A 57,280-nucleotide genomic window follows, 5' to 3' on the forward strand; every position below is an offset into this window, starting at 1 on the left:
GGTTCGACCTGCTGCAGATCCAGGTCGACGGCCCGGTGGCCCATGTCCGGCTGAACCGGCCCGCCAAGCGCAACGCGATCAACGACGACCTGATCGCGCAGCTGCACACCTGCTTCGTGAACCTGCCGCAGGAGATCTGCGCCGTGGTGCTGAGCGGCGCCGGGGAGCACTTCTGCGCGGGGCTGGACCTGTCCGAGCTGTCCGACCGCAGCGTCGCCGAGGGCATCGTGCATTCGCGCATGTGGCATGCGGCCTTCGACCAGATCCAGTTCGGCCGCGTGCCGGTGATCGCGGTGCTGCACGGCGCGGTGGTCGGCGGCGGGCTGGAGCTGGCCAGCTCGGCCCACATCCGCGTCGCCGAGGACAGCACCTACTACGCCCTGCCCGAGGGCCAGCGCGGCCTGTTCGTGGGCGGCGGCGGCTCCGCCCGGGTGCCGCGGCTGATCGGCGTGGCCCGCATGATGGACATGATGCTGACCGGGCGGGTGCTCGATGCCGACGAAGGCCAGCAGACCGGCCTGTCGCAGTACCGCGTGGGGGGCGGCCAGGGCGTGGCCAAGGCCATGGAGCTGGCGCACCGCATCGCGGGCAACGCGCCGCTGTCCAACTACGCGGTGCTGCACGCGTTGCCCCGCATCGCCGAAATGTCGCAGCCGGAAGGCCTGTTCGTCGAATCGTTGATGGCTGCCATTGCCCAGGGGGATCCGGCGGCGAAGGAGCGCATGCGCGCGTTCCTCGAGGGCAAGGCAGGCAAGGTCACCAAGTCGCAGCAGTCATGAGCACCGCACCGATCTATCGAGCCGCGCGTATCGGCGGCTGCCTGGAAGCCGTGGTCACCGAGCGTCCGGGAGGCATCTTCGAACTGCGCTCCACCGAGCCGCTGGGCGAGTACCCGCGGCGGCTCACCGACCGGCTGGAACACTGGGCCCGGGTCGCCCCGGACCGCACCTTTGCCGCACGACGCCACAAGGGCGGCGACTGGGTGCACATCAGCTACCGCGAGATGCTGCAGCGCGCGCAGGCGGTCGGCCAGGCGCTGCTCGAACGCGGCCTGTCGCCCGAGCGGCCGGTGGTGATCCTGTCCGAGAACGACCTGGAGCACCTGACCCTGGCGTTCGGGGCGATGTGGGCCGGCGTGCCGTTCGCGCCGATCTCGCCGGCGTACTCGCTGATCTCGCAGGACTTCGGCAAGCTGCGCCACATCATCGGGAAGCTCACCCCCGGTCTGGTGTTCGCGTCGCGCGGCGACGCCTATGCCCGCGCGATCGAGGCCTGCGTGGCGCCGGACGTCGAGGTGGTGCTGACCGAGGGCGAGGTGCCCGGCCGCCGCACGACGCCGTTCGAGGCGCTGCTCGCGACCCCGCCCGGCGCGGCGGTGCAGGCGGCGCACGAGCAGGTCGGGCCGGACACCATCGTCAAGTTCCTGTTCACCTCGGGCTCGACCAAGACGCCCAAGGGGGTGATCAACACGCACCGGATGATGTGCGCCAACCTGCAGATGCTGGCGCAGAGCCTGGCCTTCCTGACCGACGAGCCGCCGGTGCTGGTGGACTGGCTGCCCTGGAACCACACCTTCGGCGGCAACCACAACGTGGGCATCACGCTCTACAACGGCGGCACGCTCTACATCGACGACGGCCGGCCGACCCCGGCGGGCATCCACGAGACGCTGCGCAACCTGCGCGAGATCTCGCCGACGATCTACTTCAACGTGCCCAAGGGCTTCGAGGAGATCGCCGCGGCGATGGAGGAGGACCGCGTGCTGCGCGAGAGCCTGTTCCGGCGCGTCAAGGCCTTCTTCTATTCGGGAGCGGGGTTGTCGCAGCCGGTGTGGGACCAGCTGCACCGCCTGGCGGAGCAGACGGTGGGCGAGCGCATCCCGATGATGACCGGGCTGGGCATGACCGAGACCGCGCCGTCGTGCATGTTCGCGCTGCGTCCGGGCATCCAGTCGGGCCACATCGGCCTGCCGTGCCCGGGCGTGGAGGTCAAGCTGGTGCCGCTGGAAGGGAAGGTGGAGGTGCGCTTCCGCGGGCCGAACGTGATGCCGGGCTACTGGCGCGAGCCGCAGCTCACCGCCGAGGCTTTCGACGAGGAGGGCTACTACCGCACCGGCGATGCAGTGAAGTTCGTCGACCCGGCCGACCCGCAGAAGGGGCTGATGTTCGACGGCCGCATCGCCGAGGACTTCAAGCTGGCCACCGGCACCTTCGTCAGCGTGGGCCCGTTGCGCGCGAAGATCATCGCGATGGGCGCGCCGCTGGTGCAGGACGTGGTGATCACCGGCCTGAACCGCAACGAGGTGGGCATGCTGGTGTTCCCGCGCGTCGACGAATGCCGCAAGCGTGCCCGGATGGGGGCCGACGTGCCGGTGTCGCAGGTGCTGCAGCATCCCGAGGTGCGCGGCTTCTTCCAGGAACTGCTGGACCGGCTCTGGAACGAAGGCACCGGCAGCGCCAACCGGGTGGCCCGGGCCTGGGTGCTGGAGGAGCCGCCGTCGATCGACCGCGGCGAGATCACCGACAAGGGATCGATCAACCAGCGTGCGGTGCTGACGCATCGGGCAGCGGTCGTCGACGCGCTCTATGAGGGCGGCATCGGCAACCCGTCGGTGCTGCTGCCGCGTACGTCGGAGGTGCTGGCATGAACGTGCAGGGACGATCGGTCGTCGTGACCGGCGGCGGCTCCGGCCTGGGGGCCGAGACCGCACGCGAGCTGGCGCGCCTGGGTGCGCGCGTCGCGGTGCTCGACGTGAACGCGCAGGCGGCGCAGCAGGTCGCGGCCGAGGTCGGCGCACTGGCGCTGGCGTGCGACATCACCGACAGCGCGAGCGTGGAAAACGCCCTGGCCGCGGCGCGGGAGGCGCATGGCCCGCTGCGTGCCTTGCTGAACGTTGCGGGCATCGGCGGGGCGCGCCGGGTGGTCGGCAAGGACGGCAAGCCGATGCCGCTGGAGGACTTCAAGCGCATCATCGACGTCAATCTGGTGGGCACCTTCAACGTGATCCGCCTGGCGGCTGCCGAGATGGTCGCCACCGAGCCGCTGGAAGACGGCGAGCGCGGCGTGATCGTCTGCACCGCCTCGGTGGCGGCCTTCGACGGCCAGGTCGGCCAGGAGGCCTATGCCGCTTCGAAGGGCGGGCTGGTGTCGCTGACGCTGCCGCTGGCACGCGACCTGGCGCAGCACGGCGTGCGGGTGTGCACGATCGCGCCGGGGCTGTTCCTCACGCCGCTGCTGTACCAGCTGCCCGAGGAGGTGCAGCAGTCGCTGGCGGCATCGATCCCGTTCCCCAAACGCCTGGGCAAGCCGCAGGAGTTCGCACAGCTGGCGGCCCACATCCTTGCCAATCCCTCGCTCAACGGCGAGGTGATCCGGCTCGACGGCGCATTGCGCCTGCCGCCACGCTGAGCGGTTTCTTCTTCTTTTTCCAACGACAACCACGGAGACAAGCCATGAAGCGACCAGCCCTCAAGCAACTTGTCGTGACCCTGTTCGCCACGCTGGCGGCTGGTGTTGCGCATGCCGACCTCAACATCGGCGTCGTCCTGCCGCTGACCGGACCGGCCTCGGGCCTGGGCATTCCGGTGAACAACGGATTCAAGCTGTGGCCCGACACGATCGCCGGCGAGAAGGTCAAACTGACCGTGCTGGACGACGCGACCGACCCCGCCAACGGCGTCAAGAACGCGCGCCGGCTGGTCACCGAGGAGAAGGTGGACCTGATCATCGGCTCGGCGGCCACGCCGGTGGCGGTCGCGGTGGCCGACGTCGCGGCCGAGGCCCAGACGCCGCAGCTGGCGATGTCGCCGATCCCGCTGCCGCCCGGCAAGGACACCTGGTCGTTCCGCATGGCGCACTCGTCGGCCGTGATGGCCCACGCCATGGTCGAGCACATGAAGAAGCAGGGCGTCAAGACCGTGGGTTTCCTCGGCTACACCGACGCCTATGGCGAGACCTGGCTGAAGGACTTCACCGCCAAGGCCGAGCCGGCCGGCATCAAGCTGGTGGCGGTGGAGCGCTTCCAGCGCACCGACACCAGCGTCACCGGCCAGGCCCTGAAGCTGGTCTCGGCCAATCCGGACGCCATGCTGATCGTGGCCTCGGGTTCCGGCGCGGCGATGCCGCACCGCGCGGTGGTCGAGCGCGGCTACAAGGGCAAGATCTACCAGACCCACGCCGCCGCCTCTCGTGACCTGGTGCGCGTGGGCGGCAAGGACGTCGAGGGCGCTTTCGTCGTCTCCGGCCCCGCCACCGTGGCCGAGCAGCTGCCCGAGAGCCACCCGTCGAAGAAGGAAGCGCTGAAGTACGTGCAGGGCTACGAGAAGCTCTACGGCGCCGGCTCGCGCAACCAGTTCGGCGCCCACACCTACGACGCGCTGCTGATCCTGGAGCGCGCCGTGCCGGAGGCGTTGAAGAAGGCCAAGCCGGGCACCAAGGAGTTCCGCGCCGCGCTGCGCGACGCGATCGAGTCGGTCGGCCCGGTCGCCGCGTCGCAAGGGGTGCTGCACTTCAAGCCGGACGACCACTGGGGCTTCACCAACGACAGTGCCGTGGTCATGAAGGTGGTCAACGGCGACTGGAAGGTGGAGCAGTGACCGGGCGCAGCCGGCCGGTCGCCGGCGCCTGACCGCAGGCCGGTCAGGCGCGGCGCCGGGCACGCCCGCCGCGCGTCGGGGCGGGCGTCCCGGTGCGGCCGGCCGCACGAAGCCGGGCGCCCCGCCCGGCTCGTCGGTCGTGTCGGGGTGCCGCCTTGGGCGGGCCCGCAAGGATGAAAACGAACATGGACTTTTCGATCGCGAGCATCCTGTTGCTGGATGGCGTGACCAACGGAGCGATCTATGCGCTGCTGGCCATGGCCACGGTGCTGGTGTTCGCGGTCACGCGGGTGATCTACATCCCGCAGGGCGAGTATGTCGCGTTCGCGGCGCTGACGGTGGGCATGATGCAGCTCGGCCAGGTGCCGGGCACGGTGTGGTTCCTGCTGGCGATGGCCGTGGTGGTTGCCGTGCTCGACGCGGTGGACGGGGTGCGCGGCAGGCAGGGCATGCGGCGCATCGCCTTGCAGGCGCTGCGCACGCTTGCCTGGCCGGTGGCCGTGTCGCTGTTGACGCTGTGGCTGGCCCCGCAGCGCCCGTCGCTGCTGGTGCAGGCGCTGCTGACGCTGGCCCTGGTGACGCCGTTCGGGTCGCTGATCTACCGCCTGGCTTACCAGAGCCTGGCCGACGCGAGCGTGCTGGTGCTGCTGATCGTCTCGGTCGGCGTGCACTTCGCGCTCACCGGCCTGGGGCTGCTGTTCTTCGGTGCCGAGGGCTTCCGCAACCCGGGCTTCTGGGACGAGCGCTTCTCGCTCGGCGCGCTGAGCCTGAGCGGCCAGACCCTCATCATCTTCGCGGCCACCGCCGCACTGATCGTCGGGCTGTGGCTGTTCTTCGAGCGCAGCCTGGCGGGCAAGGCCCTGCGCGCCACCGCGGTCAACCGGCTCGGGGCGCGGCTCATGGGCATCTCGAGCAACGGTGCCGGGCGGTTGTCGTTCACGATGGCGGCCTTCATCGGGGCGCTGTCCGGGCTGTTGATCGGGCCGACCACCACGATCTTCTATGACAGCGGCTTCCTGATCGGCCTCAAGGGCTTCGTGGCGGCGGTGTTCGCGGGGCTGGCGAGCTACCCGGCGGCGCTGGCCGGCGCGATGATCGTCGGCGTGCTCGAAGCCTTCAGCTCTTTCTGGGCCAGCGCGTTCAAGGAAGTGATCGTGTTCACCTTCATCCTGCCCGTGCTGCTGTGGCGCTCCTGGCGCGACCCCCACATCGAGGAAGAATGAGACCCGCGGAGCCTTCCATGTCCAGCCGTCCCGCCAGCGATCCCGTCACCACCGCAGCACCCGGTGCGCGTCGCTGGAGCCTGCAAAGCCTCGGCATCGCCGGCTTTGCTGTGGTGATGGCGGTGCTGCCCTTGCTGCCGATCCCCGAGTTCTGGGTCACGCAGCTCAACTACATCGGCCTGTATGCCACCGTGGTGCTCGGCCTGGTGCTGCTCACCGGCGTGGGCGGCCTGACCTCGTTCGGGCAGGCGGCCTTCGTCGGCATCGGCGCCTACACCAGCGCCTACCTGACCACCGCCTGGGGCGTGTCGCCCTGGCTGACGCTGCTGGTGGGCCTGGCGCTGACCGCGCTGGGCGCACTGGTGCTCGGCTGGATCACGCTGCGCATGAGCGGCCACTACCTGCCGCTGGCCACCATCGCCTGGTGCCTGGCGCTGAACTACACGATGGCCAACATGGAGTGGCTGGGCAAGTACGACGGGCTGCTGGGCATTCCTTCGTTGCAGCTGTTCGGCTGGGACCTGGCCCCGGGGCGGCGGCTGTACTACCTCATCTGGGGCGTGGCCCTGCTGGGGGCGATCGGCGTGGTGAACCTGCTCGACTCGCGGCCCGGCCGCGCGATCCGCGCGCTCAAGGGCGCCACCACGATGGCCGAGGCGATGGGCGTGTCGACCTACCGCTACAAGGTCATCATCTTCCTGATCGCCGCGTTGTACGCCGGCGTGTCCGGCTGGCTGTTCGCGCACTTCCAGCGCACCGTCAACCCGTCGCCGTTCGGCATCAAGTGGGGCATCGAGTACCTGTTCATGGCCGTGGTCGGCGGGGTGGGCAGCGTCTGGGGCGCGTTCAGCGGTGCCGCGGTGGTCAAGCTGGTCGAGGACCAGCTGCAGGTGCTGCTGCCCAGGTTGATCGGCACCAGCGGCAACTACGAGATCATCGTGTTCGGCATCGTGCTGGTGCTGATGCTCAAGTACGCCCCGCAGGGCCTGTGGCCCAGCTTCGCGCGCTGGCTGCCGCGCGAGCCGCGCCGGCGCGACTGGGCCGACGCCGCGCCGCTGCCCGAGCGTCCCAAGCCCCGCCCGGGCGAGCCGTTGCTGGAGGTGCGTTCGGTGCGCAAGCAGTTCGGCGGCCTGGTGGCGGTCAACGACGTCAGCTTCGAGGTGCGCGCCGGCGAGATCGTCGGCCTGATCGGGCCGAACGGCGCGGGCAAGACCACCACCTTCAACCTGATCTCCGGCGTGCTGAGCCTGAGCGGCGGCGAGGTCTGGCTGTATGGGCAGCGTGTCGACGGCCTGCCCAGCCGCGAGATCGCGCGGCGCGGCATGTCGCGCACCTTCCAGCACGTGCGCATGGTGCCCGAGATGAGCGTGCTGGAGAACGTGGCCCTGGGCGGCTACCTGCGCAGCAGCGCCGGCTGCGCGCGCGCGATGCTGCGCCTGGACCGCGACGAGGAGCGCCGCCTGTTCAAGGAGGCAGAGCGCCAGCTGCAGCGCATCGGTATGGCCGCCCAGATGCACGAGCTGGCCGGCAACCTGCCGCTTGGCCAGCAGCGCCTGATGGAGATCGCCCGCGCGCTTGCCACGGACCCGACCCTGCTGCTGCTCGACGAACCGGCCGCCGGCCTTCGGCACCAGGAGAAGCAGGCACTGGCCAGCGTGCTGCGGCAGCTGCGCGCCGAAGGCATGAGCCTGCTGCTGGTCGAGCACGACATGGACTTCGTGATGAACCTGACCGAACGCATCGTCGTGATGGAGTTCGGCAACAAGCTGCTCGAGGGCACCCCCGCCGAAGTGCAGGCCAGTCCGCTGGTGCGCGCGGCCTACCTGGGCACCGAGCATTGAAGGACCGTCCGCCGGCGCCGCGGCCGTGACGGGCCGCCGCAGCGCCGCGGGCATGGAGAACGACGACGTGGAGACGTTGCTGCAAGTGCAGGGCCTGCATGCAGGCTACGGCAAGGCCGAGGTGCTGTCCGGGCTGACGCTCGAGGCGGCCCGCGGTTCGGTGGTGACCGTGATCGGCCCGAACGGGGCCGGCAAGTCGACGCTGCTCAACGCGCTGATGGGAGTGCTGCCCTCGCGCGGCTCGGTCCGCTATGCGGGCGAGGAAATCGGTGCGCTGAGCCTGGAACAGCGGGTGGAGCGCGGCATCGCCCTGGTGCCGGAAACCCGGGCCCTGTTCGCCAGCATGCCGGTGGAGGACAACCTGCGTCTGGGCAGCTGGCGGCTGCAGCAGGGCCTGCGCGGCGCGCTCGGCCCTGGGCGTGCCGACGCGGACCTGGAGCAGGTGTACGACATCTTCCCGCGCCTGAAGGAGCGCCGCATGCAGCTGGCCGGCACGCTGTCGGGCGGCGAGCGGCAGATGCTGGCGATCGGCCGCGCGCTGATGGGTCGGCCGCAGCTGCTGATGCTCGACGAGCCGAGCCTGGGGCTGGCACCGCTGATCGTCAAGGAGATCTTCCGCATCATCGAGCGGCTGCGTTCCACCGGCGTGACCATCCTGCTGGTCGAGCAGAACGCGCGCGCGGCGCTGGAGGTGGCCGACCACGGCTACGTGCTGGAGACCGGCGAGATCGTGCTCGAGGCCCCGGCGGCGCAACTGGCGCGCGACCCGCGCGTGGTGCAGACCTACCTCGGAGCCCGCCGATGAGCGGACTGCCGTACCGCGCCCCGCTGCGCGACATGCGCTTCGTGATCGAGGAGGTGCTGGACGCGCCCGCGGCCTGGCGCGAGACGCCGGTGTTTGCCGAGCTGGATGCCGGCACCGCTGCCCAGGTGCTCGAGCAGGCGGCCGCGTTCGCCAGCGAGGTGCTCGCGCCGCTCAACGCCGGGGGGGACCTGCAGGGCTGCCGCTGGGACGACGGGCGCGTGACGACGCCGTCCGGGTTCCGCGAGGCCTACCGCACCTTCGTCGATGGCGGCTGGCCGGCGCTGGCCTGCGACCCGGCCTGGGGCGGGCAGGGGCTGCCGCAGCTGCTCAACGTCGCGCTGTACGAGATGCTGCACGCGGCCAACCACGCCTGGGCCATGTACCCGGGCCTGGCGCACGGGGCGTACGAATGCCTCAAGACCCATGGCAGCGCCGAGCTGCAGCAGCGCTACCTGCGGCACGTGGTCAGCGGCGAATGGCTGGCGACGATGTGCCTGACCGAGGCCCATGCCGGCTCGGACCTGGGCCTGCTGCGCACGAAGGCGGTGCCCCGGCCTGACGGCTCGGTGCAGGTGAGCGGCAGCAAGATCTTCATCTCCGGCGGCGAGCACGACCTGACCGACAACATCGTGCACCTGGTGTTGTGCCGGCTGCCCGACGCACCGCCTGGCACACGCGGGCTGTCGCTGGTGCTGGTGCCGAAGGTGCTGCCCGACGGCACGCCCAACCGCGTGCGCTGCGACGGCATCGAGAAGAAGATGGGCATCAAGGGCAGTGCCACCTGCATGATGCGCTTCGAGGGCGCGACCGGCTGGCTGGTCGGCGAGCCGCACCGGGGGCTGGCGGCGATGTTCGTGATGATGAACGCCGCACGCCTGCAGGTCGGGTTGCAGGGCCTGGGCCACCTGGAGATCGCGACGCAGAACGCGCTGCGCTACGCCCACGAGCGGCACCAGATGCGCGCGCCGCAGCGTTCCGCGCCGGATGCGGAGGCGGACCCGATCGCCGCCCACCCCGCGATGCGCCGCACCCTGTGGACTCTCGCGGCCTGGACCGAAGGCCTGCGCGTGCTGGGCTACTGGGCCGCACAGCTGCTCGACGAGAGCGAGCACCATCCCGACCCGGTGCGCCGTGAGCGCGCGGCGCGCCTGCTGCCGGTGCTGACGCCGGTGGTCAAGGCCCTGTTCACCCGGCTGGGCTTCGAGGGCAGCAGCCTGGCGCTGCAGGTCTGGGGCGGGCATGGCTACGTCCACGAGACGGGCATCGAGCAGCACGTGCGCGATGCCCGCATCGCGATGATTTACGAAGGCACCAACGAGATCCAGGCGATCGACCTGGTGGTGCGCAAGCTGTTGCCGGACGGGGCTGGCGCCGTCCAGGCCGTGGCAGGGATCGTGGAGGAGGAGCTCGCCGTCAGCCTGCCGCAACCCGCGCTCGCGACCCATGCGCGCGCGGTGCGGCAGGCCCTCGACGGCTGGTGCGACGCCACCCGCCGGCTGGCCGACGATGCCGGTTCCGATGCGGAGCTGCCCTGGCGAGTGGCCGAGGACCTGTTGCAGGCGACCGGCCTGTTGCTGCTGGGCTGGGCCTGGCTGCGCAGCGCCCGCGTCGCGCATGGACGCCAGGAGGCATGGTACGAACGCAAGCGGCGCTGCACCGGCTTCGGCCTGGACTGGTTGCTGCCCGACATCCACCCGGCGCTGGCCCGGGTCCAGACCCGCGGGGTGGCGCTGCCACCGCTGCCGCAGCCATGACGACCTTGCAAGGCCAGCCGGCCCTCCAGCCCCCGGTCCGCGAGGCGGACTACACTGGCGGCGCCATGCCGAACACCAAGTCCGATAGCGTCGCCCACGGGCTGGACCAGTCCAGCCTGAGCCACGTCCTGGGCTACCACCTGGCCCAGGCGGACGTGCCCATCAAGAAGGTCTTCTTCAAGTGCATCGGGCAGCCGCTGCAACTGCGGCCGGTCGAGTTCACCATCCTGATGCTGCTCAACAGCAACGAGAACGTCACGCAGAAGCAGCTCTCGCAGGCGCTCGCGGTGTCCGCGCCCAACATCACGATCCTGCTCGACCGCCTGGCCGAGCGGGGGCTGGTCACCCGGGTGCGCAGCGAAACCGACCGCCGCTCGCAGCATGTGCTGCTGACGCGCAAGGGCGCGATCCTGGCACGCAAGGCGCACGAGGTCTCGCTGACGATGGAGCACGAGGTGCTGCGGCACCTGAGCGACGGCGAGCGCGCGATACTGTTCGAGCTGCTGCAGAAGGTCGCCCGGCATCGTCGCGTCTGAGCGACGGGGGCGTCACCGGCTTGACCCAGCTCAAGGGCCGTCCTGTACTCCTCGCGCGTTCATCGCACGGCACCACGGCGCCAGCGAGGAATATTTCCGTTTGGTCCGGGCCTGCCCTGGGGCCTGAGGGATAACCCCTGAGCGACGACCGCTGCGCATCCCCAACACTCGATTTTGTTACTGGAAGTAATCAATGGAGAAGGTGACAAGGTGATGCGCAGACGTGCCTTTCTCGCCACTGCAGCGGCGGCCGCGGTGCTGCCGGTGACGGCTCGGGCCGAGCCGGGCGTGAGCGACAACGAGATCCTGCTGGGCCAGACCGGCATTCTCGAAGGGCCGCTGGGGGTACCGGTCAAGGTGTTCCTGTCCGGCGCCCAACTGGCGTTCAACGACGCCAACGAACAGGGTGGCATCCACGGGCGCAGGCTGCGACTCGTCTCCCTGGACGACGACCTGAAGCCCGACCGCGCGGTGGCGAACTACCGCAAGCTGCTCGACGAGCACAAGGTGTTTGCCTTCTTCGGCTGCGTGGGCTCGGGCACGACCGCGGCCGCGGCCGGCCTGCTGCGCGAAAGCGGGGCGCCGCTGGTCTCGCCCTACGCGGTGGCGGACTCGGCGCGCGCGCGCACCGAGGGCGTCGCGTACTACACCCGCGCCTCGCTGGGCCGGGAGGCCGAGGTGCTGGTGCGGCACCTGACCACCATCGGGATCACGCGCATCGCGGTGGCCCACCTCAACAACCCCGGCGGCACCGAGGTGCTGTCGCTGATCAACGCCGCGCTGGAGCGGCACGGGCACAAGGTGGTGTCGTCGGCGCCGATCCACGACGACGGCGGCAACGCGGCCGCTGCGGCGCGCACGCTGCTGGAGGGCCGGCCGCAGGCGGTGATCATGTACCTGGGCGGCACGCTGGCGGCCGAGGTGATGAAGGCGGTGTGGGCTGCGGGTGGCGTGGCCAGTTTCTACGGCATGTCCATCGTGCCGGGCGAGGTGACGGCCCGGGTGCTGGGCGAGCGCACGCGCGGCCTGGCGATCTCGCAGGTCACGCCCTACCCGTGGGGCGAGGTCGATCCGCTGCTGCGCCGCTACCAGCGAGCCGCGGCGGCGGCCAACGTGCCGGTCGGCTACCTCAGCATGGAAGGCTTCCTGGGCGGCCAGGTGATGGTCGAGGCGCTGCGGCGCTGCGGGCGGGACCTCACCCGCGCCAAGCTGCACGCGGCCTTGCGCAACCTCAGGATCCGCCTGGGCGGCATGGACATCGACTTCACGGGCGGCTACAACGGCTCGCGGTTCGTGGAGCTGGTGCAGGTGAGCTACGACGGGCGGTTCGTGCGTTGAGGGCGGGCCGCGTAGGACGCGGCTGACGGCTTCGGTGCCCGGCGCCGACACCGGTGGCCGGGCGGCCGGGCCAGCATGAAGACGTGGTGGACTCCACCGACTTCTTCTTGCGAGGCCGATCATGTTCAAGACCGCACAGGACCGCATCCTGTACAGCCAGGCTGTTGAGTACATCGAGCAGGGGCGCAGCGACCTGGTCCCGCCCCAGGCGCTGGACGACTACCTGCGCCAGGGCCTGCTGACCCGCGACGGCGGCGCGTTGGCGCTGAGCGAGGCGGGCCGCCGGGAATACAGGGTGGCCCGGGACGAGCGCACGGCCGAAGGCTGAGCGCGCGCACCCGGGCACTCACGTGCCCGCGGTGAGCATCCCGGCGTAGGCCTCCGGCGCGGGCATCCCCTGGAAGGCGCGCACCAGCGTCGCGCCGGAGGGCAGGGGGGCCCACCAGAGCGTGGCGCCGCGCAGGTAGTGGGTGGTCAGGTCGCGCGCCAGCGCGTCGATGGCCGTGCCCGGCCCGGGCACCGTGAGCGGGCGACCCTGCTGGAACACCTCGGCCCACGCGACGTTGACGCTGCCGTCGTCCAGCGCCTGCGCCAGGCCGGGCGGGGGCGGGGCGGCCGCCAGCAATTCCTCGAACTGCTCCTGCGTGAAGCGGGTGTCCAGCACCTGGGGCAGCGCCTGCTGCACGTAGGCGTACCAGGGCGTGCCCGTCTGCAGCTCGCGCAGCAGGCCGCGTGCATAGGGCACCTGGGTGTACACCGTGAGGGGAAAGTAGCGGCCGACGCGGTCGACGCTGGACATCAGCACGCCCGCGTACGGTGCGTCGCCGACCACCCCGGGAAAGAACGCGAAGCTCCACAGCGGCGCGCCGAGATAGGCGTGGGTCCAGTCGCCCTGCAGCTGCGCGCGGCTGGCGGTCATCGCGCGCTGCAGCCAGGCGTCGAGCAGGGCGTTGAACTGCTCGTTGCCGCGCCGGTGCGCGAAGTCGCCCAGCGCAGGCAGCTTGCCGTACCAGGCGGGCGCCTGCGACGGCGTGCCTCCGGTGCCCGTGGCCAGCCAGGCTTCCAGTCCGCTCATAGCTTGCCGGGGCAGCTGAAGCTGGACAGCTCGCTCATCCGGAACGGGTTGAGCACGCTGCTGGTGGTCACCTCGAACACCGCACGGCGTCCGTCGACGCTGAACACCGCGCGGAAGCGCTCGGGCTGCCCGGTGCCCTCGATCTGGACCCGGTCGAACATGCGGAACAGGGCCCAGGGGCCTTCGAACACCGCGCCGGACGAGCCCGACGCCGAGGGCGGCGACAGCTGGATGCGTACCTGCCCGCGCCCGCCGGTGCCGGGCCACTGCACGGTGGTCGGCACCGCCGGACCGTGGGCGTAGCGCACGATCTGGCCGTCGACGTCGAGGATGAACTGGGTGATCGCGGCATCCATCTCGACCGGCTTGAACTCCAGGCGCAGGCCGGGCTGGTTGCCGCCGGCGCGGAAGAAGGTGTCACGGATCGCCTGCGCGCGCTGGAACTGCGCCAGCGCCGCCGAATCGCGCGAGCCGCCCATCATGCCGCCGCCCACCTCGCGGAAACGCCACGGCCGCGTGCTGGTGTCGACGAAGGCGAGCAGGTTGCGCTGGAAGAAGTCGTCCAGCAGCCCGCCCGGCGCGAACAGGCGCGCGAAGTCGTCCTGCGTGACGTCGCGGTTGCTGCCGCGTGCGAACGGGTAGCGGCCTTCGATCGCCTGGCGGCAGAACTCGACGATGTTCGCCTGCATCTGGTTGCTCAGGTGGTCGCGGGTGGCGCCCAACGCCTGGGTGATGCCGGCCGTCACCGCCTGGTTCATCAGTGCGCGCACCGGTTCGGGCGCGCGGCCGGCTTCGGCGCGCACCTTGTTCGGCACGTCGCTGGGCGGCGGAGCGCCGCCACCGCGCACCGCGGTCTCGGTGGCGGTCATCAGCGTGTAGAGCTCGTTGAGCAGCTGCATCGTGCCGTCCATCGGGGCCGGCTGGCCCTGCGCCGGGGCGAGCACGTAGCGGCGCAAGGCCTCGAAGCGGTCGTCGACCAGGCTCTCGATGCGCTGCGGCAGGGCCGAGGCGCCGGGCTCCTGCCGGTCGCCACCCAGCAGGCGCGCCAGGCTCTCGCGGGTTTCCGAGACGCGGTCGCGCACGGTGCTGGTGGTGCGCTCCAGCGTGTTGCCGTCGATCTTCTCGCCAAGCGTGGTCTCCTTGACGATGGCGCGCAGCAGCGGCGGCAGCGGCGAGTCGGGCGCGGAGAGCGTGCGCACCAGCTGGATGGTGTCGGTCAGGGTGCCGCGGTTGGCCAGCCGGATGTCGTTGATGAAGAACTCCCAGACCCGGGCGTAGTCTTCCAGGTACAGCCGCTTCACGTCGGACATCAGCCGCGCCAGGCCCTGCGCGTCGCGCAGCGTGGCGCTGCGCTGCTGCTCCGACAGCCCCAGCACCCAGCCTTCCTCCTCGAACAGCTGGCGCGCGACGCGGTCGGCCTGGGCCTGGAAGGCCTTGTGGTAGCCGTCGTAGGTGTACAGGCCCGGCACGCCCTTGGTCAGCGGCTCGCCGCTGGCACGGGTGAACACCAGCCCGGCGGCCGGCCCGGCGGCCTTGGTGATCTTGAACTCGGGGATGTCCGCGCCGACGCCCACGCGCTTGAGGCGGTTGTAGACGCGCTGGGCCAGCGACATGCGCTGCAGCGCGGCGCGCGACTGCTCCACCAGCGCCTTGTCCTGCGGCAGCGGCGACATCACCACGCCGCGGTCCAGCAGCACGTCGAGGTGGGCTTCCAGCTCGGCGCGCTGCTCGTTGCCGACCTCGCGCGGCAGGGTCGTTTCCCAGTCGGCCAGCACCAGGTCCTTGAGGTCGGCGGCCGAATAGTGCTCACTGTCGTAGAGCATCACGTAGGCCTTGAGCGCCTCGTACATCAGCTCGGGGTTGCGGTTCTGCGCCGAGCGCAGCAGGTCCTCGATGCGGCGGGCCACCTTGGGCAGCATCGCGTCGTCGAGCAGGCGCTGGTAGGCGGCGCGGGCGGCGGCGTCGACCTTGTCGCCCTGGAACAGGCCGAACTGCATGCTGGCCGGCGCGCTCAGGTCCGGTCGCACCGGATCGACGATGGCCAGCCGGCGCAGCTCGTTGAGCGCCGGCAGCAGCTGCAGCACGTCCGCGCCGGTGCCCGGGTCGATGGCCTGCACGGTCTGCGCGGCCGGCGCGATGCGCTGCTCGACCGCGGCGAGGTACTGCCGGTTGTTGACGTAGCTGACGCCCCAGGCCGCCAGCAGCCCGACGCCCAGCACGGCGATCGCCACGTAGGCGGCGCGGTACAGCCAGGTGCGCCGGCGTTCCCACTTCAGGTTGGTGCCGGCGAGCTCCGCCTCCTGGAAGATCACGCCCTTGAGCGTGCGGGTCAGGAAGTAGCTGCGCCCGGTGGACTTCTGCGGCGGCAACGCGCGGCGCTCGACCTTGAAGCTGCGCGCCAGCACGCCCATGATGCGGTCGATCGGGGAGTCTTCCTGCGTGCCGCTGGTGAAGTACACGCCGCGCAGCAGGATGGGCTGGTCGAACTTCGAGGCGGCGAAGGCGTTGACCAGGAACTCGCCCAGCACCTCGCGCAGCGCGGTGAACTGCTGCGGGAAGCTGTAGACCAGCGCGCGGCGCTGCGGGTCGCGTTCGGCCTCCAGGCGTTCCAGCGATCCCTCGAACAGGCGCTTGGACAGCAGGGCGAACTCGCTCTCGAAGGTCGTGCCGAGCGCCTCCTTCTCGAGGGCCGGGGCCTGGTCCTGGTAGGGCAGGGTGAAGCCCAGCACCTGCTGGCGCTCCTCCTTGCCGAGGTGGTCGAAGTACTCGATGAAGCCGGGCAGCAGGTCGGTCTTGGTCACCAGCAGGTAGACCGGGATGCGCACGCCCAGCTGCTGGTACAGCTCCTGCACGCGCTGGCGCACGGTCTGCGCGTAGCGCTCGCGCTCGGGTGCGGGGTGCGACAGCATGTCCGGGACGCTGATCGTCACCAGCACCCCGTTGATCGGCCGGCGCGGGCGATGGCGGCGCAGCAGCTGCAGGAAGCCGGTCCAGGCGGTGGCGTCGTCCTGCTGGCTGCTGTCCTGGGTGGTGTAGCGGCCGGCGGTGTCGAGCAGGATGGCCTCGTTGGTGAACCACCAGTCGCAGTTGCGCGTGCCGCCCACGCCGCGGATCGCTTCCTTGCCGAACCTGTCGGCCAGCGGGAACTCCAGCCCCGAGTTGATCAGCGCGGTGGTCTTGCCCGAGCCGGGCGCGCCGATGATCACGTACCAGGGCAGGTGGTACAGGTAGCCGCGGCCGAAGCGGCCGGCCTGGCCAGCCAGGCGGGATTTCCTCAGCGTCTCGAGTGCCTCCTTGAAGCGGCCTGCGATCACCTCGACTTCCTGCGCGCCGGCGCTGGGCGCGGGTGCCTGGGCGGCCTGCTGCGCGAAGCCCTGCACCAGCCGCTCGCTGGCCTTGCGCGCGCGCCAGGCCGTCCACGCCTGCTTGCCGACCACGAACAGGGCGACGAGCACGATCAGCCCGGCGCGCGCCAGCGTGCCCTCGAGCGGGTGCCAGGCGCCGATGGCCAGCAGCGGGCCGACGATCCAGATGACCGCAGCCAGGGCCAGCAGACCCAGCGCGAGCATCACCCAACGGTTGAAGATCCAGCCGAACAGCTTCTTCATGGGTCTTTCCTCGGCGCGGCAGGCTCAACCGGCCTGCTGGCTCACGAACACGGTGATCTCGACGCGCCGGTTCTTCGCGCGGTTGGCCGGCGTGTCGTTCGGCGCGACCGGCTCGCTCTCGGCCCGGCCTTCGGCCAGCAGGCGCTGCGGCTGGGTGATCTTGCGCGAGAGCAGGGCGGCGACCGACCTGGCCCGTTCCTGCGACAGGTGCCAGTTGGACGGAAAGCGCGCCGAGCGGATCGGCACGTTGTCGGTGTGGCCGGTGACCAGCACCTTGCCCTGCACCGAGTTGAGTGCATCGGCGATGCGCAGCATCAGCGGCTCGCGCTCCTCGGCCAGCGTCGCGCTGCCAGGGGCGAACAGCCCGTCGCCGCGCAGGGTGACGATGCTGCGGTCGTCGAAGTCGCGCACCTCGACCAGCCCCTGCTGGATTTCCGGTGCGAGGAACTGCGCCAGCCGTGGCCGCTGCGCGGGCACCGGGGCGGGCAGCTGCATCGGCCGTGCCTTGATCGCGGTGATCGACGAGAACAGCGGGTCGGAGCTACGGTTGAGCGCGTAGCTGAAGCCGGTGTAGCCGGCCACCAGCACGATGCCGACCACCGCGGAGAAGATCCACAGCGGCATCGCGGTCGACCACTTGCGCTTGGGCAGCACCGCGGGGGCCCAGTGCTGCGACAGCGCCGGCTCGTAGTTGCCGCGCTGGCGGCGGATCAGCTGCGCCAGCCGCTCGCGCAGCACCTGCAGTTCGCTGCGGCCGTTCTCGATGACGCGGTAGCGGCCCTCGAAACCCAGCGTGATGCAGGTGTAGATCAGCTCCAGCAGGTCGAGATTGTCGCCCGGGTTCTGTGCCAGCCGGGTCAGCAGCTGGAACACCTTCTCGCCGCCCCAGGCCTCGTTGTGGAACATCACCAGCAGGCTGTGCCGGCCCCACACGCCCGAGCCGCCCCAGGGGGTGCTGGCGGCGGTCTCGTCCAGCACCGTGCACAGGATGTAGCGCGCGGCGATGACCTTCTCGTTGGCGATGCCGGCGGCGCGCGCCGCCTGCTCGAACTGGCGGATGCCCTGCGCGAGGTTGTCGCGCAGCCCGGCCACGTCCTGGTGGACCGTGATCGTGCGCATCTGCGGGATCAGGTTCAGCAGCGGGTTGGCCGCGGCGATCAGCGGGTTGAAGCCGCTCGGGTGGTAGGCGATGTCCTGCGCCGGTTCACGGTTGAAGCCGTGCAGTCCGGCCGGTGCGGCCACCGTCGGGCGCGCGCCCGGGGTGGGCATCACGAAGGTCTGTCCGGCATCGAATCCGGCGAAGGGGTCTTGGGAGGGGCTCATGTCGACTCACCTCGGATGGCGTCGTGCGGTGGCGGCAGCCGGACGCGGCGCGTGCTCAGCGCTCCCGGATGGCCCAGAACTCCAGTTGCAGGCCGGGGAACTCGCCGGCGATGTGCAGGGCCATCGCACCGGACTTCTTCAGCTGCTCCCACAGGTCGCCGTGGCGCTCCAGCTCGAAGTAGTGGAAGCCGGCGTGGTAGGGGATCTCGCGGGGCGCGACCGGCAGCCCGCGCAGGCCGATGCCGGGCAGCTGCAGGTTGACCAGGTCGCGGATGCGGTCCACCGGGCCCAGCTTGACCTGGGTGGGAAAGCGCGTGCGCAGCTGCTCGCCGGGCAGCTGGGCGTTGACCGCCAGCACCAGCGCCGCGTTGGCCAGCAGCTCGCGGTCGGCGAAGGTGGCGGTGCGCACCCCGTACTTGCGGTCCACCAGCTCGATCGGAATGGCGCGCTGCTCCAGCACCGTGCCCAGCAGCGCACGCAGCTCGGCCATGACCTCGCCGAAGCAGTGCTCCAGGTCGTCGTGCGCGTAGGCGGGCATCGGCCGCGGACGGCGCGTCGGGCTGCCGAAGACGGCCAGGTCACCGGCGGCTTCCAGGCAGGTGCGGTACAGCAGCTCGGGGTGCACCTGGTACAGCGTGGCGAGGTGGGAGAACACCGGCTCGTGGCGGTTGACGCATTGCAGCATCAGGAAGTCGGCGATCTCCGCGACGCCGCCGGCGCCCGGCTTGCCCAGGCGCGCGGCGAGCGCCTCGCCGCGCTGCGCCATCAGGGCCTGGACTTCCCGGGCATAGCCGGCCAGGCGCGGCTGGCCGGCGATGGCCAGCATCGGCGGGATGTAGTTGCGGTCGACCAGCAGCTGGTTGTCGGCCTTGCGCTCGATGACGCGCACCACGCCGGCGGCCTGGTAGGCCTGGGTGGCGTCGCGCTGCAGCATCAGGCGCGCGTTGAGGTCGCCCACCTGGATGTCGGCCACGTTCTCCGCATCGCTGGTGCTGTCCTGCGCCTGCAGGTTGCGCGCGTGGTAGCGCAGCAGCGCGGCGTCGGCTTCGTCGTCATAGCCCGATTCCTGCACGCCGGGGCGCCGGCTCGGCAGCGCGAGCACGACCAGCGCGTCCTTGGCGTCGGCCGGCACGTCGAACGCCGGCGGCAGCGGGTCGTGGGCCGGCGCGTCGATCGGCGTGCCGTCGGGGAACACGCCGCGCACCTTCAGCAGCTGCACGCGTCCGAGCATCAGCGCGGCGTCGTCAAGTTCCAGGTCCAGCCAGCCCCAGCGGTAGGCGGCGCTGCTGGCCACGCGCTGTTCCACCCAGCGCTCGATGTGACGGTCCTGTTGCTGGAAGTGCTGCGGCTGGAGGAACATGCCCTCCGTCCATACGACCCGACGAAAACTCGACATGGATCCGGTCCCGGGTTGGTTGGTACTGCTCGTCACAGGCGGTCGTGCCCGATCACGCGATGGCGGATGCGGGGGCCTTCATTCGGGCACGGCCGAGATCTCGACCGCGCGCGCGCCCGCCCGGACCTGCACCACCTGGGCCTTGCCCGGATGCAGCGCCGTCACCGCGCGCCAGCGCGAGCGCTCCAGGTCGCGGTACGCGGCCAGCACCGCGAGGTAGCGCGTGTCCGGCCTGGCTTCGCGCTTCAAGGTCAACGACTGCCCGGGCTGCAGCACGAACTCGTCGCGTGCGTTCAGGTCGGCGGCGAGCGTTTCGCGGTCCTTGTCGAACAGGGAGAAGAAGTCGGCGGACTCGAAGGCCGCGGGCGTCTTGAGCTCGTACAGGCGCACCATCACCGGCGAGGGACGGTAGCGCGCGTCAGGGTTCACCTGCGCATCGCCGGACATGCGGATGTCCAGTCGCGCGGGCTTCGGGCTGCCGGCACAGCCCCACAGCGCTGCGGCACACGCCACGAGGGATATCCATTTCAGCAGGCCCGTTCGTTGTCGCATGGCAGAGGATCCCGTAGAGCAAGTAGGTCGGACGTCATGGCGGCATGCATGCCGCATGCATGTCGTGCGAGGCCGCCACTTCTGGGTGGGCGCCGCAGGATTATGGTTCGCGCATGCAGCGGAAGAAAGCGATGGAGGGGGCAAGCACCAAGAACTAGGGGGGAGGAACATCCCTCGTGTCAGGCCCACTCTCCAGAGGCTTCGCGAGAAGGACGTGCAGGGAGGAAGAACGCCGTGCAGTGCGTCACGTCGCGCTGCACCACGCCCCACGAGGACGGTGTCCCGATCCCTAACCCTTGGGGTGGCGACATCACCGGCGCACTCCTAGACTGCCCGCAATCCAACGTGAGACACGCACGTCCCGTGTCGCCGTTCGAGCTGAGGTTGCTGCCGTGATCGATGTCGATGCCCTGCTGGCTCCCGTGTCCGAGGCCTCTGCCTGCGGGGAGGACCTGGAGTACGACGCCGACTTCATGGCGCTGGAGCAGGCGGCGCGTGGCAAGGCCGAACAGCAGTTCGGCGACACCGTGGTCGCCGGCGAGGAGCCCGACTGGCCCGACGTGGTCGAACGTGCCGTGCGGCTGCTGGGGCGTACCAAGGACCTGCGGGTGGCCACCTATCTCGCGCGCGGGCTGGCGCGCACGGCCGGTCCCGCCGGCCTCGGACAGGGCCTGAAGCTGCTGCACGGCCTGTGCGAGACCTACTGGGACGAACTCCATCCGCAACTCGATCCGGAGGACAACTTCGATCCCGTCATGCGCATGAACGCGGTCGCGCCGCTGGCTCACCCCGAGGCGGGGCTGAAGGAGCTGCGTGACGCCGTGTTCCTGCGCTCGCGCGGCGGCAGCTACGCGGTCAAGCATGTGGAATATGCGCTGTCCCTCATCGAGCCGCCGGCCGGCCAGTCGGTGCCGTCCGAAGCGGAGCTGCTCGCGGCGATGCGCGATGCCTCGGCTTCCGATGCCGGCTTCGCGGAGGGCATCCGCGAGGCGCTGCGGCAGGCCAATGCGCTGCAGGACTGGCTCAACGAGAAGGTGGGCTCCGCCCAGGCGGTGGACCTGAGGCCGCTGCGCACCATCCTCAACGCGGTCGTCAAGCTGGTCGACCAGGTGGCGGCCGAAGCCGGCGAGGCGGTGGCCGGGGCGGAAGGCGAAGCGGTCGACGGCGCAGCGTCCGAGGCCCCGGTGTGCGCCGTCGTGGTCGGCGAGCTGCGCAGCCGCGAGGACGTCGTCCGCAGCCTGGACCGCATGATCGAGTTCCTCGAACGCACCGAACCGACCAACCCCGTGCCGCTGCTGCTGCGCCGCGCGCAGCGGCTGATGGCAATGAGCTTCCTCGAGATCATCGAGGACATGACCCCCGACAGCGTGAGCACGGTCCGCCAGCTGGCCGGCATCCGCGAATAAGGCAGTTCTGGATTCTTGATCGCACCCCGGACCGCAGCGGTTGCGCTCGGTACCGTCCGTCAACCGTAGGAGAGCACCATGGCCACCAGCAGCAGCCAGAAATTCATCGCCCGGAACCGGGCGCCGCGCGTCCAGATCGAGTACGACGTCGAGCTGTACGGCGCCGAGAAGAAGGTCCAGCTGCCCTTCGTGATGGGCGTGATGGCGGACCTGTCCGGCAAGCCGGTCGAGCCGCTGCCGCCGGTGGCCGACCGCAAGTTCCTCGAGATCGACGTCGACAACTTCGACTCGCGCATGAAGTCGATGAAGCCGCGGGTCGCGTTCCAGGTGCCCAACACGCTGACGGGCGAGGGCAACATCAGCGTGGACATCACCTTCGAGAGCATGGACGACTTCTCGCCGGCGGCGATCGCGCGCAAGGTCGACGCGCTCAACAAGCTGCTCGAGGCGCGTCAGCAGCTGGCGAACCTGGTGACCTACATGGACGGCAAGACCGGTGCCGAGGAGCTGATCGCCAAGGTGCTGAACGACCCCGCGCTGTTGCAGTCCCTGGCTGCCAGCAAGAAGCCCGAAGAAGACGGTGGTGCTGCCGCCTGACGCGGCGGTGGATTGAGTCAGGAGAACGCGATGGCCGAGACCCAACAGCAATCCCAACTCGAAGGCGTGGTCCTCGAGGGCAACGAACTGGCGGCGCTGCTGCAGAAGGAGTTCAAGCCCAAGACCGAGGAAGCCAAGAGCGCCGTCGAGCAGGCGGTGCAGACCCTGGCGGCGCAGGCGCTGGCCCAGACGCAGCTGATCGGCAGCGACGTGGTCAAGACGATCGAGGCGATGATCGCCGAGATCGACCGCAAGCTCTCAGAGCAGATCAACCTGATCATGCATCACGAGGACTTCCAGAAGCTCGAAGGTGCATGGCGCGGCCTGCATTACCTGGTCAACAACACCGAGACCGACGAGCAGCTGAAGATCCGCGTGATGAACGTCTCCAAGCAGGAGCTGGGCAAGACGCTCAAGCGCTACAAGGGGACGGCCTGGGACCAGAGCCCGATCTTCAAGCGCATCTACGAGGAAGAGTACGGCCAGTTCGGCGGCGAGCCGTTCGGCTGCATGGTCGGCGACTACCACTTCGACCACAGCCCGCCCGACGTGGAGCTGCTGGGCGAGATGGCCAAGATCTGTGCCGCGGCCCACATGCCCTTCATTGCCGGGGCCTCGCCGACCATCATGCAGATGGAGAGCTGGCAGGAGCTGGCCAATCCGCGCGACCTGACCAAGATCTTCACGACGCCCGAGTACGCCCCCTGGCGTTCGCTGCGCGAATCCGAGGACGCCCGCTACATCGGCCTGACGATGCCGCGCTTCCTGGCGCGCCTGCCGTACGGGTCGCGCACCAACCCGGTCGAGGAGTTCGACTTCGAGGAAGACACCGGTTCGGCCGACCACAGCAAGTACACCTGGGCCAACTCGGCCTACGCGATGGCGGTCAACATCAACCGCTCGTTCAAGGAGTACGGCTGGTGCTCGCGCATCCGCGGCGTCGAGTCGGGCGGTGCGGTGCAGGGCCTGCCCACGCACACCTTCCCCACCGACGACGGGGGCGTGGACATGAAGTGCCCGACCGAGATCGCGATCTCCGACCGCCGCGAGGCCGAGCTTGCCAAGAACGGCTTCATGCCGCTGGTGCACCGCAAGAACAGCGACTTCGCTGCCTTCATCGGTGCGCAGTCGCTGCAGAAGCCGGCCGAGTACGACGACCCCGACGCCACCGCCAACGCCAACCTGGCCGCGCGCCTGCCCTACCTGTTCGCCACCTGCCGCTTCGCGCACTACCTGAAGTGCATCGTGCGCGACAAGATCGGCTCCTTCAAGGAGCGCGACGACATGCAGAAGTGGCTGCAGGACTGGATCATGCAGTACGTCGATGGCGACCCGGCCCATTCGTCCGAATCCACCAAGGCGCGCAAGCCACTGGCCGCCGCCGAGGTGGTGGTCGAGGAGGTGGAAGGCAACCCGGGCTACTACACGTCCAAGTTCTTCCTGCGTCCGCACTACCAGCTCGAGGGGCTGACCGTGTCCCTGCGGCTGGTGTCCAAGCTGCCGTCCGTCAAGGGAGCATGAGCCGCCGAGGGCAGGTGTTCATCCTGTGGAGTCCCAGCTTGTGGAGGGAGAGCCGGCTGCGTGCCTGCAGCCGGCATGACCGATTGGTTCATTTAACGCTGTCATAGCAGAAGGAGCGACCATGGCTGTTGACATGTTTCTGAAGATGGACGACATCAAGGGCGAGTCCGTCGATGCCAAGCACAAGGGCGAGATCGACGTCCTGGCGTGGTCCTGGGGATTGAGCCAGTCCGGCACGACCCACGTCGGCGGGGGAGGCGGCGCGGGCAAGGTGAGCGTGCAGGATCTGTCGTTCACCAAGTACGTCGACAAGTCGTCGCCGACGCTGATGCTGGCCTGCTGCAACGGCAAGCACTTCAAGGAGGCCGTGCTGGTGGTCCGCAAGGCCGGCGAGAAGCCGCTCGAGTACCTCAAGATCACGATGAAGGAGGTCCTCGTCTCGTCGATCAGCACGGGTGGTTCCGGCGGGGATGATCGCCTGGTCGAGAGCATCACGCTCAACTTCGCCGAGGTCAAGGTCGAGTACGTGCCGCAGAAACCCGACGGCACCGGCGACGCCGCCGTCGAGGCCGGCTGGAACATCGCCGAGAACATCAAGCTCTGACGCCGGCGGTGCGTGGCGTCGCAGGCCTGCGGGGCCGGCGGCGCCTCCAGGTCCTCGACGCCCGAGGAACCCGGTGCGGCCGGGCCGTCGGGCCACGGGACGGATCCCGTCCGGTGCATCGCCACCGGACGTTGCTCGGGGATGACACGCCATGTCTCTCGGCGACATGTTTCTCAAGGTCGAGGGCACGCGCTCCGGGATCATCCGGGGCGAGGCCAACGACCAGGCCCACCGCGACGAGATCGATGTGTTCAGCTGGTCCTGGGGCATGCGCTCGGCCAGCGCGATGGGCGGTGCCGGCGCGGCGGCGAAGACCACGGTCGAATCGCTTCAGCTGGCCAAGGAAGTGGACGCTGCCTCCACCGGCCTGATGGCGGTGATGCGCAACAACGAGCTGCTGAAGAAGGTGGTGCTGTCGGTGCGCAAGGCCGGCGGACAGCCCATCGACTACTTCGTCATCACGCTCGAGGACGCCCGCATCACGGCCTACGACGTCGGCACGGCGTCCGAGGGCAGCCCGCGGCTCGTCGAACGCCTGACGTTCTCGTTCAAGAAGATCAACGTCGAGTACGTGGGCCAGGACGAGAAGGGGCAGAAGAAGGGCGGCATGAACTTCGCTGCCGAGGTGAGCTGATGGGGGCCATTGCGCCGCCTCGGCCTGGCGCCCGTCGGGGCGCGGGCGTCTCCAGGCCGGCCGGGCCGGGATCAGGGTCCGCGATGGACGTGCGGCGAGGGCCGTGCGTGCGCATCGCTTGCAGGAGCATCTGACATGTCTGCCGCATTGCCTTCCGAAGACCACCTGCGCATGGGCGACCCGGTGCGCGCGCTCCAGGCCCTGCAGGACGAGGTGCGCGCACAGCCCGCGGACGCGAAGAAGCGCATCTTCCTGTTCCAGCTGCTGTGCGTGCTGGGGCAGTGGGAGCGCGCGCTCGCCCAGCTGAACGTGGCCGCCGGCCTCGATGCGTCGGCGCTCGCGATGGCACAGACCTACCGCGAAGCCATCCAGTGCGAACTGCTGCGCGCCGAGGTGTTTGCCGGGCGGAAGGTGCCGATGCTGTTCGGCCATCCCGAGGCGTGGACGGCGCTGCTGATCGAGGCGCTGTTGCGCGAGGGGCAGGGCGCTCCCGAGGATGCGCGCCGCCTGCGCGACCATGCCTTCGAGCAGGCCCCCGAAGGGGCGGGCACGCTCAACGGCCAGCCGTTCGCCTGGGTGGCCGATGCCGACATGCGGCTCGGGCCGGTGCTGGAAGTGATCATCAACGGACGCTACTGCTGGGTGCCGTTCGCGCGCCTCACCGAGCTCGTCGTCGAGGAGCCGGCCGACCTGCGCGACACGGTCTGGATGCCCGCGCACCTGAAGTTCGAGAACGGCGGCGAGACCGTCGGGCTGATCCCCACCCGCTACCCGGGCAGCGAGGCGAGCGACGACGGGTTGGTGCTGTTGTCGCGCAAGACCGAATGGCAGGAGTCGCAGCCCGGCTTCTACACCGGGCTGGGCCAGCGCATGCTGGCGACGGACACGGGCGACGTGTCGCTGATGGACGTGCGCACGATCGTGTGGAACGACCCGTCCCCGTCCGGTGACGGACAGACCTCTGGCGACGCATAAGCCGTGGCAGCGTTGACCCCCCAGGAACGCCTGCAGCCGGCCCTGCTGGACCGGCTGATCGACGACGATCCGTCGTCCACGGTCGAACCGCGCGAGCAGCGCGTGCTGACCAAGGCTCGGCTGCGCGAGGCGGTGCTGCGCGACCTGTCCTGGCTGTTCAACGCGACCCGGCCATCGGACGACATCGACTGGGAGCAGTGGCCCCATGCGGCGCAGTCGGTGCTCAACTACGGGCTGCCTGCGCTGTCCGGTGAAACCGCCTCGACGCTGGACATCGTGCAGCTCGAGAACGAGGTCAAGCGGACCATCCTGACGTTCGAGCCGCGCATCATGCCGGCGACGCTGAAGGTCGAGGCCCTCGTGTCCGAGCTGCAGATGGACCACCACAACGTCGTCAGCCTGCACATCAGCGGCCACCTGTGGGCACAGCCGGTGCCGCTGGAGTTCCTGCTGCGCACCGAACTCGACCTGGAGACCGGCCAGGTCCAGGTCCGCGAGCTGAGGGGCTAGGGCATGGATCCTCGCCTGCTTCGCTACTACAACCAGGAGCTGCAGCACCTGCGCGAGATGGGTGCGGAGTTCGCGCAGGCGTTCCCCAAGATCGCGGCGCGCCTGGGGATGGACGGCATCGAGGTCTCCGACCCCTACGTCGAGCGCCTGCTGGAGGGGTTCGCGTTCCTGGCCGCACGGGTGCAGCTCAAGCTGGACGCCGAGTTCCCGCGCTTCACGCAGCGGTTGCTCGAGATCGTCTACCCCAACTACGTCGCGCCGGTGCCGGCGATGGTGGTTGCCCAGTTCCGGCCCGACCTGAACGACGGCAACCTGGCGCGCGGCTTCCGCATCGCGCGCGGCAGCATGATGCGCAGCCAGCTCGGCAAGGGCGACGAGACGCCGTGCCAGTTCCGCACTGCGCAGGACGTGACGCTGTGGCCGGTCGAGATCGTCTCGGCCTCGTACTTCTCCTACGCGCCGGACCTGCCGCTGGCGCAGCTGCCGGTCGGCCGGCGCGTCAAGGGCGGGGTGCGGCTCAAGCTGCGCGCAACCGCCGGGCTGCAGTTCCACCAGCTGCCGATGGAGGCGCTGCGCCTGTACCTGGCCGGCGGCGACGAGGTGGCCTACAAGCTGTACGAGCTGCTGCTGGGCAGCGCGCTCGGCGTGGTGGTGGTGCCGCCGCAGCGTCCGGTGCCGTGGCACGAGGTGCTGCCGGCGACCAGCGTCGCGCCGGTCGGCTTCTCGGACGACGAGGCACTGTTGCCGGTGGGCCTGCGCAACTTCCAGGGCTACCGGCTGCTGCAGGAGTACTACGCCTTCCCGCAGCGCTTCCTGATGTTCGACATCCAGGGGCTGCGGCCTGCGCTGCAGCGCTGCACCGGCGACGAGGTCGAGGTCGTCGTGCTGCTCGAACGCGGCGACGCGACGCTGGAGAACGTGGTCGACGCCGGCAACTTCGCACTCCACTGCACCCCGGCGATCAACCTGTTCGAGCGCCGCTGCGACCGCATCCACATCACGGCCAACCAGCACGACTACCACGTGGTGCCGGACCGCACCAAGCCGATGGACTTCGAGGTCTACGACGTCACCTCGGTGACCGGCTACGGCGTGGGCGCGGGCAGCGAACACCATTTCCTGCCGTTCTACGCCGCCTTCCACCACGAAGGCCACGGGCATGCGGCCTACTACAGCCTGCAGCGCGAGCCGCGCCTGCTGTCGGCCGAGCAGAAGCGCCGCGGCGCGCGCTCCAGCTACGTGGGCAGCGAGGTCTACATCTCGCTGGTCGACCCGGCGGAAGCCCCGTTCAGCGAGGACCTGCGCCAGCTCGCGGTCACCGCGACCTGCACCAACCGCGACCTGCCACTGCACATGCCACTCGGGGTGGGGCGGACCGACTTCGTGCTGGACATGGCCGCCCCGGTCGAGTCGGTGCGCGTGCTCAAGGGACCGACGCGGCCGTACTCCTCGCTGCGCGAGGGCGCGGTCAGCTGGAAGTTCATCCACCAGCTGTCGCTGAACTACCTCTCGCTGCTCGACGTCGACGAGCGCGAAGGCGCCGCGGCGCTGCGGGAGATCCTGACCCTGTATGCCCAGAGCGCGGACCACGGCCTGCTCAAGCAGATCGACGGCCTGCGCTCGGTGCGCACGCGTCCGACCGTGCGGCGCTTCCCGGCGCCCGGGCCGATCGCCTTCGGGCGCGGCGTCGAGGTCGACGTCGAGGTCGACGAGTTCGCCTTCCAGGGGGCGAGCGCCTTCCTGTTCGGCGCGGTGCTGGCGCAGTTCTTCACGCGCTACGTGTCGCTGAATTCCTTTGTCGAGACCTCGCTGCGGTCGACCAGCCGCGGCGAGCTGATGCGATGGGTGCCCCGATGCGGAAGCCGCGCGATCCTGTGAAGCTCTGGCAGGCGCTGGCGCAGGCGCCGTATCGCCACGACTTCTACTGGGCGATGCGCAGCATCGAGTGCTGCTTCCCGCACAAGCCGCGGCTCGGCACCGCGCAACGTCCGGTCGACGAGCCGGTGCGCCTGGGACAGGAGCCGGCGCTGGATTTCGCCCCGGCCTCGCTGTCCAGGTTCATGCCGCCCGAGGGCAGCCGGCCGGCGCGCATGGAGGTGCGCTTCTTCGGGCTGTTCGGGCCGAACGGGCCGCTGCCGTTGCACCTGACCGACCATGCGCGCGAGCGCATCCTGCACCACGACGACCGCAGCTTCGCGCGCTTCGCCGACGTCTTCCACCACCGCCTGCTGCTGCTGTTCTACCGGGCCTGGGCCCAGGCCCAGCCGACGGTCGGGCTGGACCGCCCCGAGGACGACCGTTTCGGCACCTACGTCGGCGCGCTGTTCGGGCTCGGGACGCCGGCGCTGCGCGGGCGCGACGCCTTGCCAGACCACGCCAAGCTGCACCACGCCGGCCTGCTGGTGCGCCAGGTGCGCAATGCCGAAGGCCTGCAGGCGCTGCTGCGCAGCTACTTCCGCCTGCCGGTGCGCGTCGAGCAGTTCGTCGGGCACTGGATGGCGCTGCCGCCGCACCAGCGCACGCGCCTGCAGCGCGATGCGGCTACCGGCAACCAGCTGGCCCGCGGGGCCGTCCTGGGCCGGCGCGTGTGGGACCGGCAGCACAAGTTCCGCATCCACGTCGGCCCGCTGACGTTGGCGCAGTACCTCGACTTCCTGCCGCCAGGTCGGGCCCTGCCGCCGTTGCTGGCCGCGGTGCGCCAGTACGTCGGGTTCGAGCTGGACTGGGACGTGCGGCTGGTGCTGGCCGCCGCCGAGGTGCCGCAGGCGCGCCTCGGCCGGCACAGCCGGCTCGGCTGGACCACCTGGGCCGGACGCCGTGCGGCCGGCACCGGGGGGCCGGCCCTGGTGCTCCAGCCGGATCGCCCGCGGCGCGCGCTGCGCGCCGCCGCCAACGACCCCGGACCGCAGGCCCGGCACGTGGCCGCCTGATCAGACCGCGAGGAGAGAGAACCCATGAGCGAAATCAGCCGCGTCGCGCTGTTCGGCAAGCTCAACAGCGTGGCCTACAAGGCCGTCGAAGGCGCCACCGTGTTCTGCAAGCTGCGGGGCAACCCGTACGTGGAGCTGGAGCACTGGGTCGCGCAGATCGTGCAGCTGCCCGACAGCGACTGGCACCGCATCATCCGGCACTTCGGACTGGACGCCTCGGTGCTGGCCAAGGACATCACGGCGGCGCTGGACCGGCTGCCGCGCGGCGCGACCTCGATCTCCGACCTGTCGGACCACGTCACCAACGCGGTCGAGCGCGGCTGGGTGTACGGCTCGCTGAAGTACGGCGAATCGCAGGTGCGCACCGGCCACGTGATGGTCGGGCTGCTCAAGACCTCGTTCCTGCGCAACGCGCTGCTGGCGATCTCGCGCCAGTTCGAGCGCATCCGCCCGGACGACCTGGCCGAGGACTTCGGGAAGATCGTTGCGGGCTCGCCCGAGGAAGGGCTGGCACCGACCGACGGCTCGTCGCTGTCCGGCGGCGCGGCCCCCGGCGAGGCGAGCGGTGCGCTGCCGGCCGCCCAGATGGGCAAGCAGGAGGCGCTCAAGCGCTTCACCGTGGACCTGACCGAGCAGGCCCGCTCCGGCAGGATGGACCCCATCGTCGGGCGCGACGACGAGATCCGCCAGGTCGTCGACATCCTGATGCGGCGGCGCCAGAACAACCCCATTCTGGTCGGCGAGGCTGGCGTGGGCAAGACCGCGGTGGTCGAGGGCTTCGCGCAGCGCATCGTGCGCGGCGACGTGCCGCCGGCGCTGAAGGACGTGGAGCTGCGCGCACTGGACGTGGGCCTGCTGCAGGCCGGTGCCAGCATGAAGGGCGAGTTCGAGCAGCGCCTGCGCTCGGTGATCGAGGAGGTGCAGGCCTCGCCCAAGCCGATCATCCTGTTCGTCGACGAGACCCATACGCTGGTCGGGGCAGGTGGCCAGGCAGGCACCGGTGACGCGGCCAACCTGCTCAAGCCGGCGCTCGCGCGCGGCACGCTGCGCACCATCGGCGCGACGACCTGGGCCGAGTACAAGAAGTACATCGAGAAGGACCCGGCGCTGACGCGACGCTTCCAGAACGTGCAGGTCGACGAGCCCGACGAGCGCCGCGCGATCCTGATGATGCGTGGCGTGGCCTCGACGATGGAGAAGCACCACAAGGTGCAGATCCTTGACGAGGCGCTGGAAGCCGCGGTCAGGCTCTCGCACCGCTACATCCCGGCGCGCCAGCTGCCGGACAAGGCGGTCAGCCTGCTCGACACCGCCTGCGCGCGGGTGGCCGTGAGCCTGCACGCGACGCCGGCCGAGGTGGACGACAGCCAGCGGCGCATCGAGGCGCTGGAGACCGAGCTGGGCATCATCGCGCGCGAGCAGAGCATCGGCATCGACACCGGGCAGCGCCGCGCCGAATGCGAGGCGGCACTGGCCGCAGAGCGCGAGCGCCTGGCCGCGCTGACGCAGCGCTGGGAAACCGAGAAGGGCCTGGTGGACCGGCTGCTCGCGCTGCGCGCCCAGCTGCGCGCCGGCGCCCAGCCGGTGGAGGGCACCGGCAGCGCGCTGGAAGCGGCGGCCGAAGGCGCCACCGAGTCGCCGCTGGGCGAGGCCGAGCGCGCCGCGCTGCTGCAGGAGCTGAGATCGGTGCAGGCCCAGCTGGCCGAGGTGCAGGGCGAAAACCCGCTGATCCTGCCCACCGTGGACTACCAGGCCGTGGCCAGCGTGGTGGCCGACTGGACCGGCATCCCCGTGGGCCGCATGGCGCGCAACGAGATCGAGACGGTGCTGAACCTGCCGGCGCTGCTCGGCCAGCGGGTGATCGGCCAGGACCACGCGATGGAGATGATCGCCAAGCGCATCCAGACCACGCGCGCCGGCCTGGACAACCCCAACAAGCCGATCGGCGTGTTCCTGCTGGCGGGCACCTCGGGCGTGGGCAAGACCGAGACCGCGCTGGCGCTGGCCGAGGCGCTGTACGGCGGCGAGCAGAACCTGGTGACGATCAACATGAGCGAGTTCCAGGAGGCGCACACCGTCTCCACGCTCAAGGGTGCGCCACCGGGGTACGTCGGCTACGGCGAAGGTGGGGTGCTGACCGAGGCGGTGCGGCGCAAGCCGTACAGCGTGGTGCTGCTCGACGAGGTCGAGAAGGCGCACCCGGACGTGCACGAGATCTTCTTCCAGGTGTTCGACAAGGGCTTCATGGAGGACGGCGAGGGCCGCTTCATCGACTTCAAGAACACGCTGATCCTGCTGACGACCAACGCCGGCACCGACCTGATCGCCAGCATGTGCAAGGACCCGGAGCTGATGCCCGATCCCGAGGCGCTGGCCAAGGCGCTGCGCGAGCCGCTGCTGAAGGTCTTCCCGCCCGCGCTGCTGGGGCGGCTGGTGGTGATCCCGTACTACCCGCTGAGCGACGAGATGCTCGGCCGCATCGTGCGGCTGCAGCTCGGCCGCATCAAGAAGCGCATCGAGGAACGGCACAAGGTGCCGTTCGAGTACGGCGAGGACGTGATCCGGCTGGTGGTGTCGCGCTGCACCGAAAGCGAGTCGGGCGGCCGCATGATCGACGCCATCCTCACCAACACCATGCTGCCCGACCTGTCGCGCGCCTTCCTCAACGCGATGATGGAAGGCCGCCAGCTCGAACGCGTCAAGGTCGACGTCCAGGACGGCAACTTCACCTACAGCTTCTGAGGCCGTCCGCACGGATCCGACAAGGTATAGAGGTGACCCCATGCCTGCACTGACACTCGAAGAACTCCGCGCGATGGGCGAGATCGCCAAGGCGCGGCGCCTGCTGCTGGTCAACATGTTCAGCGGCACGAAACTGAAGTACGGCAGCAAGACCGCCCTGAAGACCGGCAAGGGGCTGGTGTCCGACGGCAAGTCGATCTACCAGCAGGCGAACAAGCTCGCCAAGGCCGGCAAGGAGGTGGCCAAGGTCGGCTCGCAGGTCGGCAAGACGGCGGCGCTGGCGCCGGGCATGAAGCAGATGATCGAGGACTTCATCGTCCAGTGTGCCGACGTGCAGAACATCCAGGAGATCGTCGAGGTGGTCACCTCCGAGACGGTCAAGGAGCTGATCGCCGAGGTGACCCCGATCGTCGGCGTGGTGAGCAGCGGCTACAAGCTGGCGCAGGCGGCCAGGACGGTGGCCACCGACGGCTACCAGCTCTACCGCAGCCAGGAGTACCGCCAGGGGTTCCGCGTCGGCGATCCGGTCGCCGCCGCCGAGGCGGTGCGCGAGCTGATCAAGCGCGACCTGGGCCGGCACTCGGTGCAGCTGGCGCAGCAGGCCACCGCCACCGGGGCGAAGATCGCCGGCCTGTTCACCGACCTGGGCACCGCCACCACCGCGGGCATCGGCATTGCCAACGCGGTGGCGAGCCTGGGGCTCAAGCTCTACTCGCTGGGCATGGACATCAAGGACCTGCGTGCCGGCAACGCGCGGCTGAAGACCCCCGACACGCTGGACCTCACGGTGTTCAAGGACTGCCCGATCCTGGGCTGCTACCTGCTCACCTGCGCCGACACCTCGCTGGTGGCGAACTTCTTCGTCGCCGACATCGGCCTGCCGGGGTGGATGGACCGCATCGAGGTGATGAAGCGCAAGCAGATGGATCCGCTGCTGGAGATCGCCACCAAGAACATCAAGGCCTCCAACCTGCAGCTCGAAGGGTTGCAGGCCAACCGGATCACGCACGCCGACAAGAGCTTCTTCGCGAAGGTCAAGAGCAAGGCGGTCAAGCGACTGCACCTGAGCTGAAGGCCGGACCATGGGCAAGCGCGCAAGGCCGGCCAGGGCCTCCGGCACCGACGTCACGCCGCTGCTGCACCAGGCCGTGGTGTTGCACCAGCGCGGGATGCTGGAGGAGGCCGAACGCCTGTACCGGCGCGTGCTGGCGCTGGCACCGGAACAGCCCGACGCCCATCACTTCCTCGGCGTGCTGCTGCACCAGGGCGGACGCAGCGAGCAGGGCTGGCCGCTGATCGAGCGCTCGCTGGCGCTGGTCGACCGCATCCCGGACTGGCACAACAACGCGGGCAACGTACTGCTGGAGATGGGCCGGCTCGACGAGGCGATCGCGGCCTACCAGCGCGGCCTGCTCCTCGCCCCGGATCGCCCGGACATCCTGAACAACCTCGGCGTGCTGATGCGCATGCGCCGCGCCTACCAGGACTCCGAGCAGGCCTACCGGCGTGCGCTCGAGCTGGCCCCCGAGTTCGCCGACGGCTGGAGCAACCTGGGCAACCTGCTGGCCGGCACGGGCCGCCTGCTGGAAGCCCTCGATGCGTACCGCACCGCGTTGCGCCACAAGCCGGGCCACCCCGAGGCGCGCAAGATGCTGGGGGTGGCCTACTACGCGCTGGGACAGGTCGACAAGGCGGCCGAGGTGTACCGCGACTGGCTCGCCGACGAGCCGGGGCACCCGGTCGCGCAGCACCACCTGGCTGCCTGCCTGGGCAGCGGCGTGCCCGAGCGCGCCTCCGACGCCTACGTCGAGACCATCTTCGACCGCTTCGCCCACAGCTTCGATGCCAAGCTGGAGCGCCTGCACTACCGCGCCCCGCAGCTCGTGGCCGAGGCCGTCGCGCGTGCCTGCGGTGCCCCGGCAGGGGGGCTGGACGTGCTCGATGCCGGCTGCGGCACCGGGCTGTGCGGGCCGCTGCTGGCGCCGCATGCACGGCGCCTGGCGGGCGTGGACCTGTCGGCGCAGATGCTGGCCAAGGCCCGCCTGCGCGGGGTGTACGACGAACTGGCCAAGGCGGAGCTGACCGCATACCTGCAGCAGTGCCATGCGGAGTGGGACCTGGTCGTGTCGGCCGACACGCTGTGCTACTTCGGCGACCTGCGCGCAGTGACCGCTGCGGCGTGCGAGGCGCTGCGCCCGGGCGGCTGCCTGGTGTTCACCGTCGAAGCGCTTGTCGACGGACAGGGCGGCGCAGGCTTCCGGCTCAACCCGCACGGTCGCTACAGCCACGCCGCCGGGTACGTGCGCGAGGTGCTCGCGCAGGCCGGTCTTGCGGTCGAGGCGATGGAGGGCGGGGTGCTGCGCACCGAGAACATGCAGCCCGTCGAGGGCTGGCTGGTCGTGGCGCGTCGTCCCGCGGCCGGGCAGGACGGTGCCTGCGCAGGAACGGCAGGCCGTGGCCAAGGAAGTTAGGGATACCGAGGCTTGGTGTTAGGGATGGTGGGGGGCCGACCCGCTGCCCATAATGGGTTGCAGGTGGACTTCCGGTGTGGGACATCGTGGAGGCACGAAGCAGGATCGCAGCCAAGGGAGGCAACGATGAGTGGCGCTGAGCGTCCCGGCCCGGTGTGCGCCTGGTCCGTATCGCGTCCCGCGGTGTGGGACGGCACCGCGTGCCTGCAGGCCGCCACCACGCCCGGCCCGACGGGCAGCGCCGGCCAGCGCGATGCCGAACTGCGCGAGCTCGAAGCCGCGCTGCGCGCCCTGCAGGTGACGGCGCTCAACTTCGGGCGCAGCTTCGTCAATGACGCGGGGGTGCGCGAGAACTACGTGCGCCGCATCGCCGAGATGTCGCGCACCATCCTGGCCGACGTGCGCGCCGGCCGCGCCACGCCGCGCGAGGGCGCGGAGCTGGCGGTGCAGCTGCGCAACGTCATCATGGAGGAAGCGCGCGTGCAAAGCAGCGTCATCGGCCGCGCGCAGGCCGAGCGGCTCAAGGCGACGGGCAAGACCATCGAGCAGCTGGTCGACGCCACCACCGAGAAGCTTTTTCCCGGGCGCAGCTTCGGCGCGCTGGAGCCGGCGCAGCGGCGCCGCGTGTTCGAGCACATCGTCGAGTCGTCGGGTCGATCGCGCCCGGCGGTCACCTCGCAGATCCCGCGCTGGCGCCTGATGGGTCGCGCCTGCGTCGCGTTCACGGTCGCGGTGTCGGTCTACAACATCTGGACCGCCGAGCACCGCGTGCATGCCGGGCTGCGCGAAGGCCTCGTGCTGGGCGGCGGTGCGGCCGGTGCAGCGATGACGGGGGCCGCGACCGGGCTGGTGTGCGGGCCGGGTGCGCCGGTGTGCTCGACGGTGCTGTTCCTGGTGGGCGGCCTGATGGGCGCACTTGCCGCGGACCGGATCGCCGACCGCTACGACGAGGAGCTGCGCGAGTTCGCGCGCTGGCTGGGAGAGGGCTGGTGAACGGCGCGGCGCGCACACCCGGGGACCAGGCCGCCGACCGCCTGCGTGCGGCCCGCGCGGCGCTGTCCGAGCTGTTCCTCGACCGCGAGTTCGACGACGCCGACCGCCGGCGGCTGTGCGAGGCGCTGGCCGCCACCGGGCTGGACCTGGCGACGCTGGAGCGCGTGTTCACCGAGGAGCTCGAGCCGCTGCTGTCGGCCAACCTGCGCACGCCGGCCGGCGAGTGGGCCGGATTCGACATCGACTGGCTGGAAGCGCGCATCCGCGAGCGGCAGGGGCAGCAGGACGGCTGGCGCCGCTGGTGGCAACGCGGGCGGCAGGCCCTGGCCGGACGTTCGCCCGCGCACGAGGAATGGCTGCGCCTGCGCGAGCTGCTGGTGGCGCGGGCCGGCAGCGAACGAGGGTGAGGCTGGGAGACCGAGCATGGCACGAGTGATGGAGATCGACACGCCCCTGGGGCCCGACGTCCTGCTGTTCCGGGCCATGAGCGCCCGCGAGGAGCTGGGGCGTCCGTTCGAGTTCCTCATCGAGGTGCTGTCGGACAAGGGCGAGCTGCCGGTGCACGAGCTGCTCGGCAAGCCCGTGACCGTCAGGCTGGAGCTGCCGGAGGAGCGCGCCCGCTTCTTCAACGGCATCGTCGCGCGCATGGCCACCGCCTCGCCGCTGGGGCGGTACCACCGCTACCGCCTCACCGTGCGGCCGTGGCTGTGGCTGCTGACACGCAACAGCAACTGCCGCATCTTCCAGCAGCAGAGCGTGCCGGACATCCTGTCGCAGGTGTTCGCGAAGTACCCGCAGGCCGCGATCGAGAAGCGCCTGACCGGCTCCTACCGCACCTGGGAGTACTGCGTGCAGTACCGCGAGACGGACTTCAACTTCGTCAGCCGCCTGATGGAGCAGGAGGGCATCTACTACTACTTCCGGCACGAGCCCGGACGGCACACGCTGGTGCTGGCCGACGGGCTCAGCGCCCACGAGGCCGTGCCCGGCTTCAAGTCCGTGCCGTACATCCCGCATGACCGCGGCCGCCGGCTCGAGCAGGAGTACATCGACGAATGGAGCGTGTCGGCCGAGATCCAGCCCGGCAGCTACGTGCTGGACGACTTCGACTTCACCAAGCCGAGCGCCGAGCTGCGCGCCAGCGCGCGGCGTTCGCGTCCCCATGACGCGGCGGACGGCGAGTACTACGACTACCCCGGCGAGTACGAGGCCCGCAGCGACGGCGAGCTGTACGCCAAGCTGCGCCTGGAGGAGCTCCAGGCGCACCACGAGCAGATCCAGGGCAGCGGCAACGCGCGCGGGCTCGCCGTCGGTGCGCTGTTTCGCCTGACCGGCCACACGCGCGGCGACCAGAACCGCGAGTACCTGGTGCGCTCGACCCACATCGAGATGCAGTTCGGCGAATACGAATCGCTGGACGCCGGCAGCACCGACTATCACATCCGCTTTGCCGTGCAGCCCAGCCAGGAAGCGTTCCGCACCGAGCGGCTCACGCCCAAGCCGGTGGTGCAGGGACCGCAGACCGCCATCGTCGTGGGGCCGGCGGGCGACGAGATCCACACCGACAAGTACGGCCGCGTCAAGGTGCAGTTCCACTGGGACCGCGACGGCGCCGGCGACGAGAACAGCTCCTGCTGGGTGCGGGTCGCGCAGCCCTGGGCCGGCAAGAACTTCGGCATGATCGCGATCCCGCGCATCGGCCAGGAGGTGGTGGTCGACTTCCTCGAGGGCGACCCGGACCGCCCGCTGGTCACCGGCCGGGTCTACAACGGCGAGCAGATGCCGCCGTGGGAACTGCCCGCGAACAAGACCCAGACCGGCATCCTGACCCGCTCGACGCCCGACGGCAGCGCCGCCAACGCGAACGCGATCCGCTTCGAGGACAAGAAGGGCGAGGAGCAGCTCTGGATCCACGCCGAGAAGAACCAGGACATCGAGGTCGAGAACGACGAGACCCACTGGGTCGGCCACGACCGCAAGAAGACCATCGACCATGACGAGACGGTCGAGGTCAAGAACAACCGCACCGAGACGGTCGGCAACGACGAGCAGATCACCATCGGTGCCAACCGGACCGAGAAGGTGGGCGGCGACGAGTCGATCACCGTCGGCGGCAACCGCAGCGAGACGGTGGGCGCCAGCGAGGACGTGATCGTCAGCGCGAACCGCAGCCACATGGTGGGCTCGAACGACGACCTCAAGGTCGGCGCGAACCGCACCATCAACGTCGGCGCCAACCAGCAGCTCGTGGTCGGCGGGAACGTGACCGAGGCGGTGGGCGGCTCCTGCACGCAGACCATCGGCGGCGCGCTGACCCAGACGGTCGCCGGTCCCGTCACCATCAACACGCCGGCGGCGATGACCATCACCGCCGCCGGCGGCGTCACCATCGTCGCGCCCGGCGGCACCAAGGTCATCGACAACTTCCTCTCCAACCTGGGCGGCATGCTGACGCAGAGCTACGGGCAGATCATGAAGTTCACCCCGATGTCGATGGAGGTGAAGGCGGTGTCGGTCGAAGGCTGCGGCGTCAAGGTCGACATGGGGACCGTCCATACCCACAAGACTGGGGTGCACCTGCAGCAGCTGGGCGCCAAGCTGCTGAGCACCGATTCGGCCTTCCTCAACAAGGCCGGCCTGATGCTGGCCAAGGCGGGCATCCACCTCATCGGATGAGCACGGGTGTGAAGATGGATGCAGGGCGCTGGCTGCTGGTCGTGGTGATCCTGATCGCCGCGATCCCGTTCCTGCGCCGGCTGTGGATCGAGGGGCAGGCCGAGTGGCTGCGCCGGACCGGCGAGCCGGCCCAGGCGGTGGTGCTGCGCCTCGAGGACACCGGCGAGCGCTACCGCGAGGGGCCGGTGCTCGTGGTGCACGTGCGTTTCTCCACGCCGCTGCAGGGCGTGGTGCAGTCCTCGTTCCGGCGCGCGATGACCCCGGTCGAGCTGCAGAGCGTGCGTCCGGGAGCGACGGTCGGCATCGTCTACGACCGGGACCGTCCGTCGCGCATCGCGCTGCACGAGATCCCTTCGTCGGCATTGCCCTGAGTTGCCTGTCATGCGCGTCCTCAAGCCTGCCTGCCTGAGCGTCCTGCCGCGGTGCGTCGAGCATCGGGGGCAGTGCTATCTCGGCATCTCGGTGCTGGCCCACGTGCCGCTGCGCGGGGCCGCGCACCTCGGTGCCGAGCAGGCGCTGTGGCCCATGCTGGCCGCCTTCGCGCCCGGCTTCGTCGAGGACGGCATCCCGCGCACGCGCAGCGAGTTCCTGCTGTACGGCACCGTGCATGCGGATGCGAGCCAGCCGGGCAGCCTGCATGTCGACTTCGGCGTGCGCATGGCCGGCATCACCCGTGTCGGCCGTGCCTTCGGGCGGCGCGTGATGGAAGGCGCGCGGCTGGTGCTGCAGGAGCCGCTGGTGCGCGCGCCGGTGGCGGCCGCCTCGGCCTACGGCGGCCCCGGCTACCCGGCCAACCCGGCCGGCACCGGGCACCCGTCCAGCGTGGACGCGCACGGCTACCTGCACCTGCCGCAGATCGAGCTGCCCGCCCATCCCTGGGTGCGCGATCCGCAGCGCAACGTGAGCGCGCTGTTCGGGGCGCTGGACATCACGCACCCGCTGCGCGCGCGGCATGCGGGCACCTACGACGCCGGCTGGCTGAAGCAGCACTTCCCCGGCCTGCCGCCGGATGCGGACTGGGCCCTGTACAACAAGGCGGTGCCGGAGCAGCAGCTCGAGGCGCCGTGGCGCGGCGACGAGGCCTACGACCTGCTCAACCTGCGGGCCGACGCACCGCGCCTGTCGCACCGCCTGCCCGGCGTCACGGCGCGGGTGCTGGTCCGCCGCCAGGCGCGCCCCGAGGCGCTCGAAGACCTGCGCGTCGCGCTGCGCACCGTGCTGTTCCTGCCCGACCAGGACCGGGTCGTGCTGGTCTGGCAGGCCCTGTGCCGCACCGCGCGGGACGACGCCAGCGACATCGACCTGCTGATCGCCGGGGCCGAGCACCTCGGGCGCCCCAAGCCGTTGACGACCTATGCCGACGTGGTGCGGACCCGGCTCGACGAGAAGGACGGCGTGCTGGCCATGCTGGACGACGAGCCGCTGGTGCCCGAGGACATGCCCTTCGACGGGCTGATGGGCGAGCTGCCTGACCTGAACGCGCCGCCCGAGCCCGACAGCATGCTGGCACGCACCGTCCGGCGCGCCGAGCGCACGATGCAGGAGGCGCGTGACGAGGTGGCCTCGCACGGCCTCGATCCGGACGAGCACGCCCCGCCGGCGCGCATGCCGGCCCCGCCCGAGATCCCGCCGCCGGCCCGCTGGGGCGCCTTCATGCGCGAGCTGATCGCCGATGCGGAACAGCGCATCGCGGGGGCGAAGCAGGTCCAGCAGGTGCGCATCGCCGACGCCGAGCAGGTGTTCAAGACGCAGAACCTCGACTTCCAGGTCGTGATGCGCGAGATGAGCGGTGCCGACACGTTGGGGCCGCCGCAGGCGCTGGCGCCCGCCACGCTCCAGACCTTGCGCGACATCGACGCGCTGGCGCGCGCGCAGGGCGAGCCGGTCGGGGAGGTGGCCGAGATGCTCGCCGACATCCCCCTGCAGCAGCGCTGGGTCCAGCAGGACCGCCAGGCCCTGGACCTGTACCGCGAGACCGCGCACGCCCGGCCGGCGGTGCCGCGCACCCAGGGGCGCTTCGCCGAGCGGCAGCGGCGCTGGGTGGCCGAACGGCTGGCCAAGGGCGAGGGCCTGCAGGGGCTGGACCTGAGCGGCGCCAACCTCGCGGGCATCAACCTCGCCGGCGTGGACTGCGAGGGCGCCATGCTGGAGGGCGCCGACCTGCGCGGCGCGACGCTCACCGGCGCGCGCTTCGCGCGGGCCGTGCTCGCGCATGCCGACCTCAGCGACGCCCAGCTGCAGGGTTGCGACTTCACCGATGCCAACCTCGGGCGCGCCCGCCTGGATCGCGCCAACGCCACGGGCGCGATCCTCGTGCGGGCCACGCTGACCCAGGCCGTGCTGAACCTCACCGTGCTGCAGCGCGCGGTGCTGCGCGGGGCGCAGCTCTACAGCGTGATCCTCACCGGTGCCGACCTGGCCGGGGCCGACCTCGAGGAGGCCCAGGTGCTGCAGTGCAACCTCAGCAGTTCCTCGCTGCAGCAGGCCCGCGTGGACAAGGCGCAGTTCGTCGAGTGCAACCTGAAGCACACGCGCTGGAGCGGGTGCAGCGGTGCCGAGACCGTGTTCATGAACATCGCGTGTGCCGAGTGCGACTTCACCGGGGCGCGGCTGCCGCAGTCGCGCTGGGTCGGCGCGGTGGACCTCAGTGGCGCGCGCTTCGACGATGCGCAGCTGGCACAGGCCTATTTCGGCCAGGGCAGCTGCCTGCGCGCGGCGAGCCTGGAGCGGGTGCAGGCCGACGGCGTGGACTTCACCGCCTGCAACCTGGAATGCGCCGTGCTGCGTGCCGCGCGGCTGCGCGGGGCGAGCCTGCGCCGTGCGCGGCTGGTCGAGGCCGACCTGTCGCACGCCGACCTGATGGGCGCGATCCTGCAGAACGCCGACGCGCAGGGCGCCGCGCTGGTGGGCGCGCACCTGTACGGCGCCGACCTGGCGCGCCTGCGCGCCGACACCCGCACCCGCCTCGACGGCGCGGTGCTGCACAAGGCGCGCACCTATCCCCGCTGGCAAGCGCCGGCCGAACGCCGATGAAGACGCTGGACGTGACCCAACTCCGGGCGGCGCTGGACAGCGGCGAGCCGCTGGTCGGCGTGTCGGTGCAGGGCGCCGATCTGCGCGGGCTGTCGCTCGGCGGTGCGGTCTACGAGAACGTCGACCTGCGCGGTTGCCGCATGGACGGCGCGACCGTGCGCGACGCGATCCTCGTCAAGTGCCAGCTCGACGGCGCGAGCCTGGAAGGGGCCGACCTCCGCCAGCTCGCGCTGCACGAGTGCAGCCTGGAGGGCGTGGTGATGCGCTCGGTGCAGGCGCAGGGCCTGCAGGTGGTGGCGTGCCGGCTGGCCCGCTCCGACTGGCGCGGCGCGGACCTGACCGACGCCGCCTTCCTGGACTGCCAGCTGCAGCAGGCCGTGTTCGCCGGGGCCACCGTCAACGGCACCACCTGGCTGGACGGCAGCCTGGACGAGGCCGACCTCGGGGCGACGCACCTGCACAAGGCGGTGCTGGTCGGCGCCGACCTGTCGCGTGCACGCCTGGGCGGCGCGCGCTTCGACCAGTGCGTGATGAACAAGGTGAAGCTCGCCGGGGCGGACCTCGGCGGCATGGACCTGCGCCTGAGCCAGCTGTTCGAGGCGGACCTGCAGGGCACTCGGCTGGTCAGGGCACAGCTGCAGCAGTGCGGCTTCAAGGGCGCGCTGCTGCAGGGCGCCGACCTGTCCGGCGCGATCGCCCCGCAGGCCGTGTTCGTCGAGGCCCAGGCCGACGGGGCCCGCTTCGCCGGCGCCGACCTGCTGCAGTCGCTGCTGATCGATGCCGGGCTGCAGGGCGCCGACTTCCGCGCCGCGCGGCTGGAGCAGGCGATGTTCCACCGGGCCCGCTGCGCCCAGGCCGACTTCAGCGACGCCAACCTGGTCTACGCCGACTTCTCGCATGCGGACCTGCGCGGCTGCCGCTTCGACGGCATCCGCACCGAACGCACCAGGTTCCACCTCGCGCAGCGCGAAGGCGTGCGCCTGCCCGCCGGCGCCAGCGTCCTGGGCGACGACGAAGCGCTGGCCCGGGCCGAGCGCTGGCAGCCCCCCGTTTCTTCTCCGACCGGAGTGCCACGATGAATCCGACCTCCACCTCCGTCCCTCCCCGCGCCCCCACCGCCGCCGAGGCCCGCTGGCTCACCGGCACCGTGGCGCACTGCGATGCCGACACGTGCTACGTGAGCCTGGAGCGCGAGGGCCGGGCCTGCGAGGCGCGCCGCGCCTTCGGCTGCCTGGTCGCACCCGCCGTCGGCGACCTTGTCGCCGTGCTGTGCGACGAGCACGGGCAGCACCACGTCATCGCCGTGCTGCACCGTCCGGTCGAGGCCGAGGCGACGCTGAGCGTGCCGGGCCGCATGGTGATCGAGGCACCGGCCGGGCTGGCGGTGCGCGCGGGGCAGGGCATCGAGCTGCAGGCCGACGTGCTGGACGGGCGCGTGGGCGAGGTGCGCTGGTGGAGCCGGCTGATGCAGCTGACCGGCAAGGAACTGCTGGTGCGCACCGGGCTGGCGCGGCTGGCCTGCAGCGTCGCCGACCTGGTGACGCAGCGTTCGCAGGTGCAGGCCGAGCGCAGCTACCGCACGATCGCTGCGACCGAGCACGTGCGCACCCGCGTGCTGGACGTGCAGGCCGAGCAGGTCGTGCACCTGCGGGCACGCCACACGCTGGTGACGGCGCAGCAGCTGACCAAGCTCGACGGTGCCCAGGTGCACGTCGGCTGACACGCGACGAGGAGCTTCCGATGTTCGCCAACACCCAGATGGCCGGCCAGAGCCTGGCGTTTCCCGACGTCTGCCTGACCCCGGCGCCGCCCGGGCCGCCGATCCCGGTCCCGTATCCCAACATCGCGATGTCGCCGATGGCCGTGGGCGCCGCCTACAACGTGCTGATCGACTGCATGCCGGCGCACAACATGGGCACCGTGGTGCCGCTGACCAACGGCGACAACGCCGGCATCGGCACGGGCGTGGCCTCGGGCATGGTGATGGGGCAGGCCCGGCATCTGACGGGGGCCTTCACCGTGCTGGTGGGCGGCAAGCCCGCCACGCGGCTGAGCAGCATGAGCCTGCAGAACGGCACCAACGCACCGGGTTGCCAGATCGTGCCCAGCCAGGTCAAGGTGTTGATGTTGGCGCCATGAGTCCCTTCGTGTCCCCAGGCGAAGGGGGAGGCCGGCCGCGCCGTGCGTCCCCTTCGAGCCTACACATTCCAGTGGTGGTCACATGCTCCAGATTCGAGTCGTGAGCGTCGCGGGGCAGCCCCCCGCCACCCCCATCGTCGCCCAGTTCGGCCCGGCCGGGGGCAGCATCGGTCGCAACGAAGGCAACACGCTGGTGCTGCCCGACGAGGCCAAGACGATTTCCCGGCAGCACGCGCTGATCCAGATGCAGGGGCAGGGCTACGTGCTGCTCGACAAGGGCGCCAACCCGACCCTGCGCAACCGCGTGCCGGTCGGCGCGGGGCAGGTGGTGCCGCTGGAGCCCGGCGACGAGCTGTGCATCGGGCCGTACGTGCTGACGGTGGAGCGGCCGGCCGCGGCGGCCTTCGACCCGAACAGCACCCAGGTCGCCCCGGCGCCGGTCGCCCCGGTGCCGCCGTCCGCTCCCGCAGCCCCGTTCGCCCTGCCGCCGGCTTCGGCCGCGCCCTCGGCCCCGCCGGCAGCGCCCGCCGCGGCGGACGATCCGTTTGCCGGCCTGTTCGGCGCGGCGCCTGCGGCACCGGCCGCCGCACGGGACGACCCGCTGGCAGGGTGGGGCGGGGCCCCGGCACCGGCGCCGGCACCTGGCCCGGTGCCCGCGATCCCGGACGATTTCGATCCGTTTGCCAGCCTGGCCAGGCCCGAGCCCGCCCCGACACCGGCCTTCGATCCGCTCGCTTCGGCGTCGCGCCGCGTGCCGCCACCCATCACCTTCGACCCGCCGGGGGGCAGCGACGACCTCATTGCGCCGGTGCCGGAGAAGTCGGCGTCCATCGACGAGCTGTTCGGCCTGGGCAACACGCCGGCCGATCCGCTGGACGTGCTCAAGTCGGTCGATCCCGCGCCGTCGCCTGCGCCGTCGGCCCCGGTGGACGACCCGCTGGTCCTGTTCGGCGGTCCGCCGGCACCGCAGGGAGCGGGCCCGGCGCAACCGGATCACACGAGCGCCGAGCACATGGCCTTCTCGCTGCCGCCGGTGGCCCGCCCCGCGACGCCGCCGCCTCCGGCGCCCGTGCCGGGGCGCGCGCCCGCGGCGGCCTCGGTGAGCCCCGAGCAGATCGACGACCTGCTCGCTTCGGTCGGCCCGCTGGACGCCAGCAAGATGCCCACCGGCCAGTTCAAGGCCATGCCGCCGGCGCCGTCGGTGCCACCCGCGGCGTCGGCCCCGGCGAGCGCGCGCCCGGCGGGGCCGCCTGCGCAGCCGGCCTCGGTGGACGCCCTGATGGCCGCGTTCAGCGAAGGGCTGGGCGCGCCGGTCAACCTGCCGGACGGCGTCACCGAGGAGTTCATGTACCGCATGGGCGGGCTGGTGCGCGAGGCCATCAAGGGGACCGTGGACCTGCTCAACGCACGCGCCGTCACCAAGCGCGAGGTCAAGGCCAGCGCGACGCTGATCATGGAGCGCAACAACAACCCGCTGAAGTTCTCGCCCGACGCGAAGACGGCAATGCTGTACCTGGTCTCGGGTCGCCTCAACCCGGCCTTCATGCCGCCGATCACCGCGATGCGCGACGCGTACAACGACCTGCGCTCGCACCAGTTCGGCTTCATGGCCGGCACCAAGGCCGCGCTCGAAGGCGTGCTGGAGCGCTTCGAGCCGCAGCGGCTGGAGAGCCGCCTGACCGACAAGGGCCTGGTCGAGTCGCTGATCCCGGCGGCGCGCAAGGCCCGCCTGTGGGACCTGTTCAACGAGCTGTACCAGGAGATCGCGCGCGAGGCCGAGGACGACTTCCACGCGCTGTTCGGGCAGGCCTTCCTGAAAGCCTACGAGGAGCATGTCGAGGCGCTGCGGCGCGACATGCCGGAAGACGAATGATGCTGTCGCTGACCGCGCACCTGCTGCACAGCCAGGGAGGCCGCTCCTACCAGGAGGACGCCTGGGGCTACCACGTGAGGCAGGACGTCGCCTGCCTCGTGGTCGCCGACGGGGCGGGCGGCCACGGGGGCGGGGACCTGGCCTCGCAGCTGGTGGTGCGAGCCATCCTGGAGCAGCACGCGATGCAGCCGCAGTGCTCGATGGAAGCGGCCGCGGCGCTGATCCAGCATGCCCAGCAGGTGGTCCTGGCCGGGCAGCGCCGCTTCGCGCAGTACACCGACATGCGCTCCACCGTGGTGATGGCGCTGGTGGACCTGGCGACGGGACAGGCGGTGTTCGGCAATGTCGGCGACTCGCGCGCCTACTGGTTCCACGACGCGACCGTGCTGCTGCAGACCCGCGACCACAGCTTGGTGCAGCAGATGGTCGATGCCGGCATGATCGGCAGCGACCAGATCCGCTCGCGCAAGGAGCGCAGCGTGCTGACCAGTTCGCTGGGCAGTCCCGGCGCGCTCGAACCCTACGTCTACGAGCTCGGCCGCCCGGCCGCCGCGGGCGACGTGCTGCTGCTGTGCACCGACGGCCTGTGGGAGTACGTGCACGAGGACGAGATGCAGCAGGTGCTGCGGCTGGACCAGGACGGCGACCGCCATCTCGCCTGCTTCGAGCAGCGGGTGCAGCAACGCGCCCCGCGCCATTGCGACAACTTCACCGGGCTGATGGCCGTCTTCCACCGCGATGACGCCGCCACTGGCCAGGCCCTGGACCCGGAATCCACCGTGATCGCGCCGCTGGACCCGTTGGGACGCGGCCCGGCTTGAGCCACGGGCGGGACACGGTCACCCACGAGAACTTCCCAGGAGAACCCCATGAACATGCGAGCCCCTTTCATCCTGCACACCGTCGCTGCGGCCTGCGTCGCGTTCGCGGTGTCGGCCTGCGGCGACAAGCCGTCCGAGGCGCCGGCCGCGCCACCGTCTGCAGCCGGCACTGCCGCGCCGGCGGGCAACGAGGTGCTGTTCGAGGCGAACCAGAACGTGGCGGTCACCGGCCCGGCCTTCATCGAATGGCGCGACCAGATGCTGGCCCAGGGCGAGGGCAAGCTGCTGCAGGTCACCGGACGGGCCTACGCCAACGAGAGCGGCAGCGGCGGCGAGGACCTCGGGCAGGCACGCGCCGAGGCGGCCAGCATCCTGTTCATGGAAAAGCTCGATCCCGAGCGCATCGTGCTGAAGTCGGAGACCCTGCCCGGCGATCCGCCCTCCGGCCGCTTCGAGGCGGTGCGCTTCGAGTGGATCGACGCCCCGGCCGACGCAGTGGCCGGCGCCGAGGCCGGAGCCGAGCCCGCGAGCGGCGAGGAGGCGGCCACGAGCGTGGCGGCGGCACCGGCTCCGGAACCGGCAGCACCGGCAGCCGAACCTGCGCCGGCCGCCGAGCCGGTCCCCGCGCCCGCGCCGGCCGCCAGTCCCGCGCCTGCGGCCGCCGACAGCGTGCGCGCGCTGGTGCTGTACTTCGACACCGGCAGCGCCACCCCGCGCCTGGGCGCCGAGGAGCGCAAGCAGCTGCAGGCGCTGGTGGCTTCGGCCGGCGAGGGGGGCATCAACGTGGTCGGCCATGCGGACAGCCGCGGTGCCCCCGAGTTCAACCGGACCCTGAGCGCCGCGCGGGCCGAGGCGGTCAAGCGCCTGCTGGTGCGCCTGGGCGCGAAGGCCGAGGCGGTGCAGACCAGCGGCCAGGGCTCGGACCAGCCGGTCGAAAGCAACGACGCGGCAGCCGGCCGGGCGAAGAACCGGCGGGTCGAGATCAGCGTGATGTGACGAGGCTGCGGTGGTCGCCGGTGCGGCGGCCACCGCAGGCCGGGCGCCTGCGCCGCTTCAGTCGGTGGGCCGGAACTGCTGGATCAGCACGCGGCACTCGATGCCATGCGGCGCGACTTCCTTCCACTCGACGTCACCGCCCAGCTGCTTGACCCGCTTGCGGATGCCGCCCAGGCCCAGCCCGTGGGTCCACGCGGCGGGGTTGCGCCCGATGCCGTTGTCGCGCACCACCAGCTCCAGGCGTTCCTGCTGCAGCGTGATGGTCACGTCCACCCGCGTGGCGCGTGAATGCGCGATGGCGTTGTTCGCCAGTTCCCGCAGCACCCGGGTCAGCGCCGACCATTGCACCACGCCGATCGGCACGTTGCGGTCGAAGCTGGTGTTCCAGCCCAGCTCGCATTCCGCCGCATCCAGCCGGTGCGCGAGGTCGCTCTTCCATTCGGCGGCCGCATCCGCCAGGTGATGGTGCTGCGCGGCCAGCCCGCGCGTGAGCGTCTTGAGGTCCTGCAGGGTGTGGCGGACGTAGTCCTCCATCTCCGGCGTCGGCGACTTGTACATCAGTGTCAGCAGCCGTGCGCCGATGTCGTCGTGCAGGTCCTGCGCGATGCGGGCGCGTTCTTCCGAGCGACCCTGTTCGACCGCCTTGTCGAAGGCCACGGCGCGGCGCAGCTGCTCGAAGATGCGGTCGGTCAGGCGCGCGTCCTCGCTGGTGAACAGCTTGCGCCCGCGGTGGGCGAAGCGGATCACGATGGAGCCCATGCTGGGCGCCTGGGGCTGCGGGTTGACCATGTTGGGGATGGGCACCACCAGCGTCGAGCCGTTGTTGAGCACGCGCGAGGCCGCCGTGAGCTTGTCCACCACGTGAATCTCCAGCGGCTCGAACAGATCGCGCAGCAGCCGCACCAGCAGCGGGCCGGTGCGCTCCGGCCGGGCCTCGACCTCGCGCGCGATCTTGTACAGCTGCTCGAACATCCGCTCGGTCGTGACCACGCTGCTGCCCATCAGTCGGTCCAGCAGCCATTGCCGGGCGCCGACGTACAGCCCCAGCGAGACGAACAGCGCCAGCGTCACCGAGGTCAGCTGTCCCAGCGAGAAGGCCGCGACGAACAGCAGGTCCAGCGAGGTGGCCACCGTGGTGATCGCCGCCAGCAGCGAGAACTCGCGCATCACCTGCTGCGACTTGGACAGGAACGGGATCAGCAGCAGCAGCGAGGCGAAGAACACGTACCAGATCATCGAGCCGATGATCGAGATGTTCTGCTGGATGCCCGGCTGGCCGTCGGCCGTGGCCAGCGCCACGGTGAGCAGCACCCAGGTCCCGACCACGATGCCGCCGAAACGGCGCAGCACCAGCGCGAACGGGTTGGGCTCGAGCCGGTGCGACCAGGTCAGCACCGCGATCGAGGCCGCCCCCATCAGCGCCCCCAGGCCCTGCACCCACCACCACACGCCCGGCAGCCAGCCGGCCAGCGACAGCGCCAGCAGCAGGGCCGCGGCGGACCAGGCGAGCGCGATGGCCAGCGGCGCGCGCGGGATGCGGCGCGGGTACATCGCGGTCGCGTGCACGGCCGCTGCAGCGGCGGCCAGGTCGAAGGCCACGCGGCAGTGCAGGTCCCAGCCTGCCAGGTGCGGTGGCCAGACCAGTTCCAGGGTCGACTCGATGGCGATGAACACCAGGTTGCCGGCCTGGCCGAGCGTCATGACCGCGTAGATCGCGTTGCGCCGTCCCGGGCGCGACAGCACCACCGACAGCGTCACCCCCCAGACCACCAGCGCCAGCGCGCACAGCAGCCAGAACAACAGGCCCAGCCCGCCGAAGCCGCGCGGCTTGGGAGTCACCTCCAGCAGCGAGCCGTCGCTGAAGTGCAGGTGCAGCGAGGGTTCGGCGAGCAGCCGTTGCAGCAGCTGCTGCTGGCGCAGGTAGTCGCGGCTGCGGGTGTCGTCGATGATCCAGCGCGCCGACCGCTGCAGCGTCAGCGCGTCGACCGGGACGAAGGCGTGCTCGTCGGTCGACAGGCCGGCCAGCTTGCGGCCTTGTGCGGCCTGCAGCAGGGCATCGTCGGTGGCGTACAGCTCGACCGACCCGTCGGCCAGCGTGCGCCACGACGCCCCGATCTTCGGCTGCTGGGCCAGCCAGTACGCGAGAGAGAACACGCCCAGGCAGGCGAGCAGGGTCGCCGCGGCGAGCAGCCGCAGGCGCCAGCCGAGCCAGCGTCCCGGCGGATGCCGGCCCAGCCGCTGGGAGAACGCGTTCCACTGGCCCGTGCTGAGCAGGGTGCCGGAGCCCGCCGGAGCCGTGCCGTGCAGGTCCGGCGGCAGCGAGTGCGGGGCGGAACTCATCGCGGCCTAGGGATCGGCAAACCGCTGCAGCCGGTCGGGACGGCGCCAGGGCCCTTACACCAGTCCCTGCTTGCTGGCCAGCACGGCCGCCTCGGCGCGACTGGAGACGTTCAGCTTCTTGTAGATGGACTTGATGTGGTCATTGACCGTGAACCACTTGATCCCCATGAGGCTCGCGATCTCCTTGATCGTGAAGCCCTTGCTGAGGTAGGTCAGCACCTCGTTCTCGCGCGGCGTCAGGCGCTCGTAGTCCAGCTTGTCGGCCGGGTCCATGGGGATCGGCGGATGCGCAGGCGGGTGGGCCGGCGCAGCCTGCGCCGGGGTGCCGGCGCCATGCTCGCCATGGCGGAAGTGCGTCAGCAGCCGCCGTGCGATGGCGGGCGACAGCGGCGGCTGGCCACGCACGATCTTCTGCAGTTCCTCGACCAGCACCTCGAAACGGTCTTCCTTGAGCAGGTAGCCGTCCGCACCACACTGGAGCGCGGGGAACAGGTGCTCGTCGTCGGAATACAGCGTCGTGATGACCTTGGTGGCGGGGTACTGCGCGAGCTGCTGCAGCAGTTCCAGGCCGCTGCCGTCCGGCAGCTCGAGGTCGAGCAGCATCAGCTTGAACGGGTCCGGGCCTGGCACCACCGGACGTCCGGCCTGCAGGCCGATGTGGCGCCGCGCCGTCTCGAGGTCACCAGCCTCGGTGATGGCAATGGCGTCGCTGAAGCTGTCCCTGACCACGCGGCACAGGAACGCCCGAGCTACCGGGTTGTCCTCGACGATCAGTACCTTGACGGCCATGGTAGTGCGTTGTGTTGCTCACAAACCGCACAATGGTAGCGCACGCCGTGGCCTTGCAGCCGCAGATTCGATGCTGCGAGCAGCAGTTTCAGTTGGTCAGCACGACCTTGCCGCGCACCTGCCGCGAGGCCATCAGCTCGAACGCGCGGGGCAGCTCCTGCATCGGCAGCTGGTGCTCGATGACCGGCTTGATCCGGCCTTGACCGTACCAGGCCGCCAGCTGCGCCAGCGCTTCGGCGTTGCGCTTCGGCTCGCGCTTCGCGAACTCGCCCCAGAACACGCCGACCAGCGAGGCCCCCTTGAGCAGGGCCAGGTTCAGCGGCAGCGAGGGAATGCTGCCTTGCGCGAAGCCGATCACCAGGTAGCGGCCGCGCCAGGCGATCGAGCGGAACACCGGTTCGGCGAGGTCGCCGCCCACGGGGTCGTAGACCACGTCCGGGCCACGTCCGTCGGTGGCGGCGCGGATCTGCTCGCGCAGGTCGCCGTGGCTGTAGTTGATCGTGGCATCGGCGCCCAGCTCGCGGCACAGCGCGCACTTCTCGTCGGTCGAGGCGGCCGCGACGACGCGCGCGCCGGCGGCCTTCGCGACCTGGATCGCCGCGGTGCCGACCCCGCCGGCCGCACCCAGCACCAGCACGGTCTCGCCCGCCTGCAGCGCGGCGCGGTCGATCAGCGCGTGGTAGGTCGTGCCGTAGGTGCACAGGAAGGCGGCGGCATCCGGGAAGCTGAAGCCCTCGGGCAGCTTCATCACCACCGCTGCCGGGGCCACCGCGTGCGTGGCGAAGCCGCCGGTGCCGGCGAACGCGGCCACCGGGTCGCCGGGGCGCAGGTGCGACACGCCCGCGCCGACCGCCTCGATCACCCCGGCGTACTCCGCGCCCGGCACGAAGGGCAGGGGCGGCTTGACCTGGTACTTGTTCTGCACGATCAGCAGGTCGGGGAAGTTGAGGCTCGCGGCCTTCACCGCCACGCGGATCTCGCCGGCCTGCGGTTCGGGGGCGGGCAGTTCCTTCCAGGTCAGGGCCTGCGGGCCGACCGGGTTGTCACAGATCCAGGCATGCATCGGCGTCTCCTCGGCTGGGAATCGAGCCATGATAGGCAGCGCCGGCGTCGCGCAGCGTCACCGAGGTGACGCGGCCGTCGCCGGGCCCCATGGGGCACCTGCGGGCGGCCTCAATACAATCCCCGCATGCGCATACTTGTTGCCAATGACGACGGCTACCTCGCACCGGGGCTGCAGGCGCTGGTCGAGGCCTGCCGTGGCCTGGGCAGCGTCGACGTGGTGGCCCCCGAGCAGAACGCCAGCGGCACCTCGAATTCCCTGACGCTGCATCGGCCCTTGAGTGCCTTCAAGGCGCCCAACGGCTACACCTTCATCAACGGCACGCCGTCCGACTGCGTCCACGTCGCGCTCACCGGCCTGCTGGAGCACCGCCCCGACCTGGTGGTCTCCGGCATCAACAACGGTGCGAACATGGGCGAGGACACGCTGTACTCCGGCACCGTGGCCGCCGCGATGGAGGCCTACCTGTTCGGCATCCCGGCCATCGCGTTCTCGCTGGTGGACAAGGGGTGGACGCACCTCGATGCCGCGGCTGCCGTCGCGCGCCGCCTGATCGAGCAGGTGGTCGCGCGTCCGCCGGCGCAGGGCGCCTACCTGCTCAACGTCAACATTCCCAACTTGCCGCTCGAGCAGCTGCGCGAGCCGCGCCTGACCCGGCTCGGACGCCGCCACGCCAGCGCGGGCGTGATCCGGCAGGCCAACCCGCGGGGCGAGCCGATCTACTGGATCGGCCCGTCGGGCAGCGCGCGCGAGGCCGGGCCCGGCAGCGACTTCCACGCCACTGCACAGGGCCACGTGTCGATCACGCCCCTGCAGATCGACCTGACCGACCATGCCAGCCTGCCGGGCTGGCAGGCCTGGCTGGACGAGGGGGCGGTGCGGTGAGCGAGCCCGGCAAGCCGCGCGGGCGCAGCTTCCCGCTCAGCCTCGACAAGCTCACGCCGGTGGCCCGCTCGGTGGCCACGCGTCCGTCCGCCGCGGCCCCCGCGCTGACGCCGGCGCGCCCGACGGCGCCGGAGCGCAAGCCGAACCTGCTGCGGCCGCAGCGGCTGCTGCAGCAGGCCGCGCTCGACCGCGAGCGCCAGGTGCGCCCGGCCGGGCTCGGGCTGGACTCCGAGCTGGTGCGCGCGCGCATGGTCGAGCGGCTGCGCGCCCAGGGCATCCGCGACGAGAAGGTGCTGGCGGCGATGCTCGCCGTGCCGCGCCACCTGTTCGTCGACACGGCGCTGGCCAACCAGGCCTACGAGGACACGGCGCTGCCCATCGGCCTGCAGCAGACCATCTCCAAGCCGTCGGTGGTGGCTCGCATGCTGGAGCTGATGCGCGGCAACCGCGGCGACGCGATGCTGCAGCGCGTGCTCGAGATCGGCACCGGCTGCGGCTACCAGGCCGCGGTGCTGGCCCACCTGGCGCGGCTGGTGGTCTCGGTCGAGCGCCTGAAGGCGCTGCACGACAAAGCCCGCGAGCTGCTTGCGCCCTGGCGCGCAGACAACGTGCGGCTGGTATATGGTGACGGCATGCTCGGCCATCCCCCCAATGCGCCGTACGACGGCATCGTCGCGGCAGCCGGCGGGGAGGCGATCCCGCAGGCCTGGCTGGACCAGCTGGCCGTCGGCGGGCGCCTGGTCGCGCCGGTGGTGCGGGGCTCGACGCAGGTGCTCGTGCTCGTGGAGCGGAACGATCGTGGGTTCGTGCGTTCAGAGCATGAAGCCGTCCATTTTGTCCCCTTAAAATCCGGCACGACCTGAGGTCGTGCAAAGTCACCCATGGTGTCCACTTCAGGAGTTCTGATGAGTTTCAAGACGGGCGCGTGCCTTGCAACCGCCTTGTTGTTGGCCGCGTGCGCGACTTCGGACCACCGGGCACCGGTGGAAGATCGCAACCTGTCCGGCGCGCGCGTGCCGGCCAACGGGGCCACCGTCTCGGCCGATCCCGCCAAGCCGCTGCCGCCGGGCAGCGAGAACGCCGGCAAGCCCGGCTACTACACCGTCAAGCCGGGCGACACGCTGATCCGCGTCGGGCTGGAGACCGGCCAGAACTGGCGCGACATCATGCGCTGGAACAACCTCGACAATCCCAACGTGCTGGAAGTCGGGCAGGTGCTGCGCGTGGTGCCGCCGGCCACCGATCCGGCCGGGGTGGCGACGCGCCCGGTGACGGTCGCGCGCGTCGAATCGCGCCCGCTGGACAGCAAGCCGGGGGCGTCCGCGGCATCGGCGCCTGCCGCGTCCGATGCACCTGCCGTGACGCCCGCCCCGTCCGCCTCGCCTGCGCCCGCACCGGCGCCGAGCCAGGCGGACAAGGATGCCGGCGGCATCAACTGGATGTGGCCGGCCCAGGGCCCGGTGATCGCGACCTTCGACGAAGTGCGTAACAAGGGCTTGGGCATCAGTGGCAAGGCGGGCGATCCGGTGTACGCTGCGGCTGACGGGCGCGTGGTGTATGCCGGCTCCGGGTTGCGCGGCTATGGCAACCTGGTGATCGTCAAGCACAACAACGACTACCTGACGGCCTACGCGCACAACCAGACCCTGCTGGTCAAGGAGGACCAAACCGTGCGTCGCGGGCAGAAGATCGCCGAGATGGGCTCCACCGATACCGATCGGGTGAAGCTGCACTTCGAGATCCGCCGGCAGGGCAAGCCGGTCGATCCAGCCAAGTACCTGCCGCCGCGCTGATCGGGGCCGGCGTTCGCAGCGGGCGAGGGCGATGAACAGGAAGCATGCCGAACCGAACGGGCGCGTGCTTCCCGAGCCGGTGCCCGAATCGCTGCTCGATCCCGACGCGCTGGCTTCGCCGCCGCTGCTGTCGTTGCCCCAGGCCGGCGAGGTCAACGGCAACGGCAGCGCGGCGGTCGAACCCAACGGCCGCGCGCTGGCCGAGTTCGATGCCGGCGAATCCGACATCGGCAACACGCTGCAGACCTACCTGCGCGAGATCCGACGCACCCCGCTGCTGACGCCCGAGGAGGAGTACGCCACCGCGACGCGTGCGCGCAGCGGCGACTTCAAGGCGCGGCAGGCGATGATCGAGCACAACCTGCGCCTGGTCGTCAGCATCGCGAAGAACTACCTCGGCCGCGGCCTGCCGCTCACCGACCTGATCGAGGAAGGCAACCTCGGGCTGATGCACGCGATCAACAAGTTCGAGCCCGAGCGCGGCTTCCGCTTCTCGACCTACGCCTCGTGGTGGATCCGGCAGAACATCGAGCGAGCGATCATGCACCAGGCCCGCCTGGTGCGCCTGCCGGTGCACGTGGTGCGCGAGCTCAACCAGGTGCTCAAGGCACGCCGGCAGATCGAGGCCGAGGTGGCCCGCCGCGCCGACGGCGAGAAGGCGGTGCGGGTCGAGGAGATCGCCGCCTACCTGGGCCGGCCGGTGCGCGAGGTGGCCGAGCTGCTCAAGTACGCCGAGGCGCCGGCCTCGCTGGACGCGCCGCTGGAGCGCGACCACTCCGAGTCGATGATGGACATGGTGGCCGACGAGCAGGCCACCGACCCGCTCGGCGCGACGCTCAGCCACGAGGTGGAGCAGCTGCTCGACACCTGGCTTGGCGAACTGAGCGACCGCGAGCGCGAGGTGCTGTCCGGCCGCTACGGCCTGCACGACCGCGAACCGGAAACGCTGGAAGTGCTGGCCGAGCGCCTCGGCCTGACGCGCGAGCGCATCCGCCAGATCCAGCAGGAAGCGCTGCTCAAGCTCAAGCGCCGCATGATCCGCCACGGCGTGGACCGCGACTCCATCTTCTGAGTCTGATCGACCTGCTGCGGGACGGATAATTCCGTCCCATGACACAAGCAGATGAATGGCTGCGGATCGAGTCGCTCGATCTGGAAGCCCAGGGCGTGGCCCACAATGCCGACGGCAAGGTGGTGTTCGTCGACGGTGCATTGCCCGGTGAGGAAGTGCAGGTCGCCGTCACCCGTCGCAGGAACAACTGGGAGCAGGCCCGCGTCGTCGCCTGGCGGCGCGAGAGCGCGCAGCGCGTCCGGCCGCGTTGCGCGCACTTCGGCACCTGCGGCGGCTGCAAGATGCAGCATTTCCATCCTGCGGCGCAGCTCGCGGTCAAGCAGCGCGTGCTCGAGGACCAGCTGTGGCACCTCGGCAAGGTGCGTCCCGAGATGGTGCTGCGGCCGATCCAGGGACCCACCTGGGGCTACCGCTACCGCGCACGCCTGTCGGTGCGCCACGTGCCCAAGAAGGGCGGGGTGCTGGTCGGCTTCCACGAGCGCCGCTCCAGCTATGTCGCCGACATGGACTCCTGCGAGGTGCTGCCGCCGCACGTGAGCGCGCTGCTGCTGCCGCTGCGCGCGCTGATCGCCGGCATGGACGGGCGCGACCGCCTGCCGCAGATCGAGGTCGCCATCGGCGACCACGGGGGGCGGCTCGTCACCGCGCTGGTGCTGCGTCACCTGGAGCCCCTGTCCGATGCCGACGTGGCGCGCTTGCGCGCCTTCGCCGCCGAGCACGGCGTGCAGTGGTGGCTGCAGCCCAAGGGGCCGGACAGCGTGCACCTGCTCGATGCCGCGCAGGTGCCGCTGGCCTACACGCTGCCCGAGTTCGGCATCACGATGCCGTTCAAGCCGACCGACTTCACCCAGGTCAACCACGAGGTCAACCGGGCCCTGGTCGGCCGCGCGCTGCGGCTGCTCGCGCCGCAGCGGGACGAACGCGTGATCGACTGGTTCTGCGGCCTGGGCAACTTCACGCTGCCGATCGCGCGCGGCGCGAAGGAAGTGCTGGGCGTGGAAGGCAGCGAGGCGCTGGTGGCGCGCTCGCGCGAGAACGCCGCGCACAACGGCATCGTCAACGCGAGCTTCGAGGCGCGCAACCTGTTCGAGCTCGAACCGGCCGACCTGGTGGCCTACGGCCGGGCCGACAAGTGGCTGGTCGACCCGCCGCGCGAAGGCGCATTCGCGCTGTCCAAGGCACTGGCCGACCTGGTGCAGCAGCCGCCGACCGACGGCGCCTGGACCCCGCCGCGGCGCATCGTCTACGTGTCGTGCAACCCGGCCACGCTGGCGCGCGACGCGGGCCTGCTGGTGCACCAGGCCGGCTACCGTTGCACCGCTGCCGGCACGGTCAACATGTTCCCGCACACCGCGCACGTGGAGAGCGTCGCGGTGTTCGAGCGCGACTGAGCGCGCGTCTGCTGCCCAGAAAGAAAAGGCCCGCCGAAGCGGGCCTTCCGCGTTCAGGTCGGGCGGGTCATTCGTCGCCGCCGAAGATGCCCAGCAGCGCCAGCAGGTGCTGGAACACGATGTAGATGTCCAGGTAGATCGCCAGCGTGGCGGTCACGTAGTTGGTCTCGCCGCCATCGACGATGCGCTTGAGGTCGTACAGCATGTAGGCGGAGAAGATCACGATGGCCAGCGACGAGATCGTCAGCATCAGGGCCGGCATCTGCAGCCAGATGTTGGCCAGCGAGGCGACGATCAGCATGACGACGCCGACCATCAGCCACTTGCCCATGCCGGACAGGTCGCGCTTGATCGTCGTGGCCAGGGTCGCCATGCCGAAGAACACCAGCGCGGTGCCACCGAAGGCCATCATGATCAGCTGGGCGCCGTTGGCAAAGCCCAGCACCGCCCCGATCAGGCGCGACAGCATCAGCCCCATGAAGAACGTGAAGCCGAGCAACAGCAGCACGCCCACGCCCGAGTTCTTGAACTTCTCGATGGCGAAGAAGAACCCGAACGCGATGGCGAGGAAGGCGAAGAAGCCGAGCAGCGGACTGCTGGCGAAGAAGCTGAAGCCCGTGACCACGCCGATCCAGGCGCCCAGCACGGTGGGCACCAGCGACAGCGCCAGCAACCAGTAGGTGTTGCGCAGGACGCGGTTGCGTTGCTGGGCCAGTACGCCCGAGCGGGAATAGGCTGCCTGCAAGCTTTCGTTCATCGTCGTGCTCCTCTTTCGGTGACGAGGTTTCGACTCCCCCGGGCGATTCTAGTTCCCGCAATCGCAGTGGGGCGATTTCCGCAGTTCGCCCCGATGTGGGGCCGTGGGCTCGCCGGACGGGCGGGATGCTGGCACCATCGCTGCTATAGGACGACTCAATACGAAAGGAGCAACCGATGAAGACCAAGCCCTACCTGACGCTGGACGACGTCAAGAAGATCGC

49 protein-coding genes (2 of these 49 only partly in view) are annotated in these 57,280 nt (G+C 70.6%); 40 read left to right on the forward strand and 9 right to left on the reverse strand.

The window, feature by feature from the left end; all coding sequences use genetic code 11:
* The 11 genes from IS481_RS07635 to IS481_RS07685 all read left to right on the forward strand — a co-directional run.
* Positions 1-779, forward strand: the 3' portion of a protein-coding gene (locus IS481_RS07635; protein WP_104356477.1) for a crotonase/enoyl-CoA hydratase family protein. It extends 28 nt beyond the left edge of the window; the window shows 779 of its 807 coding nt (coding positions 29-807); its start codon lies off the left edge, out of view; the stop codon is at positions 777-779.
* A complete protein-coding gene (locus IS481_RS07640) occupies positions 776-2,647 on the forward strand; it encodes a feruloyl-CoA synthase (protein WP_104356478.1) in 1,872 nt (623 codons plus the stop codon). Before IS481_RS07635 ends, IS481_RS07640 begins: the two co-directional genes overlap by 4 nt.
* Positions 2,644-3,408: an SDR family NAD(P)-dependent oxidoreductase gene (locus tag IS481_RS07645; RefSeq protein WP_104356479.1), complete on the forward strand. Its 765-nt coding sequence runs from the start codon at positions 2,644-2,646 to the stop codon at positions 3,406-3,408. Before IS481_RS07640 ends, IS481_RS07645 begins: the two co-directional genes overlap by 4 nt.
* A gap of 44 nt (positions 3,409-3,452) precedes the next feature.
* Positions 3,453-4,595: an ABC transporter substrate-binding protein gene (locus tag IS481_RS07650; RefSeq protein ID WP_104356480.1), complete on the forward strand. Its 1,143-nt coding sequence runs from the start codon at positions 3,453-3,455 to the stop codon at positions 4,593-4,595.
* Between the two features lie 185 nt (positions 4,596-4,780).
* Positions 4,781-5,818 (forward strand): branched-chain amino acid ABC transporter permease, encoded by a 1,038-nt coding sequence (locus IS481_RS07655; protein WP_104356481.1) that lies wholly within the window; start codon positions 4,781-4,783, stop codon positions 5,816-5,818.
* Positions 5,819-5,835: 17 nt separating this feature from the next.
* Positions 5,836-7,659, forward strand: coding sequence for a branched-chain amino acid ABC transporter ATP-binding protein/permease (locus IS481_RS07660; RefSeq protein ID WP_104356482.1), 1,824 nt, complete (start codon positions 5,836-5,838; stop codon positions 7,657-7,659).
* Positions 7,660-7,711: 52 nt separating this feature from the next.
* Positions 7,712-8,464 carry an ABC transporter ATP-binding protein gene (locus IS481_RS07665; RefSeq protein WP_104356632.1) on the forward strand — a complete coding sequence of 251 codons (753 nt, stop codon included), beginning with the start codon at positions 7,712-7,714 and terminating at the stop codon, positions 8,462-8,464.
* Positions 8,461-10,218, forward strand: a complete 1,758-nt coding sequence (locus IS481_RS07670) for an acyl-CoA dehydrogenase family protein (protein WP_104356483.1) — start codon at positions 8,461-8,463, stop codon at positions 10,216-10,218. Before IS481_RS07665 ends, IS481_RS07670 begins: the two co-directional genes overlap by 4 nt.
* A complete protein-coding gene (locus IS481_RS07675; protein ID WP_232529499.1) occupies positions 10,215-10,754 on the forward strand; it encodes a MarR family winged helix-turn-helix transcriptional regulator in 540 nt (179 codons plus the stop codon). Before IS481_RS07670 ends, IS481_RS07675 begins: the two co-directional genes overlap by 4 nt.
* A gap of 213 nt (positions 10,755-10,967) precedes the next feature.
* On the forward strand, positions 10,968-12,092 hold the full coding sequence (locus IS481_RS07680) for an ABC transporter substrate-binding protein (protein ID WP_104356485.1): 1,125 nt from the start codon (positions 10,968-10,970) through the stop codon (positions 12,090-12,092).
* Between the two features lie 121 nt (positions 12,093-12,213).
* A complete protein-coding gene (locus IS481_RS07685; protein ID WP_104356486.1) occupies positions 12,214-12,420 on the forward strand; it encodes a hypothetical protein in 207 nt (68 codons plus the stop codon).
* Positions 12,421-12,438: 18 nt separating this feature from the next.
* Here IS481_RS07685 and tagF read toward each other — a convergent pair whose 3' ends face one another.
* The 5 genes from tagF to tssJ all read right to left on the reverse strand — a co-directional run bounded on the left by tagF (position 12,439) and on the right by tssJ (position 20,217).
* Entirely contained in the window at positions 12,439-13,167 is a 729-nt protein-coding gene (tagF, locus tag IS481_RS18270) for a type VI secretion system-associated protein TagF (protein WP_132763184.1), read from the reverse strand.
* Complete coding sequence (gene tssM, locus IS481_RS07695) at positions 13,164-16,775, reverse strand: type VI secretion system membrane subunit TssM (RefSeq protein ID WP_104356487.1); 3,612 nt, start codon at positions 16,773-16,775, stop codon at positions 13,164-13,166. The genes tagF and tssM overlap by 4 nt, the downstream gene beginning before the upstream one ends.
* A gap of 24 nt (positions 16,776-16,799) precedes the next feature.
* Positions 16,800-18,098: a DotU family type VI secretion system protein gene (locus IS481_RS07700; protein WP_104356488.1), complete on the reverse strand. Its 1,299-nt coding sequence runs from the start codon at positions 18,096-18,098 to the stop codon at positions 16,800-16,802.
* A gap of 55 nt (positions 18,099-18,153) precedes the next feature.
* Positions 18,154-19,494 (reverse strand): type VI secretion system baseplate subunit TssK, encoded by a 1,341-nt coding sequence (gene tssK / locus IS481_RS07705; protein WP_104356489.1) that lies wholly within the window; start codon positions 19,492-19,494, stop codon positions 18,154-18,156.
* A gap of 78 nt (positions 19,495-19,572) precedes the next feature.
* Positions 19,573-20,217, reverse strand: a complete 645-nt coding sequence (tssJ, locus tag IS481_RS07710; protein WP_104356490.1) for a type VI secretion system lipoprotein TssJ — start codon at positions 20,215-20,217, stop codon at positions 19,573-19,575.
* A 221-nt stretch (positions 20,218-20,438) separates the two neighbouring features.
* On the opposite strand from tssJ, the gene tssA reads away from it, so the two are divergent.
* From tssA to IS481_RS07825, 23 genes are all read left to right on the forward strand, one after another.
* A complete protein-coding gene (gene tssA, locus IS481_RS07715) occupies positions 20,439-21,452 on the forward strand; it encodes a type VI secretion system protein TssA (RefSeq protein ID WP_165908601.1) in 1,014 nt (337 codons plus the stop codon).
* Between the two features lie 78 nt (positions 21,453-21,530).
* Entirely contained in the window at positions 21,531-22,049 is a 519-nt protein-coding gene (gene tssB, locus IS481_RS07720; RefSeq protein WP_104356492.1) for a type VI secretion system contractile sheath small subunit, read from the forward strand.
* A gap of 30 nt (positions 22,050-22,079) precedes the next feature.
* Positions 22,080-23,570 (forward strand): type VI secretion system contractile sheath large subunit, encoded by a 1,491-nt coding sequence (tssC, locus tag IS481_RS07725; protein ID WP_104356493.1) that lies wholly within the window; start codon positions 22,080-22,082, stop codon positions 23,568-23,570.
* Positions 23,571-23,691: 121 nt separating this feature from the next.
* Positions 23,692-24,174 carry an Hcp family type VI secretion system effector gene (locus IS481_RS07730; RefSeq protein WP_104356494.1) on the forward strand — a complete coding sequence of 161 codons (483 nt, stop codon included), beginning with the start codon at positions 23,692-23,694 and terminating at the stop codon, positions 24,172-24,174.
* Positions 24,175-24,325: 151 nt separating this feature from the next.
* Positions 24,326-24,808: an Hcp family type VI secretion system effector gene (locus tag IS481_RS07735; protein WP_104356495.1), complete on the forward strand. Its 483-nt coding sequence runs from the start codon at positions 24,326-24,328 to the stop codon at positions 24,806-24,808.
* A gap of 135 nt (positions 24,809-24,943) precedes the next feature.
* Entirely contained in the window at positions 24,944-25,783 is an 840-nt protein-coding gene (locus IS481_RS07740; RefSeq protein WP_104356496.1) for a type VI secretion system accessory protein TagJ, read from the forward strand.
* Between the two features lie 3 nt (positions 25,784-25,786).
* Positions 25,787-26,293, forward strand: coding sequence for a type VI secretion system baseplate subunit TssE (tssE, locus tag IS481_RS07745; protein ID WP_104356497.1), 507 nt, complete (start codon positions 25,787-25,789; stop codon positions 26,291-26,293).
* Between the two features lie 3 nt (positions 26,294-26,296).
* Complete coding sequence (gene tssF, locus IS481_RS07750; protein ID WP_104356498.1) at positions 26,297-28,171, forward strand: type VI secretion system baseplate subunit TssF; 1,875 nt, start codon at positions 26,297-26,299, stop codon at positions 28,169-28,171.
* Entirely contained in the window at positions 28,168-29,223 is a 1,056-nt protein-coding gene (tssG, locus tag IS481_RS07755; RefSeq protein WP_232529501.1) for a type VI secretion system baseplate subunit TssG, read from the forward strand. Before tssF ends, tssG begins: the two co-directional genes overlap by 4 nt.
* A 24-nt stretch (positions 29,224-29,247) precedes the next feature.
* Positions 29,248-31,965, forward strand: a complete 2,718-nt coding sequence (tssH, locus tag IS481_RS07760; RefSeq protein WP_104356499.1) for a type VI secretion system ATPase TssH — start codon at positions 29,248-29,250, stop codon at positions 31,963-31,965.
* A 40-nt stretch (positions 31,966-32,005) separates the two neighbouring features.
* Positions 32,006-33,037 carry a hypothetical protein gene (locus IS481_RS07765; protein WP_132763192.1) on the forward strand — a complete coding sequence of 344 codons (1,032 nt, stop codon included), beginning with the start codon at positions 32,006-32,008 and terminating at the stop codon, positions 33,035-33,037.
* 10 nt (positions 33,038-33,047) lie between these two features.
* Positions 33,048-34,436: a tetratricopeptide repeat protein gene (locus IS481_RS07770; protein ID WP_104356501.1), complete on the forward strand. Its 1,389-nt coding sequence runs from the start codon at positions 33,048-33,050 to the stop codon at positions 34,434-34,436.
* A gap of 126 nt (positions 34,437-34,562) precedes the next feature.
* Entirely contained in the window at positions 34,563-35,429 is an 867-nt protein-coding gene (locus IS481_RS07775) for a hypothetical protein (protein ID WP_132763196.1), read from the forward strand.
* The gene (locus IS481_RS07780) at positions 35,426-35,836 is read left to right on the forward strand and encodes a DUF7079 family protein (RefSeq protein ID WP_104356503.1); all 411 of its coding nucleotides are present in this window, start codon (positions 35,426-35,428) and stop codon (positions 35,834-35,836) included. Before IS481_RS07775 ends, IS481_RS07780 begins: the two co-directional genes overlap by 4 nt.
* A 16-nt stretch (positions 35,837-35,852) precedes the next feature.
* The gene (locus tag IS481_RS07785; protein WP_104356504.1) at positions 35,853-38,105 is read left to right on the forward strand and encodes a type VI secretion system Vgr family protein; all 2,253 of its coding nucleotides are present in this window, start codon (positions 35,853-35,855) and stop codon (positions 38,103-38,105) included.
* An 8-nt stretch (positions 38,106-38,113) separates the two neighbouring features.
* Complete coding sequence (locus tag IS481_RS07790; RefSeq protein WP_104356505.1) at positions 38,114-38,476, forward strand: DUF3592 domain-containing protein; 363 nt, start codon at positions 38,114-38,116, stop codon at positions 38,474-38,476.
* A 10-nt stretch (positions 38,477-38,486) separates the two neighbouring features.
* A complete protein-coding gene (locus IS481_RS07795; protein WP_104356506.1) occupies positions 38,487-41,138 on the forward strand; it encodes a DUF2169 family type VI secretion system accessory protein in 2,652 nt (883 codons plus the stop codon).
* 11 nt (positions 41,139-41,149) lie between these two features.
* Positions 41,150-42,217: a pentapeptide repeat-containing protein gene (locus tag IS481_RS07800; RefSeq protein WP_170067441.1), complete on the forward strand. Its 1,068-nt coding sequence runs from the start codon at positions 41,150-41,152 to the stop codon at positions 42,215-42,217.
* Positions 42,214-42,858 (forward strand): DUF3540 domain-containing protein, encoded by a 645-nt coding sequence (locus IS481_RS07805; protein WP_104356508.1) that lies wholly within the window; start codon positions 42,214-42,216, stop codon positions 42,856-42,858. Before IS481_RS07800 ends, IS481_RS07805 begins: the two co-directional genes overlap by 4 nt.
* Positions 42,859-42,878: 20 nt before the next feature.
* Positions 42,879-43,277: a DUF4150 domain-containing protein gene (locus IS481_RS07810; RefSeq protein ID WP_104356509.1), complete on the forward strand. Its 399-nt coding sequence runs from the start codon at positions 42,879-42,881 to the stop codon at positions 43,275-43,277.
* Between the two features lie 82 nt (positions 43,278-43,359).
* Positions 43,360-45,150 carry a type VI secretion system-associated FHA domain protein TagH gene (gene tagH / locus IS481_RS07815; RefSeq protein WP_104356510.1) on the forward strand — a complete coding sequence of 597 codons (1,791 nt, stop codon included), beginning with the start codon at positions 43,360-43,362 and terminating at the stop codon, positions 45,148-45,150.
* Positions 45,147-45,971: a PP2C family protein-serine/threonine phosphatase gene (locus IS481_RS07820; RefSeq protein WP_104356511.1), complete on the forward strand. Its 825-nt coding sequence runs from the start codon at positions 45,147-45,149 to the stop codon at positions 45,969-45,971. The genes tagH and IS481_RS07820 overlap by 4 nt, the downstream gene beginning before the upstream one ends.
* 48 nt (positions 45,972-46,019) lie before the next feature.
* Positions 46,020-46,967 carry an OmpA family protein gene (locus IS481_RS07825; RefSeq protein WP_104356512.1) on the forward strand — a complete coding sequence of 316 codons (948 nt, stop codon included), beginning with the start codon at positions 46,020-46,022 and terminating at the stop codon, positions 46,965-46,967.
* Between the two features lie 57 nt (positions 46,968-47,024).
* Here IS481_RS07825 and IS481_RS07830 read toward each other — a convergent pair whose 3' ends face one another.
* From IS481_RS07830 to IS481_RS07840, 3 genes are all read right to left on the reverse strand, one after another.
* Positions 47,025-49,307 (reverse strand): sensor histidine kinase, encoded by a 2,283-nt coding sequence (locus IS481_RS07830; protein ID WP_104356513.1) that lies wholly within the window; start codon positions 49,305-49,307, stop codon positions 47,025-47,027.
* Between the two features lie 54 nt (positions 49,308-49,361).
* Positions 49,362-50,096, reverse strand: a complete 735-nt coding sequence (locus tag IS481_RS07835) for a LuxR C-terminal-related transcriptional regulator (protein WP_104356514.1) — start codon at positions 50,094-50,096, stop codon at positions 49,362-49,364.
* Between the two features lie 88 nt (positions 50,097-50,184).
* Entirely contained in the window at positions 50,185-51,159 is a 975-nt protein-coding gene (locus IS481_RS07840) for an NADPH:quinone oxidoreductase family protein (protein WP_104356515.1), read from the reverse strand.
* A 126-nt stretch (positions 51,160-51,285) separates the two neighbouring features.
* On the opposite strand from IS481_RS07840, the gene surE reads away from it, so the two are divergent.
* Genes surE through rlmD form a run of 5 tightly spaced genes read left to right on the forward strand, consistent with a single transcriptional unit; the run spans position 51,286 to position 56,300 of the window.
* The gene (gene surE / locus IS481_RS07845; RefSeq protein ID WP_104356516.1) at positions 51,286-52,044 is read left to right on the forward strand and encodes a 5'/3'-nucleotidase SurE; all 759 of its coding nucleotides are present in this window, start codon (positions 51,286-51,288) and stop codon (positions 52,042-52,044) included.
* Positions 52,041-52,907: a protein-L-isoaspartate(D-aspartate) O-methyltransferase gene (locus tag IS481_RS07850; RefSeq protein WP_419186821.1), complete on the forward strand. Its 867-nt coding sequence runs from the start codon at positions 52,041-52,043 to the stop codon at positions 52,905-52,907. The genes surE and IS481_RS07850 overlap by 4 nt, the downstream gene beginning before the upstream one ends.
* An 18-nt stretch (positions 52,908-52,925) precedes the next feature.
* Positions 52,926-53,837: a peptidoglycan DD-metalloendopeptidase family protein gene (locus tag IS481_RS07855; RefSeq protein WP_104356517.1), complete on the forward strand. Its 912-nt coding sequence runs from the start codon at positions 52,926-52,928 to the stop codon at positions 53,835-53,837.
* A 31-nt stretch (positions 53,838-53,868) separates the two neighbouring features.
* Positions 53,869-54,909 (forward strand): RNA polymerase sigma factor RpoS, encoded by a 1,041-nt coding sequence (rpoS, locus tag IS481_RS07860; RefSeq protein ID WP_194963346.1) that lies wholly within the window; start codon positions 53,869-53,871, stop codon positions 54,907-54,909.
* A gap of 38 nt (positions 54,910-54,947) precedes the next feature.
* Positions 54,948-56,300 (forward strand): 23S rRNA (uracil(1939)-C(5))-methyltransferase RlmD, encoded by a 1,353-nt coding sequence (gene rlmD / locus IS481_RS07865; RefSeq protein WP_104356518.1) that lies wholly within the window; start codon positions 54,948-54,950, stop codon positions 56,298-56,300.
* 67 nt (positions 56,301-56,367) lie between these two features.
* Here rlmD and IS481_RS07870 read toward each other — a convergent pair whose 3' ends face one another.
* Positions 56,368-57,057 carry a Bax inhibitor-1/YccA family protein gene (locus IS481_RS07870; protein WP_104356519.1) on the reverse strand — a complete coding sequence of 230 codons (690 nt, stop codon included), beginning with the start codon at positions 57,055-57,057 and terminating at the stop codon, positions 56,368-56,370.
* A 176-nt stretch (positions 57,058-57,233) separates the two neighbouring features.
* On the opposite strand from IS481_RS07870, the gene IS481_RS07875 reads away from it, so the two are divergent.
* A protein-coding gene (locus tag IS481_RS07875; RefSeq protein WP_104356520.1) for a GlcG/HbpS family heme-binding protein crosses the window boundary here: on the forward strand, positions 57,234-57,280 show its 5' portion. The gene runs 361 nt beyond the window's last position; the window shows 47 of its 408 coding nt (coding positions 1-47); it begins with the start codon at positions 57,234-57,236; its stop codon lies off the right edge, out of view.

The organism is Caldimonas thermodepolymerans, assembly GCF_015476235.1.
Lineage (GTDB): Bacteria > Pseudomonadota > Gammaproteobacteria > Burkholderiales > Burkholderiaceae_C > Caldimonas > Caldimonas thermodepolymerans.

What these genes read in the sequence shown, in the direction of transcription:
- IS481_RS07785 (WP_104356504.1), top strand. Translation starts at nt 35,853, where the DNA reads ATGGCACGAGTGATGGAGATCGACACGCCCCTGGGGCCCGACGTCCTG.
- tssM (WP_104356487.1), bottom strand. Translation starts at nt 16,775, where the DNA reads ATGAAGAAGCTGTTCGGCTGGATCTTCAACCGTTGGGTGATGCTCGCG.
- IS481_RS07830 (WP_104356513.1), bottom strand. Translation starts at nt 49,307, where the DNA reads ATGAGTTCCGCCCCGCACTCGCTGCCGCCGGACCTGCACGGCACGGCT.
- IS481_RS07765 (WP_132763192.1), top strand. Translation starts at nt 32,006, where the DNA reads ATGCCTGCACTGACACTCGAAGAACTCCGCGCGATGGGCGAGATCGCC.
- IS481_RS07805 (WP_104356508.1), top strand. Translation starts at nt 42,214, where the DNA reads ATGAATCCGACCTCCACCTCCGTCCCTCCCCGCGCCCCCACCGCCGCC.
- rpoS (WP_194963346.1), top strand. Translation starts at nt 53,869, where the DNA reads ATGAACAGGAAGCATGCCGAACCGAACGGGCGCGTGCTTCCCGAGCCG.
- IS481_RS07855 (WP_104356517.1), top strand. Translation starts at nt 52,926, where the DNA reads ATGGTGTCCACTTCAGGAGTTCTGATGAGTTTCAAGACGGGCGCGTGC.
- IS481_RS07665 (WP_104356632.1), top strand. Translation starts at nt 7,712, where the DNA reads ATGGAGAACGACGACGTGGAGACGTTGCTGCAAGTGCAGGGCCTGCAT.
- IS481_RS07680 (WP_104356485.1), top strand. Translation starts at nt 10,968, where the DNA reads ATGCGCAGACGTGCCTTTCTCGCCACTGCAGCGGCGGCCGCGGTGCTG.
- tssB (WP_104356492.1), top strand. Translation starts at nt 21,531, where the DNA reads ATGGCCACCAGCAGCAGCCAGAAATTCATCGCCCGGAACCGGGCGCCG.
- IS481_RS07675 (WP_232529499.1), top strand. Translation starts at nt 10,215, where the DNA reads ATGACGACCTTGCAAGGCCAGCCGGCCCTCCAGCCCCCGGTCCGCGAG.
- IS481_RS07650 (WP_104356480.1), top strand. Translation starts at nt 3,453, where the DNA reads ATGAAGCGACCAGCCCTCAAGCAACTTGTCGTGACCCTGTTCGCCACG.
- tagF (WP_132763184.1), bottom strand. Translation starts at nt 13,167, where the DNA reads ATGAGCGGACTGGAAGCCTGGCTGGCCACGGGCACCGGAGGCACGCCG.
- IS481_RS07660 (WP_104356482.1), top strand. Translation starts at nt 5,836, where the DNA reads ATGTCCAGCCGTCCCGCCAGCGATCCCGTCACCACCGCAGCACCCGGT.
- tagH (WP_104356510.1), top strand. Translation starts at nt 43,360, where the DNA reads ATGCTCCAGATTCGAGTCGTGAGCGTCGCGGGGCAGCCCCCCGCCACC.
- IS481_RS07820 (WP_104356511.1), top strand. Translation starts at nt 45,147, where the DNA reads ATGATGCTGTCGCTGACCGCGCACCTGCTGCACAGCCAGGGAGGCCGC.
- IS481_RS07840 (WP_104356515.1), bottom strand. Translation starts at nt 51,159, where the DNA reads ATGCATGCCTGGATCTGTGACAACCCGGTCGGCCCGCAGGCCCTGACC.
- tssC (WP_104356493.1), top strand. Translation starts at nt 22,080, where the DNA reads ATGGCCGAGACCCAACAGCAATCCCAACTCGAAGGCGTGGTCCTCGAG.
- tssJ (WP_104356490.1), bottom strand. Translation starts at nt 20,217, where the DNA reads ATGTTCCTCCCCCCTAGTTCTTGGTGCTTGCCCCCTCCATCGCTTTCT.
- IS481_RS07835 (WP_104356514.1), bottom strand. Translation starts at nt 50,096, where the DNA reads ATGGCCGTCAAGGTACTGATCGTCGAGGACAACCCGGTAGCTCGGGCG.
- IS481_RS07825 (WP_104356512.1), top strand. Translation starts at nt 46,020, where the DNA reads ATGAACATGCGAGCCCCTTTCATCCTGCACACCGTCGCTGCGGCCTGC.
- IS481_RS07770 (WP_104356501.1), top strand. Translation starts at nt 33,048, where the DNA reads ATGGGCAAGCGCGCAAGGCCGGCCAGGGCCTCCGGCACCGACGTCACG.
- tssK (WP_104356489.1), bottom strand. Translation starts at nt 19,494, where the DNA reads ATGTCGAGTTTTCGTCGGGTCGTATGGACGGAGGGCATGTTCCTCCAG.
- IS481_RS07870 (WP_104356519.1), bottom strand. Translation starts at nt 57,057, where the DNA reads ATGAACGAAAGCTTGCAGGCAGCCTATTCCCGCTCGGGCGTACTGGCC.
- IS481_RS07775 (WP_132763196.1), top strand. Translation starts at nt 34,563, where the DNA reads ATGAGTGGCGCTGAGCGTCCCGGCCCGGTGTGCGCCTGGTCCGTATCG.
- IS481_RS07645 (WP_104356479.1), top strand. Translation starts at nt 2,644, where the DNA reads ATGAACGTGCAGGGACGATCGGTCGTCGTGACCGGCGGCGGCTCCGGC.
- surE (WP_104356516.1), top strand. Translation starts at nt 51,286, where the DNA reads ATGCGCATACTTGTTGCCAATGACGACGGCTACCTCGCACCGGGGCTG.
- IS481_RS07740 (WP_104356496.1), top strand. Translation starts at nt 24,944, where the DNA reads ATGTCTGCCGCATTGCCTTCCGAAGACCACCTGCGCATGGGCGACCCG.
- tssF (WP_104356498.1), top strand. Translation starts at nt 26,297, where the DNA reads ATGGATCCTCGCCTGCTTCGCTACTACAACCAGGAGCTGCAGCACCTG.
- IS481_RS07655 (WP_104356481.1), top strand. Translation starts at nt 4,781, where the DNA reads ATGGACTTTTCGATCGCGAGCATCCTGTTGCTGGATGGCGTGACCAAC.
- IS481_RS07730 (WP_104356494.1), top strand. Translation starts at nt 23,692, where the DNA reads ATGGCTGTTGACATGTTTCTGAAGATGGACGACATCAAGGGCGAGTCC.
- IS481_RS07640 (WP_104356478.1), top strand. Translation starts at nt 776, where the DNA reads ATGAGCACCGCACCGATCTATCGAGCCGCGCGTATCGGCGGCTGCCTG.
- tssH (WP_104356499.1), top strand. Translation starts at nt 29,248, where the DNA reads ATGAGCGAAATCAGCCGCGTCGCGCTGTTCGGCAAGCTCAACAGCGTG.
- rlmD (WP_104356518.1), top strand. Translation starts at nt 54,948, where the DNA reads ATGACACAAGCAGATGAATGGCTGCGGATCGAGTCGCTCGATCTGGAA.
- IS481_RS07795 (WP_104356506.1), top strand. Translation starts at nt 38,487, where the DNA reads ATGCGCGTCCTCAAGCCTGCCTGCCTGAGCGTCCTGCCGCGGTGCGTC.
- IS481_RS07670 (WP_104356483.1), top strand. Translation starts at nt 8,461, where the DNA reads ATGAGCGGACTGCCGTACCGCGCCCCGCTGCGCGACATGCGCTTCGTG.
- IS481_RS07685 (WP_104356486.1), top strand. Translation starts at nt 12,214, where the DNA reads ATGTTCAAGACCGCACAGGACCGCATCCTGTACAGCCAGGCTGTTGAG.
- IS481_RS07810 (WP_104356509.1), top strand. Translation starts at nt 42,879, where the DNA reads ATGTTCGCCAACACCCAGATGGCCGGCCAGAGCCTGGCGTTTCCCGAC.
- IS481_RS07700 (WP_104356488.1), bottom strand. Translation starts at nt 18,098, where the DNA reads ATGAGCCCCTCCCAAGACCCCTTCGCCGGATTCGATGCCGGACAGACC.
- IS481_RS07735 (WP_104356495.1), top strand. Translation starts at nt 24,326, where the DNA reads ATGTCTCTCGGCGACATGTTTCTCAAGGTCGAGGGCACGCGCTCCGGG.